At 59.4% G+C, this 48400-nt stretch carries 51 protein-coding genes, 1 tRNA gene and 1 pseudogene (1 of these 53 running past the window's edge); 29 read left to right on the top strand and 24 right to left on the bottom strand.

All coding sequences use genetic code 11. From position 1 onward, the window contains the following. Window positions 1–92: 92 nt before the first annotated feature. Both HCZ23_RS06140 and HCZ23_RS06135 read left to right on the top strand, forming a co-directional pair. Window positions 93–446, top strand: a complete 354-nt coding sequence (locus HCZ23_RS06140) for a hypothetical protein (protein WP_167600810.1) — start codon at window positions 93–95, stop codon at window positions 444–446. A gap of 81 nt (window positions 447–527) precedes the next feature. After that, window positions 528–1493, top strand: coding sequence for a LysR family transcriptional regulator (locus HCZ23_RS06135; RefSeq protein WP_167600809.1), 966 nt, complete (start codon window positions 528–530; stop codon window positions 1491–1493). A 55-nt stretch (window positions 1494–1548) separates the two neighbouring features. On the opposite strand, the gene HCZ23_RS06130 is transcribed toward HCZ23_RS06135, so the two are convergent. Then, on the bottom strand, window positions 1549–1911 hold the full coding sequence (locus HCZ23_RS06130) for a rhodanese-like domain-containing protein (RefSeq protein ID WP_167600808.1): 363 nt from the start codon (window positions 1909–1911) through the stop codon (window positions 1549–1551). A 226-nt stretch (window positions 1912–2137) separates the two neighbouring features. On the opposite strand from HCZ23_RS06130, the gene uvrA reads away from it, so the two are divergent. Together uvrA and HCZ23_RS06120 are read left to right on the top strand one after the other, a co-directional pair. Further along, window positions 2138–5002 (top strand): excinuclease ABC subunit UvrA, encoded by a 2865-nt coding sequence (gene uvrA, locus HCZ23_RS06125; RefSeq protein WP_167600806.1) that lies wholly within the window; start codon window positions 2138–2140, stop codon window positions 5000–5002. After that, on the top strand, window positions 4999–5442 hold the full coding sequence (locus tag HCZ23_RS06120) for an NUDIX hydrolase (protein WP_167600805.1): 444 nt from the start codon (window positions 4999–5001) through the stop codon (window positions 5440–5442). The genes uvrA and HCZ23_RS06120 overlap by 4 nt, the downstream gene beginning before the upstream one ends. On the opposite strand, the gene HCZ23_RS06115 is transcribed toward HCZ23_RS06120, so the two are convergent. From HCZ23_RS06115 to HCZ23_RS06105, 3 genes are all read right to left on the bottom strand, one after another. Continuing rightward, the gene (locus HCZ23_RS06115) at window positions 5414–6133 is read right to left on the bottom strand and encodes a hypothetical protein (protein WP_167600803.1); all 720 of its coding nucleotides are present in this window, start codon (window positions 6131–6133) and stop codon (window positions 5414–5416) included. The genes HCZ23_RS06120 and HCZ23_RS06115 overlap by 29 nt on opposite strands. 75 nt (window positions 6134–6208) lie before the next feature. After that, window positions 6209–7501 carry a serine--tRNA ligase gene (serS, locus tag HCZ23_RS06110; RefSeq protein WP_167600802.1) on the bottom strand — a complete coding sequence of 431 codons (1293 nt, stop codon included), beginning with the start codon at window positions 7499–7501 and terminating at the stop codon, window positions 6209–6211. A 73-nt stretch (window positions 7502–7574) separates the two neighbouring features. Beyond that, window positions 7575–8912 (bottom strand): pentapeptide repeat-containing protein, encoded by a 1338-nt coding sequence (locus tag HCZ23_RS06105; protein ID WP_167600800.1) that lies wholly within the window; start codon window positions 8910–8912, stop codon window positions 7575–7577. Between the two features lie 89 nt (window positions 8913–9001). Here HCZ23_RS06105 and HCZ23_RS06100 point away from each other — a divergent pair, with 89 nt between their 5' ends. From HCZ23_RS06100 to HCZ23_RS06060, 9 genes are all read left to right on the top strand, one after another. Further along, window positions 9002–9400, top strand: a complete 399-nt coding sequence (locus HCZ23_RS06100) for a VOC family protein (protein WP_167600798.1) — start codon at window positions 9002–9004, stop codon at window positions 9398–9400. A gap of 121 nt (window positions 9401–9521) precedes the next feature. Further along, entirely contained in the window at window positions 9522–9851 is a 330-nt protein-coding gene (gene yajC, locus HCZ23_RS06095; RefSeq protein WP_167600797.1) for a preprotein translocase subunit YajC, read from the top strand. A gap of 76 nt (window positions 9852–9927) precedes the next feature. Then, window positions 9928–12555 (top strand): protein translocase subunit SecD, encoded by a 2628-nt coding sequence (gene secD / locus HCZ23_RS06090; RefSeq protein ID WP_167600796.1) that lies wholly within the window; start codon window positions 9928–9930, stop codon window positions 12553–12555. Window positions 12556–12635: 80 nt separating this feature from the next. Next, a complete protein-coding gene (locus HCZ23_RS06085) occupies window positions 12636–12989 on the top strand; it encodes an Mth938-like domain-containing protein (RefSeq protein WP_167600795.1) in 354 nt (117 codons plus the stop codon). 44 nt (window positions 12990–13033) lie between these two features. Next, the gene (ccmA, locus tag HCZ23_RS06080; RefSeq protein ID WP_167600793.1) at window positions 13034–13654 is read left to right on the top strand and encodes a heme ABC exporter ATP-binding protein CcmA; all 621 of its coding nucleotides are present in this window, start codon (window positions 13034–13036) and stop codon (window positions 13652–13654) included. Further along, window positions 13651–14307, top strand: coding sequence for a heme exporter protein CcmB (gene ccmB, locus HCZ23_RS06075; protein ID WP_167600792.1), 657 nt, complete (start codon window positions 13651–13653; stop codon window positions 14305–14307). Before ccmA ends, ccmB begins: the two co-directional genes overlap by 4 nt. A gap of 70 nt (window positions 14308–14377) precedes the next feature. Further along, complete coding sequence (locus tag HCZ23_RS06070) at window positions 14378–15127, top strand: heme ABC transporter permease (RefSeq protein ID WP_167600791.1); 750 nt, start codon at window positions 14378–14380, stop codon at window positions 15125–15127. Next, a complete protein-coding gene (gene ccmD, locus HCZ23_RS06065; RefSeq protein ID WP_167600789.1) occupies window positions 15120–15272 on the top strand; it encodes a heme exporter protein CcmD in 153 nt (50 codons plus the stop codon). The genes HCZ23_RS06070 and ccmD overlap by 8 nt, the downstream gene beginning before the upstream one ends. Then, on the top strand, window positions 15265–15804 hold the full coding sequence (locus HCZ23_RS06060; protein WP_167600788.1) for a DsbE family thiol:disulfide interchange protein: 540 nt from the start codon (window positions 15265–15267) through the stop codon (window positions 15802–15804). Before ccmD ends, HCZ23_RS06060 begins: the two co-directional genes overlap by 8 nt. A 232-nt stretch (window positions 15805–16036) precedes the next feature. Here HCZ23_RS06060 and HCZ23_RS06055 read toward each other — a convergent pair whose 3' ends face one another. Continuing rightward, the gene (locus HCZ23_RS06055) at window positions 16037–17314 is read right to left on the bottom strand and encodes an O-acetylhomoserine aminocarboxypropyltransferase/cysteine synthase family protein (RefSeq protein ID WP_167600787.1); all 1278 of its coding nucleotides are present in this window, start codon (window positions 17312–17314) and stop codon (window positions 16037–16039) included. A 379-nt stretch (window positions 17315–17693) separates the two neighbouring features. On the opposite strand from HCZ23_RS06055, the gene arsC reads away from it, so the two are divergent. Continuing rightward, entirely contained in the window at window positions 17694–18035 is a 342-nt protein-coding gene (gene arsC / locus HCZ23_RS06050; RefSeq protein WP_167600785.1) for an arsenate reductase (glutaredoxin), read from the top strand. Here arsC and HCZ23_RS06045 read toward each other — a convergent pair. Beyond that, window positions 18019–18771, bottom strand: a complete 753-nt coding sequence (locus HCZ23_RS06045) for a YafY family protein (RefSeq protein WP_167600784.1) — start codon at window positions 18769–18771, stop codon at window positions 18019–18021. The genes arsC and HCZ23_RS06045 overlap by 17 nt on opposite strands. A 116-nt stretch (window positions 18772–18887) precedes the next feature. Here HCZ23_RS06045 and HCZ23_RS06040 point away from each other — a divergent pair, with 116 nt between their 5' ends. From HCZ23_RS06040 to HCZ23_RS06030, 3 genes are read left to right on the top strand one after another with little or no spacing between them, the layout of a single operon-like run. Continuing rightward, on the top strand, window positions 18888–19514 hold the full coding sequence (locus tag HCZ23_RS06040; RefSeq protein WP_167600783.1) for a glutathione S-transferase family protein: 627 nt from the start codon (window positions 18888–18890) through the stop codon (window positions 19512–19514). 57 nt (window positions 19515–19571) lie between these two features. Beyond that, window positions 19572–20189: a flavin reductase family protein gene (locus HCZ23_RS06035; RefSeq protein WP_167600782.1), complete on the top strand. Its 618-nt coding sequence runs from the start codon at window positions 19572–19574 to the stop codon at window positions 20187–20189. Next, window positions 20170–21054 carry a DUF3445 domain-containing protein gene (locus HCZ23_RS06030; RefSeq protein ID WP_254869946.1) on the top strand — a complete coding sequence of 295 codons (885 nt, stop codon included), beginning with the start codon at window positions 20170–20172 and terminating at the stop codon, window positions 21052–21054. The genes HCZ23_RS06035 and HCZ23_RS06030 overlap by 20 nt, the downstream gene beginning before the upstream one ends. Window positions 21055–21061: 7 nt before the next feature. Here HCZ23_RS06030 and HCZ23_RS18210 read toward each other — a convergent pair whose 3' ends face one another. Continuing rightward, window positions 21062–21193, bottom strand: a complete 132-nt coding sequence (locus HCZ23_RS18210; RefSeq protein WP_303048527.1) for a hypothetical protein — start codon at window positions 21191–21193, stop codon at window positions 21062–21064. A 10-nt stretch (window positions 21194–21203) separates the two neighbouring features. On the opposite strand from HCZ23_RS18210, the gene HCZ23_RS06020 reads away from it, so the two are divergent. The 3 genes and pseudogenes from HCZ23_RS06020 to HCZ23_RS06015 all read left to right on the top strand — a co-directional run bounded on the left by HCZ23_RS06020 (window position 21204) and on the right by HCZ23_RS06015 (window position 23305). Then, entirely contained in the window at window positions 21204–21434 is a 231-nt protein-coding gene (locus HCZ23_RS06020; RefSeq protein WP_167600781.1) for a hypothetical protein, read from the top strand. Window positions 21435–21511: 77 nt separating this feature from the next. Continuing rightward, a pseudogene (locus HCZ23_RS18295) lies at window positions 21512–21625 on the top strand (P-loop NTPase fold protein); the annotation flags it as partial. A gap of 15 nt (window positions 21626–21640) precedes the next feature. Next, the gene (locus HCZ23_RS06015) at window positions 21641–23305 is read left to right on the top strand and encodes a hypothetical protein (protein ID WP_167600780.1); all 1665 of its coding nucleotides are present in this window, start codon (window positions 21641–21643) and stop codon (window positions 23303–23305) included. Between the two features lie 92 nt (window positions 23306–23397). On the opposite strand, the gene acnA is transcribed toward HCZ23_RS06015, so the two are convergent. Then, entirely contained in the window at window positions 23398–26145 is a 2748-nt protein-coding gene (acnA, locus tag HCZ23_RS06010) for an aconitate hydratase AcnA (RefSeq protein WP_167600779.1), read from the bottom strand. Between the two features lie 337 nt (window positions 26146–26482). Between acnA and HCZ23_RS06005 the strand changes: the two genes are divergently transcribed. Continuing rightward, on the top strand, window positions 26483–29272 hold the full coding sequence (locus HCZ23_RS06005; RefSeq protein WP_167600778.1) for a bifunctional aconitate hydratase 2/2-methylisocitrate dehydratase: 2790 nt from the start codon (window positions 26483–26485) through the stop codon (window positions 29270–29272). A gap of 60 nt (window positions 29273–29332) precedes the next feature. On the opposite strand, the gene HCZ23_RS06000 is transcribed toward HCZ23_RS06005, so the two are convergent. Further along, window positions 29333–30256: a GlxA family transcriptional regulator gene (locus HCZ23_RS06000; protein ID WP_254869945.1), complete on the bottom strand. Its 924-nt coding sequence runs from the start codon at window positions 30254–30256 to the stop codon at window positions 29333–29335. A 106-nt stretch (window positions 30257–30362) separates the two neighbouring features. On the opposite strand from HCZ23_RS06000, the gene HCZ23_RS05995 reads away from it, so the two are divergent. The 3 genes from HCZ23_RS05995 to HCZ23_RS05985 all read left to right on the top strand — a co-directional run bounded on the left by HCZ23_RS05995 (window position 30363) and on the right by HCZ23_RS05985 (window position 32624). Next, window positions 30363–30929 carry a cysteine hydrolase family protein gene (locus HCZ23_RS05995; protein WP_167600776.1) on the top strand — a complete coding sequence of 189 codons (567 nt, stop codon included), beginning with the start codon at window positions 30363–30365 and terminating at the stop codon, window positions 30927–30929. Window positions 30930–31139: 210 nt separating this feature from the next. Then, window positions 31140–31880: a thioredoxin family protein gene (locus HCZ23_RS05990; protein WP_254869944.1), complete on the top strand. Its 741-nt coding sequence runs from the start codon at window positions 31140–31142 to the stop codon at window positions 31878–31880. Between the two features lie 195 nt (window positions 31881–32075). Further along, window positions 32076–32624 (top strand): hypothetical protein, encoded by a 549-nt coding sequence (locus HCZ23_RS05985; RefSeq protein ID WP_167600774.1) that lies wholly within the window; start codon window positions 32076–32078, stop codon window positions 32622–32624. On the opposite strand, the gene HCZ23_RS05980 is transcribed toward HCZ23_RS05985, so the two are convergent. From HCZ23_RS05980 to purB, 5 genes are all read right to left on the bottom strand, one after another. After that, window positions 32621–33550, bottom strand: coding sequence for a lysophospholipid acyltransferase family protein (locus HCZ23_RS05980; RefSeq protein WP_167600773.1), 930 nt, complete (start codon window positions 33548–33550; stop codon window positions 32621–32623). The two genes, HCZ23_RS05985 and HCZ23_RS05980, sit on opposite strands and share 4 nt — an antisense overlap. Beyond that, entirely contained in the window at window positions 33547–34452 is a 906-nt protein-coding gene (locus HCZ23_RS05975; RefSeq protein WP_167600772.1) for a DMT family transporter, read from the bottom strand. The genes HCZ23_RS05980 and HCZ23_RS05975 overlap by 4 nt, the downstream gene beginning before the upstream one ends. Window positions 34453–34644: 192 nt before the next feature. Further along, window positions 34645–35766 (bottom strand): flagellar motor switch protein FliG, encoded by a 1122-nt coding sequence (locus HCZ23_RS05970; RefSeq protein ID WP_368487303.1) that lies wholly within the window; start codon window positions 35764–35766, stop codon window positions 34645–34647. Window positions 35767–35871: 105 nt separating this feature from the next. Continuing rightward, window positions 35872–36030, bottom strand: coding sequence for a hypothetical protein (locus tag HCZ23_RS05965; protein WP_167600318.1), 159 nt, complete (start codon window positions 36028–36030; stop codon window positions 35872–35874). A gap of 109 nt (window positions 36031–36139) precedes the next feature. After that, the gene (gene purB, locus HCZ23_RS05960) at window positions 36140–37444 is read right to left on the bottom strand and encodes an adenylosuccinate lyase (RefSeq protein ID WP_167600771.1); all 1305 of its coding nucleotides are present in this window, start codon (window positions 37442–37444) and stop codon (window positions 36140–36142) included. 174 nt (window positions 37445–37618) lie between these two features. On the opposite strand from purB, the gene HCZ23_RS05955 reads away from it, so the two are divergent. Both HCZ23_RS05955 and HCZ23_RS05950 read left to right on the top strand, forming a co-directional pair. Next, window positions 37619–38155: a GAF domain-containing protein gene (locus HCZ23_RS05955; protein WP_217703127.1), complete on the top strand. Its 537-nt coding sequence runs from the start codon at window positions 37619–37621 to the stop codon at window positions 38153–38155. A gap of 40 nt (window positions 38156–38195) precedes the next feature. After that, a complete protein-coding gene (locus HCZ23_RS05950) occupies window positions 38196–38612 on the top strand; it encodes a DUF6314 family protein (RefSeq protein WP_254869943.1) in 417 nt (138 codons plus the stop codon). A gap of 109 nt (window positions 38613–38721) precedes the next feature. On the opposite strand, the gene HCZ23_RS05945 is transcribed toward HCZ23_RS05950, so the two are convergent. The 5 genes from HCZ23_RS05945 to HCZ23_RS05925 all read right to left on the bottom strand — a co-directional run bounded on the left by HCZ23_RS05945 (window position 38722) and on the right by HCZ23_RS05925 (window position 41488). Further along, complete coding sequence (locus HCZ23_RS05945) at window positions 38722–38904, bottom strand: hypothetical protein (RefSeq protein ID WP_167600769.1); 183 nt, start codon at window positions 38902–38904, stop codon at window positions 38722–38724. Then, a complete protein-coding gene (locus HCZ23_RS05940) occupies window positions 38901–39437 on the bottom strand; it encodes a hypothetical protein (protein WP_167600768.1) in 537 nt (178 codons plus the stop codon). The genes HCZ23_RS05945 and HCZ23_RS05940 overlap by 4 nt, the downstream gene beginning before the upstream one ends. Before the next feature lie 95 nt (window positions 39438–39532). Then, on the bottom strand, window positions 39533–40336 hold the full coding sequence (locus HCZ23_RS05935; protein WP_167600767.1) for a hypothetical protein: 804 nt from the start codon (window positions 40334–40336) through the stop codon (window positions 39533–39535). Between the two features lie 102 nt (window positions 40337–40438). Next, entirely contained in the window at window positions 40439–40999 is a 561-nt protein-coding gene (locus tag HCZ23_RS05930; RefSeq protein ID WP_167600766.1) for a hypothetical protein, read from the bottom strand. 57 nt (window positions 41000–41056) lie between these two features. Continuing rightward, window positions 41057–41488: a DUF1284 domain-containing protein gene (locus tag HCZ23_RS05925; RefSeq protein WP_167600765.1), complete on the bottom strand. Its 432-nt coding sequence runs from the start codon at window positions 41486–41488 to the stop codon at window positions 41057–41059. Window positions 41489–41593: 105 nt separating this feature from the next. Here HCZ23_RS05925 and HCZ23_RS05920 point away from each other — a divergent pair, with 105 nt between their 5' ends. Then, complete coding sequence (locus HCZ23_RS05920) at window positions 41594–42469, top strand: formate/nitrite transporter family protein (RefSeq protein ID WP_167600764.1); 876 nt, start codon at window positions 41594–41596, stop codon at window positions 42467–42469. Window positions 42470–42507: 38 nt separating this feature from the next. On the opposite strand, the gene HCZ23_RS05915 is transcribed toward HCZ23_RS05920, so the two are convergent. From HCZ23_RS05915 to HCZ23_RS05905, 3 genes are all read right to left on the bottom strand, one after another. Then, a complete protein-coding gene (locus tag HCZ23_RS05915; RefSeq protein WP_167600763.1) occupies window positions 42508–43740 on the bottom strand; it encodes a DUF4375 domain-containing protein in 1233 nt (410 codons plus the stop codon). 187 nt (window positions 43741–43927) lie between these two features. Further along, window positions 43928–45334 (bottom strand): type I glutamate--ammonia ligase, encoded by a 1407-nt coding sequence (glnA, locus tag HCZ23_RS05910; RefSeq protein WP_167600762.1) that lies wholly within the window; start codon window positions 45332–45334, stop codon window positions 43928–43930. A gap of 88 nt (window positions 45335–45422) precedes the next feature. Next, window positions 45423–45761, bottom strand: a complete 339-nt coding sequence (locus tag HCZ23_RS05905) for a P-II family nitrogen regulator (protein WP_085847504.1) — start codon at window positions 45759–45761, stop codon at window positions 45423–45425. 261 nt (window positions 45762–46022) lie between these two features. On the opposite strand from HCZ23_RS05905, the gene HCZ23_RS05900 reads away from it, so the two are divergent. Beyond that, window positions 46023–47606: an NAD(P)H-hydrate dehydratase gene (locus HCZ23_RS05900; protein WP_167600761.1), complete on the top strand. Its 1584-nt coding sequence runs from the start codon at window positions 46023–46025 to the stop codon at window positions 47604–47606. A gap of 93 nt (window positions 47607–47699) precedes the next feature. Here HCZ23_RS05900 and HCZ23_RS05895 read toward each other — a convergent pair whose 3' ends face one another. Further along, window positions 47700–48020 carry a hypothetical protein gene (locus HCZ23_RS05895; RefSeq protein WP_167600317.1) on the bottom strand — a complete coding sequence of 107 codons (321 nt, stop codon included), beginning with the start codon at window positions 48018–48020 and terminating at the stop codon, window positions 47700–47702. Window positions 48021–48181: 161 nt separating this feature from the next. On the opposite strand from HCZ23_RS05895, the gene HCZ23_RS05890 reads away from it, so the two are divergent. Beyond that, window positions 48182–48265, top strand: a tRNA-Leu gene (locus HCZ23_RS05890). 8 nt (window positions 48266–48273) lie between these two features. On the opposite strand, the gene xerC is transcribed toward HCZ23_RS05890, so the two are convergent. Next, window positions 48274–48400, bottom strand: the end of a protein-coding gene (gene xerC / locus HCZ23_RS05885) for a tyrosine recombinase XerC (protein WP_167600760.1). The gene runs 971 nt beyond the window's last position; only the last 127 of its 1098 coding nucleotides appear in the window; the start codon falls outside the window, past its right edge; the stop codon is at window positions 48274–48276.

Below are 48400 nucleotides of genomic sequence, written 5' to 3'. Positions count from 1 at the left end.
GAAGAGCTGATGAACACGGTCTTCCCGCACCCGACGATGTCGGAAATGATGCATGAATCCGTGCTCGCCGCCTATGGCCGGGCGCTGCATATTTGAGGGCGGAGCCTCTCACCGAGATCGGTCGTGCCTATGGTTCGACCGATTTCGCGCTTCTTGAGGCAGCGTTCGGGGCGACGGATATTCCGCTGTTCCTCCATGGGGCGCAGACCCATATGATCCGCCCGGAGATGGCGTTGGCTTTGGGTGGTATGCCGATTGCCGTGCCAACCAGCCGGCGGAAAGAGGCGGCGGCGCTCTTGGCGGAGGTCGCGCCTGAACACGGATTTCGCATCCGCTGGCCTTTGGCCGTTCCGCTTGTCGTGATGTCTTTGTTGATCGGCACAGTGCCGATTCATCTCAACGCAACTTTCCCGCGGTATCGTGCCGTTATGGCGGCGCGCATTTAAGGCGATCTATCAACATCTGTGATGGGTGATATTATATGCGCGCCTCTTGTGCATAAATGTAGGTCATGTAATCTGACGCTTATGACTGATTGGGATTCTCTTCGTTACATTCTCGCCGTGGCGCGCGAGGGCGGGCTTTCGGGCGCGGCGCGTGTGCTGGGCGTGAACCATGCGACCGTGTCGCGGCAGTTGGCCAAGGCCGAAGATGCCGCTGGTGTTCGTTTCTTCACGCGGCTTGCGTCCGGCCTTCAGCCGACCGAAGCCGGTCAGGTCGCCATTTCCCATGCCGAGGAAGTCGAGGCGCGGATGGTCGCGCTCGATATGGCCTTGGCCGCGCGGGACGAGACCGAAGAAGGCGAGCTGAAAGTGACCATTCCGCCCTTGATGGCGGAAGATAATTTTGCCGAAGACATCAAGGAATTCAAAGCGCTGCATCCGGGGATTGATGTGCATCTTCTGGGCGCGACGGAGGTGTTGAACCTGCACCGGCGCGAGGCGGATGTGGCCATACGGGTCACCCAGGCGCCGGAGGAGAGCCTTTGGGGCCGGATGGTCACGCCGCAGCGGGCAGGGTGGTTTGCCTCTCCGGAATTCGTCGAGCGCTATAAGGATGTGTTTGAGCGCCGCGATATGGACACCGCGCTCCCCTACATCGGGTTTTCCGCCTGGTTCGCCTCGACGCCTGCAGGGCTGTTTTCTGAACTGCCGCCGGTGCGCGTGGCGATCAAGACGGACGATATGGTGTCGGCCATGTCTCTGGCGCGTCAAGGCATGGGGATGGTGCGGACTTCGCATCTTTTGGGGTCGAGCGATCCGAAACTGGTGCGGGTGCCTGGGGTTCCGCTGTCGGATCATACTCCGATCTGGGTGCTGACCCATCCCGATCTGCGCCATGTGCCGCGGGTGACGGAATTCATGCGGTTCATCGCCAACCGGATCACGGCGCGGCGCGCGCTTTACATGGGGCTGGACGAAAGCTCAGCCAATGCGGCGACGCGGTCGGACGGGGCAAAACTCGAAGGCATCGCCAGCGAGATTGCGGAATAAAAAAGCGGCCTTTCAGGGCCGCTTTTGTTTTAATATCTGAGGCTTGAACGACGTCTCAGACGTTGTGCAACTCGCCGCCGCCCGACACCCAATTGTGCAGCCCGCCAAGGTTCTGCACATCTTCATGGCCCAGAGATTTCAAAAGCCGCACACCGCCCGAAGACCGTGCGCCTGAGGCGCAATAGAGCACCTTCGTCGTCTTGGTGTCCTTCATTTCCGGCAGGCAAGTGGGCGAGGCCGGATCGCATTTCGCCTTCAGCTCCTGCAACGGAATATGCAGCGCGCCTTTCGCGGTGCCGGACATATGCAGCTCCACCCCGTCACGCACGTCGATGAGCACCAATGTGCCCTTCGCCATCCCGGCTTTCACATCCTCCACGGAGATTTTCGGAGCGCCGCCGCCAAACAATCCAAACATTGGTTCACCTTTGCAGTCATTGTTCTTGTTTGCCCCTTTGTAGCGTGGCGACAGGAGGCGCGTCTGTGACCAAATCACCCAAATGGGGCAGGCGGGCTGTCCTAAATGTGGGATCGGTGAAAAAAGGGGCGATCTGTCCGCTAGTTCTTGTTATGTTCTCAGTTTCCTGTTGGAACGGCGCAAGCTCTCCACTAGATATGAGGGCAGAAACCGAGTGGGGTGCCCGATGGCCGAGTTGAAATCGATCGAAGTGCGCGGTGCGCGCGAACACAATCTCAAAGGCGTGGATGTGGACATCCCGCGCGACGAGTTGGTGGTGATCACCGGGCTGTCTGGCTCGGGCAAATCCTCGCTGGCCTTCGACACTATTTATGCGGAGGGGCAGCGACGCTATGTCGAAAGTCTCTCGGCCTATGCGCGGCAGTTTCTCGATATGATGGGCAAGCCGGATGTGGATCATATTTCGGGTCTCAGCCCGGCGATTTCCATCGAGCAAAAGACCACGTCGAAGAACCCGCGCTCGACCGTCGGCACGGTGACCGAGATTTACGACTACCTGCGCCTTTTGTTCGCCCGCGCGGGCACGCCCTACAGCCCCGCGACGGGCGAGCCGATCGAAGCGCAGCAGGTGCAGGACATGGTCGATATCACCATGCGGATGGAGGAGGGCACACGGGGATACCTCCTGGCGCCCATCGTGCGCGACCGGAAAGGCGAATATCGCAAGGAATTTCTGGAGCTTAGGAAGCAGGGCTTTCAGCGTGTGAAGGTGGACGGGGAGTTTTACGACCTCGACGAGCCGCCCACATTGGACAAGAAATTCCGCCACAATATCGACGTGGTGGTGGACCGGATCGTGGTGCGGGAGGGCTTGGAGACGCGTCTGGCGGACAGCCTGCGCACCGCTTTGGATCTGGCCGACGGGATCGCCATTCTGGAAACCGCACCGAAAGAGGGCGAGCCGGAGCGCATCACGTTTTCGGAAAATTTCGCCTGTCCGGTCTCGGGCTTCACCATCCCGGAAATCGAGCCGCGGCTGTTTTCCTTCAACGCGCCCTTCGGGGCCTGTCCGCATTGTGACGGGCTTGGTGTCGAGCTGTTCTTTGATGAACGCCTCGTGGTGCCCGATGCGGCGTTGAAAGTGGCCGACGGGGCGATTGCGCCTTGGCGCAAAGGCAAGACGCCCTATTTCCTGCAAACCATTGAGGCGCTTGCGAAACATTACGGATTCAAACCCTCGACGCCGTGGAAAAACCTGCCCGCCAAGGTGCAGAAGATGTTCCTCTACGGCTCCGGCGAGGAGGAGATCAAATTCCGCTATGACGACGGCGGCCGGGTCTATGAGATCGAGCGCAGTTTTGAGGGTGTCATCCCCAATATGGAGCGGCGCTATCGCGAGACCGACAGCAATTGGGTGCGCGAAGAATTCGAGCGTTACCAGAACAACCGGCCCTGTGGCCATTGCGGCGGCTATCGCCTGCGCGAGGAGGCACTGGCCGTCAAGATCGACCAGCATCACGTCGGGCAGGTGGTGGAGAAATCCATCAAGGAGGCGTTTCAGTGGATCGACGGGGTGATGGAGACGCTCAGCCCACAGAAACAGGAAATCGCGCGGGCCATCGTCAAGGAAATCCGTGAGCGCTTGGGCTTTTTGAACAACGTCGGTCTCGAATACCTGACCATGTCGCGCAACGCGGGCACGCTGTCGGGCGGCGAGAGCCAGCGGATTCGTCTGGCCTCCCAGATCGGCTCGGGCCTTCAGGGCGTTTTGTACGTCTTGGACGAGCCCTCAATTGGCTTGCACCAGCGCGACAACGATCGGTTGATCGGCACGCTCAAGAACCTGCGCGATCAGGGCAACACGGTGATCGTGGTCGAACATGACGAGGACATGATCCGCGAGGCGGATTACGTTTTTGACATGGGGCCGGGGGCCGGTGTGCATGGCGGCGCTGTCGTGGCGAAGGGTACACCGAGCGAGATCGAAAGCGACGCTGCCTCGCTCACCGGGCAGTACCTGTCGGGCACGCGCGAGATCGCCGTGCCGACCACGCGCCGCAAGGGCAATGGCAAGAAACTCACCGTCGTGAAAGCCACCGGCAACAACCTCAAGGAGGTCACCGCCGACTTCCCGCTGGGCAAATTCGTCTGCGTTTCCGGCGTGTCGGGCGGGGGCAAATCGACGCTCACTCTCGAGACGCTCTACAAGACCGCCGCGACCCGGTTGAACGGCGCGCGGGAGACGCCTGCGCCCTGTGAAACCATCAAAGGGTTTGAGCATCTCGACAAGGTGATCGACATCGACCAGCGCCCCATCGGCCGCACCCCGCGGTCGAACCCGGCGACCTACACCGGGGCCTTCACCCCGATCCGCGACTGGTTCGCCGGACTGCCGGAATCGAAAGCGCGCGGGTATAAGCCGGGGCGGTTCTCTTTTAACGTCAAAGGCGGGCGCTGCGAGGCCTGTCAGGGCGATGGGGTGATCAAGATCGAGATGCACTTCCTTCCCGATGTTTACGTCGAATGCGAGACCTGCAAGGGCAAGCGCTACAATCGCGAAACACTGGAAATTCAGTTTAAAGGCAAAAGCATAGCCGACGTTCTTGATATGACGGTCGAGGATGCTCAGGAGTTCTTTAAGGCGGTGCCCTCAATCCGCGAAAAGATGGATGCGCTGATGCGCGTGGGCCTTGGCTACATCAAGGTCGGGCAACAGGCGACGACGCTTTCGGGAGGTGAGGCGCAGCGGGTGAAGCTGTCGAAGGAACTTGCGAAACGCTCCACGGGACGGACGCTTTATATCCTCGACGAGCCGACCACGGGGCTGCATTTCGAGGATGTGAAGAAGCTTTTGGACGTGCTGCACGAGTTGGTCGATCAGGGCAATTCGATGATCGTGATCGAACACAATCTCGACGTGATCAAAACCGCCGACCACATCATCGACATCGGTCCCGAGGGCGGGGACGGAGGCGGTCAGATCGTGGCCACCGGCACGCCCGAAGAGGTGGCGGAGGTCGCGGCGTCCCACACCGGGCGCTACCTCAAGCCGATGCTTGAGAAAGCGGCCATCCGGAGGGCGGCAGAATGACCGCCCCGACGACAGGGACGCCAAAACTCGCGGTGCTCGCGGTCTGCGAGCGCGACGGAAAATTCCTCATGGTCCAACGCGGCAAAGCGCCCGCGCTTGGCACCTGGGGCTTTCCCGGCGGGCATGTGGAATTCGGCGAGGCTCTGACAGAGGCGGCCGTGCGGGAACTTTGTGAAGAGACCGGCGTGGTGGCCGAGGCGGGTGAGGTCATTGACCACGTCGAGCTGATCGAACCCGAAGACGCCTCCGGCGCCTATCACTTCCTGCTCATGGCGGTGCGCTGTGCCTATGTGTCGGGCGAACCGGTGGCCGCCGACGATGCGGCGGATGTGGATTGGATGAGCCTGGACGATCTTTTGATCACCACGCGGGAGCTATCTCCGGATGTGACCCGTGTGGCCCAAAATGCGCTCAAGGCGCGGGCCGTCGCCACGCTTTGACGGCAAACGCCAAAAGCAAAACCGTGCCAAGACCGGCCAGCCCTGCAACACCCCATTCCGAGCCCCAGTTTTTCACCACGATAGCGACCAAAGCCCAAGCCGTCCCCAGCGGGTAAAGCGGCGCGTCGGGGCGCAGGCGTGTGCCCGCATAGGCCACCGCGAGCGCGCCGATGAGGCAAATATAAGCCCAGCCGACCGCGCCAAAGACAATGCCATAGCCCGCGCCGACATAGCCTAGTGAGGCAAAGGACGCCGCCGTCAACCAGCCTGCAAAGAGCGCATTCGGCGCGCGGGCGAGCCACGGGTCAAGCACGGGCGCCCGGCTCATGGCTTTGAGCGCAAAGGCCAGCATGGCAAAGATCATCACGGTGGCGAGGATCGGGCTGGCGACGGCGACGCTCAGCCAAGGCGTGCCTATGAGGAGCGCGATGATCAAGGGGCCGCGCATCGGCGCCCAGTCGGGGGCGTCATGGCGTTTCAGACCCACGGCGGCGGAGACAATGAGCCACAGGTAAATCACCCCCCAGATCGAAAACGCATAGCCCGCAGGCCCCACGGGCGCATTGTCTTGCGGGATCGGGAAATCTGCGGGGTCGTAGCCGCGAAAATCGGGTGCCAGAAGAGGGCCTGCGATGGCAAAGGCCAGGGCGGCGGCGAGGTGGAGAAGGGCGATCAGGCGTGTGTTGGTCATAGGATTGATCTAGAACGAAAAACGGCGCCGTAAAGGGCGCCGTTTTAGATGAGTATTTAAGACAACAAAGGAAACTTAGACGAGTTGGCCTTCGGCTGTCAGTGTCAGCTTGCCGCGCAGGTAGGGCGACAGCGCCTCGGGCAGGGTGACGGAGCCGTCGGCGTTCTGGCCGTTTTCCAGCACAGCGATGAGGCAGCGCCCGACGGCAAGCCCCGAGCCGTTCAGCGTGTGAACAAACTCCGGTTTGCCGCCGTCTTTGGGTTTGAACCGGGCGTTCATGCGGCGCGCCTGGAAATCGCCACAGGTCGAGACCGAGGAGATTTCGCGGTATTTGTCCTGACCGGGCAGCCAGACCTCGATGTCGTGGGTGCGCACCGCGCCAAAGCCGATGTCGCCGGAGCAGAGTTTCACGGTGCGGTAGGGCAGGCCGAGGGCCTCAAGAATATTCTGCGCCTGAGTGGTCATGCGGATATGTTCCGCCTCAGACTCATCGGGGCGGGTGATGGAGACCATCTCGACCTTTTCGAACTGGTGCTGACGCAGCATGCCGGAGGTGTCGCGGCCTGCGGACCCGGCCTCCGAGCGGAAACATTGCGTGTCGGCGACATAGCGGCGCGGCAGGTAATCTTCGTCCACGGTCACGTTGTTCACGATATTGGTCAGCGTCACCTCGGCGGTCGGGATCAGCCACCAGCCATCGGTGGTTTTATAGCTGTCCTCGCCGAATTTCGGCAATTGCCCTGTGCCGTAAAGCATCTCTTCACGCACCAAGACGGGGGTCATGGTTTCGGTCAGGCCATGGTTGTCGACATGGGTGTCGATCATGAACTGTGCCAGCGCGCGGTGAATGCGGGCCACGGCGCCGGAGAGCAGGACAAAGCGCGCGCCGGAGAGTTTCGCCGCCGTTTCAAAGTCCATCCCGGCTTTGACGCCGTCGATCTCGTAATGCTCTTTCGGCGCGAAATCGAAGCTGGCGGGCGTGCCCCAGCGGTGAATTTCGACGTTGTCGTCTTCGTCGGTGCCATCCGGCACGTCGGCGGCCATGATGTTGGGCAGGCCCATGAGGATGTCGCGCAGGCGCTCGTCCTCGGCCTTGGCTTCGTCATTCAAACGCGCGATCTCGGCCTTTTTCTCGGCCACAAGCGCGCGGAGGCGTTCGAACTCGGCCTCGTCGCCTTTCGCCTTGGCGGCACCGACCTCTTTGGAGGCTTTGTTCTGTTCGGCTTTGGCCTCTTCGGCGGCGGCGATTTTGGCCCGGCGGTCGGCGTCGAGCGCGAGGACTTCGGAAGACACCCCAGACAACCCTCTGCGCGCCATGGCGGCGTCGAAAGCTTCGGGGTTTTCGCGAATGGCCTTGATGTCATGCATCGGTTGGGTCCTCGGGGGTTGGTTGGGTTTGCGAAGGCTTATGCCTTAGGGCGCGGGGGGGATCAACGGGGAGTTAGTACCAATACGGCCAGCCGATTAGTCCGCGTTTTTTTGCGAAGGCTTCGCGGATTTCATAGTTGGCGAAATCACTTGAGGTGTAAGTTGACCACTCAACGAATTGAGTTAGTCCTTTTGCTTCCAATTCTGTCCAGATTTCTTTGATCCGCGCCCCATCTTCGAGCTGCGATAGTAATTGATACTCTCCGATTAAAAGCTGAGAGTTTTCCCAGTCAGTTTTGAGTTTTCCTTCACCAAAAATTGTATCTTTTGAACCCAGCATATTTTCAATTTTTCCTACGCGAATATATCGAAGACCGGTTAGGTTGGCTCCTAAGATTGATGAGCCGTATGTATTTCCATAGGTGAAATTTAGAAATTGCATACCACCGTCAACTGTCACTGAAACATTTTCAAATTGGCACCCGATCAGTTCGCTTCGTCTAAAATCTGAAAAGTTTAACAAGGAATAGTTGAAATTCGCTCCGCTTAGCTTGGAGTCCTGAAAAATTGCGCCCTCAAATTTAGAATTAAAGAAAATTGCACCCGTAAAATCCAAGCCAGTGAAATCTGCTCCTGAAAGATCAACGTTTCTCAAGTCCAACCTGAATTGTTTTTGGCTTTCGGCACTTTTTTGAATGTCTGATCTACGACCTATGACACGTATTGCTGTTTGTATGTCGGCTCGGGCTTTCTTAAATGGAAAGCCGGATGGTTCCATGTTCTTTGCGGGTGCATTTTCTCGAACATAGGCACAGAGAATTTCCATGATTTGGAGATGATCTCGAAGGCTATCTTGGGCAATTCTTTCGAGAGAAAAGATTGCCCCAATACGCGCTTCAAGATTTGGAACTGTCCTCTCCTGAACGCTCCAGTCCCCAGATGTGCGTCCAATCTCATCTGAGAAACGCTCAAGTATGTCACCTTCGTTGAGAAAATACTCTTGTGTTTCATGCGGACGTTCAACGGTGATCTTGCGGTTCCGAAACTTGACAACCTTTTCTGAGGAAAGGCCTTCGATAGCTTTGTTAAGGCGATCTGTGATGAGGCCTTGCTCCGCAATATCCGTCTGCTTCTGTCTCACAATCGCTTGCCATGCTACAAACGGCGCACCGAAAGCGGCGGCAAGCAAGAGGCCGATATTTCGTGCCGCAGCGGACGGGTCTCCGCTTTCATCGCCGTTCATGACGTAGAGCATGAGTGCTTTAATCAGTCCGGCAAGGCCCGCAATGCCAATAACAAGTGCCACCAAGAGCACCGCAAAGCCCAAGAAACCACCAAGCCCACGTGCTTTCCCCCAATTCGGAGTATCTGTGTAACCGAGCCATTCCCAAAAACTGTTCTTTTCTGACATCTCGCAATTCCATTCGTCAAATCTATCCCTATATCCCCCACAACCCCGCGTTCCGCCAAGCCCACACCGCCAAGCCCAAAGGATCCACCATGCCAGCCAAAGCCATTCACTCCTGTATCCGTGTCCTCGATGAGGCGCGGTCTGTTGCGTTTTATGAGGCGGCGTTTGGGCTGACCATCGCGGAGAAACTCGACTTCCCGGACTTCGCGCTGATCTACATGTCGAACCCGCTTTCCGAGTTCGAGTTGGAGTTGACCGTCAACAAAGGCACCTCAGAGCCTTACGATCTCGGCAATGGCTACGGGCATTTTGCGGTGTCGGTCGAGGACTTGGAAGCCGAGCACGCGCGGATGGACAAGGCCGGGCTCACTCCCGGCAAGATCGTCGATTTCGCGCCTGCGGGCACCCGTGTGGCGAAGTTCTTTTTCATCACCGACCCGGACGGCTACAAGATCGAAGTGATCCAGCGCGGCGGGCGGTTTTTGTAATCCGCTAACAGGGTCGTGAAACCCTGCGCCCCTTGCTGGACAAGGGGAAAACCCCGCTATAGGGTGCGCGGCGACTTACATGGGCGAAAAGCCCTCCCAAAGAGACATAAAGGACCAACAGATGTTCGTGACCCCCGCTTATGCGCAGGCCGCAGGTGGCGCCGCCGCCAACCCGATCATGCAATTCGCGCCGCTGATCCTGATCTTCGCGATCATGTATTTCCTCATGATCCGTCCGCAGCAAAAGAAGATGAAGCAGCACAAGGCGATGATCGAAGCCGTGCGTCGCGGTGACGAGGTCGTGACCGCTGGCGGCATCATGGGCAAGGTCGTCAAAGTGCGCGAAGACGGTTTCGTCGAGGTCGAGATCGCCGATGGCGTCAAGGTCAAGGTCCAGAAGGCGACGCTCGCCAATGTGGTGTCGAAAACCGAACCGGCCGCTGGCGCCTAAGCCCCGGTTTTAAAACACTTCCAAGGCCCGCGCATCAGCGGGCCTTTCCCATTCAAAGACGTCTCAGGACCTTCCCATGTTGCAAATGCCACTCTGGAAACGGATCGTGATTTGGGGCCTTGTGGCCCTTGGCCTTCTGGCTGCGCTCCCCAACGCCTTCTACCCGCGGGTCGAAAGCCACAACGATGCGATCGTCGCCATCGAGAAAGCCGGAGAGACGCCCGAACGCGCCGCAGCCCGAGACGCCTGGCCGTCTTTCCTGCCCTCAAATCTGGTGAACCTGGGCCTCGATTTGCGCGGTGGGGCGCATCTTTTGGGCGAGGTCGAGGTCGAAGAGGTCTATGCCGCGCGGATGGATGCCTATTGGCCGGAGGTGCGTGACGCGCTGCGTGACGAACGCGATGTGGTCGGCACGATCCGCCGTCTCGACGCCCCCGCTGGCCAACTTCGCGTGCGGATTTCCGAATCCTCCGGTATGGAAACGGCGCTTGCCACCGTCCGCGCTCTGGGCACGCCGGTGGTCTCGCTGACCGCCGCAGGGGAACGCGACATCGCTGTGTCCGCCACGGGCGACATTCTCACGGTGCAGCTCTCGGAGGCCGAAAAAGCCGCCACCGATGACCGCACCATGCAACAAACTCTTGAAATCATTCGTCGCCGGGTCGACGAGGTCGGCACCCGCGAACCGACGATCCAGCGCCAGGGCGAGGATCGGGTTCTCATCCAGGTGCCGGGCATCGGCTCCGCCGCCGAGTTGAAATCGCTGATCGGCACCACCGCCAAGCTGACCTTTAACCCGGTCGTGGGCCGCACCACGAACCCGGACGAAGCCCCCGGCGCACGCAACTTCATCGCGCCTTCGATCAACGAGCCGGGCGTCTATTATATCCTCGAACAAACCGCCGTGGTCTCGGGCGATGAGCTGACTGACAGCCAACCGGCCTTTGACCAGAACGGGCGGCCTTCGGTGACCTTCCGGTTCAACCCGACCGGCGCGCGCAAATTCGGCGATTATACCGCCGCCAATGTCGGTGCGTTGTTTGCCATCGTCTTGGACAACGAAGTGATCTCCGCGCCGCGCATTCAGGACGCGATCCGGGGCGGCTCCGGCCAGATCACCGGCTCTTTTACGGTTGAGGAATCGACCGAATTGTCGGTGCTTCTGCGTGCAGGGGCACTGCCAGCCAAGATCAATTTCCTGGAAGAACGGACCATCGGGCCTGAGTTGGGCGCCGACAGTATCGAAGCGGGCCGGATCGCCACTATGGTGGCCTTTGCCGCCGTGCTGATCTTCATGGGGCTGGCCTACGGTCTCTTCGGCATGTTCGCCAATATCGCGCTCGTGATCAACGTCGGGCTTCTGTTCGGGCTGTTGTCCTCCATCGGGGCGACGCTGACCTTGCCGGGGATCGCCGGGATCGTGCTCACGGTCGGGATGGCGGTCGATGCCAACGTGCTGATTTTCGAGCGCATCCGCGAAGAGTTGAAGAACTCGAAATCGACGGGCCGCGCCATCGAGCTTGGCTATGAAAAGGCGCTGTCGGCCATCATCGACGCCAACATCACCACCTTCATCACCGCTGCGATCCTCTTTGTCATGGGCTCGGGTCCAGTCAAAGGCTTTGCCGTGACGCTTGTCTTCGGGCTTGTGACCTCTGTCTTCACCGCGATTTTCGTGACCCGCGCCATGGTTGTCGCCTGGTACGGTCGCAAGAACCGCAAGGGCTGGACGCTCAAGGGCGTGCATCTTGTGCCGGCTGAAACGGCGGTGGATTTCTTCAAACGCGCCAAAGTGACCTTCGGATTCTCCGCCGTTCTGGTGGCCATGGCCGTGGCGGCGTTTCTGTCCATCGGTCTTAATTTCGGCATTGATTTCAAAGGCGGCACAACCATTCGGACGCAATCCGAAAGCGCCGTCGATGTGGCTGACTACCGTTCGGCCATGGCCGATTTGGGGCTTGGCGATATTTCGATCACCGAGGTCTTCGATCCGAATTTCGATGAAAACCAACACGTCGCCATGGTCCGTATTCAGGCCCAGGACGATGTCGAAGCGATCACGCCGGAGACCATCCAAAAGGTCGAAGAGGCGCTTCAGACCGTCGATCCCTCGATCACTTTCCCTTCCGTCGAATCCGTCGGACCGAAGGTCTCAGGCGAGCTGATCTGGACCGCCGTCGAGGCCGTGGCCGCCGCCATCGCCGCCGTGTTGTTCTACATCTGGCTGCGGTTCGAATGGCAATTCGCGGTGGGCGCCGTGGTGGCGCTGGTGCATGACGTGGCGATCACCATCGGGGTGTTTGCGCTCTTCGGCATCCAATTCGACCTGACGATCATCGCGGCTTTGCTGACCATTGTCGGCTATTCGCTCAACGACACCGTGGTCGTGTTCGACCGGGTGCGTGAGAACCTGCGCCGCTACAAGAAAATGGACCTCGCTGGCGTGTTGAACATGTCGATCAACGAGACCCTGTCGCGGACGGTGATGACCTCCGGCACCACGTTGATCGCCTTGATCGCATTGTTGGTGCTGGGCGGCGATGTGATCCGGGGCTTTGTCTTCGCGATGACCCTGGGCGTTGTGGTCGGCACCTGGTCGTCGGTCTTTGTCGCCTCCAACATCCTGTTGTGGCTGGGCGTCAAGCGGGATTGGGACAAGAAAGAGCCCGCCAAAGGCATCCAGGCCGACGGCAGCGCGGTTTGACGCGCGCGGGCATTTGAGTATTTTGACTGCAATGAAGGGGCTCGCGCGTGTCGCGGGCCTTTTCGCCAAAGGAGGGTGCCATGCAATTCAATGAAATGCCGTTCGAGGATGCCGTGCCGGTCGATGGTTATGGCCCGAACATGTTTCGCATTGACGGCAAGGTTTATCAGGGCGCGATGCTGGTCTGTGGCAACGCGGTGGTGCCTTGGGGCGGCTATGCCGACACGGCCTCTCTGATTGAGCTGCGCGGGCGGATCGATTTCATCGTGATCGGCACGGGGCCGGAGATGACGCATCTGCCGCAAAGTTTCCGCGAGGCGCTGGACGCGGCCGAGATCGGCTTGGAGCCGATGGCGACTCCCACCGCGGCGCGCACCTATAATGTGCTGGCCTCGGAAGGTCGGCGTGTTGCGGTGGCACTGCTGACCGTTTGATCCGTATCAGATGAAAATCTTAGAATCGCTGTAAACAGGGCCGCATGAGTTTGATTTCCGTAAAAGATCTGACCGTCTCACGAGGCGGGATGCCGGTGCTCGAAGGGCTGAGCTTTGCCGTCTCTGCGGGCGAGGTGTTGGTGCTGCGTGGGCCGAATGGCTCGGGCAAGACCACCCTCTTGCGCACGCTGGCCGGGTTGCAGCCGCCTTACGCGGGTGAGGTCATCTCTGAGCCTGAGAGCGTCGCCTATGCCGCCCATGCGGATGGGTTAAAAGCGACCTTGAGTGTGGCGGAGAACCTTGGCTTTTGGGCCGGGGTCTACGGCGGTCATGACATTGAGCCTGCGATCCTGCATTTCAATCTCGATGCTCTGCGCGACCGTCCGGCGGGCAATCTTTCAGCGGGGCAAAAGCGGCGCTTGGGCTTGGCGCGGCTCATGGTGACCGGGCGCCCGATCTGGGTGTTGGACGAGCCGACGGTGTCTTTGGACGCGGCCTCTGTGGCGCTCTTTGCCTCTGCGGTCAAAGCCCATGTCGCGGCAGGCGGCGCGGCGGTGATCGCGACCCATATCGATTTGGGTTTTGAGGAAACCGTCTTCGATGTGACGCCGTTCAAAGCCCGCATGGATGTGGTCCGCGACGATTTTGACGAGGCCTTCCTATGATCCGGCTGTTGTGGCGCGACATCACTCTGGCGTTCCGCTCGGGCGGCGGTTTCGGGCTGGGCCTCGGGTTTTTCCTGATCCTTGTGACGCTGGTGCCCTTTGGCGTGGGCCCCAATGGCGAGATGCTGAGCGCAATTGCGCCGGGCATCCTTTGGGTCGGCGCTTTGCTGGCCTGTCTCTTGTCTTTGGATCGGATTTTCGCGCTGGATTTCGAGGACGGCTCGCTCGATCTTTTGGCCACGGCGCCGATCCCTCTGGAGGGTGTCGTCGCGATGAAGGCCCTAGCGCATTGGATCACCACCGGCCTGCCTCTGGTGATCGCGGCGCCTGCGCTTGGGTTCCTTTTGCATCTCGACAGCGCGGCCTATCGCTGGCTGATCGTGACGCTGCTGATCGGCACGCCTGCGCTGTCCTTCATCGGCTCTTTCGGGGCGGCGCTGACAGTGGGGTTGAAACGTGGTGGGTTGCTGATGAGCCTTCTGGTCCTGCCGCTTTATATCCCGACGCTGATATTCGGCGCGGAAGTCGTGCGGCGTGGGGCAGGCGGCTTTCTGGTCGCCACACCTTTGGCGATGCAAGCGGGGATCACTTTGGGCGCCATCGCCTTACTGCCCTTTGCCGCAGCGGCGGCCATCCGGGTCGCTTTAAGGTGAGTTGAGATCAATCGGGCTTGCGCATAGTCTGGCACAAAATTTTGGCGTGGGTATTGGGGAGAGAGCGAGAATGGCCATCAACTGGAATGCCTTCTGGGAATGGGCAAATCCGCGCAAATTCATGCGCTGGACCGACCGGGCCTTGCCCGTGATCTCGGTGCTGGCGGCTGTGATTTTCGTAGGTGGGCTCGTTTGGGGCTTTTTCTTCACCCCCGATGACTATCGCCAAGGCGCGACGGTCAAGATTTTTTACATCCACGTGCCCTCCGCGATGATGGCGATCAACATCTGGGCGATGATGCTGGTGGCCTCTCTCGTCTGGATCGTGCGGCGGCACCATGTCTCGGCCCTGGCCGCGAAATCCGCTGCCGCGATTGGCATGACGATGACGCTGATTGCGCTCATTACCGGCGCCGTCTGGGGCAAGCCGATGTGGGGGACCTATTGGGAATGGGACCCGCGGCTGACCTCGTTCCTGATCCTTTTGCTGTTCTACATTGGCTATATGGCGCTTTGGGAGGCGATTGATAACCCGGATACGGCGGCCGATCTGACCTCTGTGCTCTGCCTTGTCGGTTCGGTCTTTGCGCTCCTCTCGCGCTATGCGGTTCTCTTTTGGAATCAAGGGCTTCACCAAGGGGCCTCCCTGTCTCTCGATGCCGAGGAAAACGTCGCCGACGTCTATTGGTATCCCGCTTTGGTGGCGATTGCGGGGTTCATTTTGCTGTTTGTCTCGCTGGTGCTCCTGCGCACCCGGACGGAAATTCGCGCGCGCCGGTTGCACGCGCTTGAGATGCGCGAAAGGGTGAAAGATGCCTGATCTCGGGAAATACGCGGGCGATGTCTTGATGGCCTATGGGGCGACGCTTTTGCTTTTGGCCGGGTTGATTGCGGGGTCTCTGATCCGTTCGTCCAAGGTGAAACGTCTTTTGAAAGCGGCTGAGGAGCGCAAACATCATGGCTAAATTCAATCCGATGATTGCTCTGCCGCCTTTGGTGTTTGCCGGGCTCGCCGGGCTTTTCATCTTCGGCATGGGACGCGAGGATGCGCAGCAATTGCCAAGCTCTCAGATCGGGCGCGAGGCGCCGTCGATTGCCTCTGTGACGCCTTTGGACGATCTTGCGCCGCTCTCAGACGACATGCTGCGCAATGGCGGCGTGAAGCTTGTCAACTACTGGGCCTCGTGGTGTGCACCCTGTCGTGCCGAGCATCCGCAGTTGGAGACCTTGGCTGAAGAAGGCATCACCATCTATGGCATCAACTATAAAGACGAAGCCAGCAACGCATTGAAATTCCTGGACGAACTTGGAAATCCCTATGGGGCCGTTGCGCAGGATGAGCCGGGGCGGACCGCTTTGGAATGGGGTGTCTACGGCGTGCCGGAGACCTATATCCTCGATGCCGAAGGCCATATCGCCTACCGGTTTGCGGGCCCGATCACGGTCGAGATCATGGAAAAATACATCAAACCTGAGATCGCGAAAGCGGGACAGTGAGGGTGCAAGCTTGCCGCTGCGTACTGACCCGTTTCCCGCAGGGGCATGATGTCTTTTCAACGCGGCATTCAGGTTAATCAGATTAAGGTTAATGCGCTGGATTGCTACACTGGGAGGAGCGGTCGGGCTTTTTTGTTGTTCGCAATGTGAACTTTGTGCTCTTTTTATAAGAAGAGCATAGAAAAACCCGCCGAAATCTCGGCGGGTTTTGCGTTTTTGTCGCTATGGCGCCTCAGCTCAACGCTTGATCCAGATCACCGATCAGGTCGTTGGCATCCTCGATCCCGATCGACAGGCGCAGGATGTTCGGACCTGCGCCGGCCTTGACCTGTTCTTCCGGCGTCAACTGGCTGTGTGTCGTTGAGGCCGGATGGATGACCAGAGAGCGGGTGTCGCCAAGGTTTGCCACATGCGAAAACAGTTTGAGCTTGGCGACGGTGTCGACACAGGCGTCATAGCCGCCCTTGAGCGCGACAGTGAACAGCGCACCTGCGCCGCGCGGACAGATACGGGTCATGCGATCATAATAGCTGGACGAGGGCAGACCGCCGTAGGTCACGGCCTCGATCCGATCATCGCCTTCGAGCCAATTCGCGATCTCGCGCGCGTTTTGAACATGTTTTTGCATGCGCAGAGACAGGGTTTCGATCCCCATCAATGTGTAATGCGCCGCCTGCGGATTCAGCGTCATGCCGAGATCGCGCAGACCCACGGCGATGCCGTGGAAGGTAAAGGCAAGAGGGCCGAAAGTTTCATGGAAATCAAGGCCATGATAGGCGGGTTCGGGTTCGGAAAGCGACGGGAATTTGCCAGAAGCGGACCAATCAAAGGTGCCGCTGTCGACGATGCAGCCGCCGGTGACGGTGCCATTGCCGGTCAGATATTTCGTCGTGGAATGCACGACCAAGGTGGCACCATGGTTGATCGGGTTACACAGATACGGCGTCGCCGAGGTGTTGTCGATGATCAGAGGAATGCCCGCCTTGTTGGCAATCTCACCAAGCGCGTCGAGGTCCATGATCGCGCCCGTCGGGTTGGCAAGACTTTCGCAGAAGATCGCCTGGGTGTTCTCGTCAATCGCGGCGCGGACGGCGTCGAAATTGTCGAAATCCACGAATTTTGCCGACCAGCCAAAACGTTTGAAGGTCTGGGTGAATTGCGTCAGCGTGCCGCCGTAAAGGCGGGTCGAGGCGACAATGTTCTTGCCCGGCGCCATGAGCGGGAAGAGCGCCATGATCTGGGCGGCATGACCGGAGGAACAACAGACCGCGCCAGCGCCGCCTTCGAGGGCTGCCATGCGATTTTGCAAAGCGGCCACGGTCGGGTTCGTCAGGCGCGAATAGATGTAGCCGACCTCTTCGAGGTTAAACAACCGCGCGGCGTGCGCGGCGTCTTTGAAGACATAGGCCGTGGTCTGGTAAATCGGCACCTGACGCGCGCCGGTCGCCGGGTCGGGTTCCGTGCCCGCATGCACCTGGATCGTGTCAAAGCCTTGTTTTTTCTCGGACATTTTGTCCTCCCAAATCGCAAAATCCCTGCGACATTACGCGCAGGGGGAGGGGCTTTCAACCGGGTCTCTGCGCAACAAGATCATGAGCGTGATTCAACCGCGCAGGGTGTTCGCTAGGATTCCGCAATTTTGCGATCATCCCACAAGGATCATGACGGCGAAAAAGGGCACAAGAAGCGCAAGCTCCGTCAGAGGAAGCGGGCTTTGCGGCAGAGGGATATGGGACAGGATCTGTTTCATGGCCATAGGGCTAAAGCGCAATGGTTAACCAAAACTCACTATGAGATAGCGTCGGCGGGAAACAATATGTTTCTCTTTTGTTCTTGTTGTCTGTGCGCCGTCCAAAGCGCAGGTTATGCACAACAATGAGGTGCCTGAGATGACAACGATTTACCACAATCCCCGCTGTTCCAAATCGCGCGAGACGCTGAAACTGATCGAGGCGGAGGGCATCACGCCCGAGGTCGTGCTCTACCTCGAAACGCCAGTGTCACGCGAGAAACTGACGGAATTTGTGGCGCGTTCCGGCCTGCCTGCGAGCGCGTTTCTGCGGGCGAAAGAGGAGGAGGCCAAGGCGCTCGGGGTGACGGCGAAATCCGACCCGGAGGCGATTTTGGATGCCATTGCGGCGCATCCGCGTTTGATGGAACGACCGGTGGTCGAAAGCGAGAAAGGCGTTGCGCTTGGGCGACCACCCGAAACGGTCAGGTCTGTGCTGTAAGACCTTCCTCCGCCATGATCCGCCGCCCGTCTTCGCAGGCGGGGGCGATTTGGTAGCGGGTGCGCAGCTCAGACATATAGTCGCGCAGCATCGGCACGCGGTGCGGACGGAAGAATTCGTCGCCTAGGGTGAGCGACTGGATCGAGCCGACAAGAAACTGCCGAAACGCCCCCCGCAAACGGCAATGGGCGAGCAGCATCAGCTCGTCGTCGAGATAGACGATGGCCAGTGGCCAGACCGTGCGGGTGCTGTCTCGACCCTCGCGATCGCGATACCCGAGCACAAGCGCGCGTTCGTCCCAACAGGCCTGACGAATGAGGGAGAGATCGGCTTTATACTGTTTTTGCGGCTGATACCGATGCACCAACCCCACAGAATGTTCGATATGTGCACGTTTTGTCTCCGGCAGACTGGCGGTGATCTTGCTCAGCGCATCGCCTGCGGCCTGTGACAAGGCCGCGTCTCCACGCAGGCGCACCTCAGACAGGCCCAGGACCAGCGCCTCGATTTCCAACTGTGTCAGGCTCTGCGGCGGCAGGGCGTAATCCTCGGTCAGGGTATAGCCAAACCCGGCCTCTCCCTCAATCCGCGCACCCGCAATGCGCAGCGCTTCGATGTCACGATAGAGCGTGCGTTGCGACACGCCCAGCTCCTTGGCCAAGAGCGTCGCCGTCACCGGCGGGCGCAGGCTGCGCATGAGGTGCATGAGGCGAAACAGGCGATCCGATTTGGCCATGGGGCCTCCTTTTCGATCCGAAATTGATCTGAAGGTGCCAAAGCCCTGCTGACGGTTTCTGACAGCAGGAGCCTGCCATGCTCCGCCTCAATTGCAAAGTCCTGAGAGGAAAAATCATGCTCACCCTTTACCACGCCCCCAAATCGCGCAGCTCGCGGATCGTCACGCTGTTGATGGCGCTCGACGCGATGTCGGAGGTGGATATCCGTCTCACCGATATTCCGCGCCAGGACGGCTCTGGCGCGCGCGATCCGAACAACCCGCATCCCGAGGGCAAGGTGCCGCTTTTGGTCACCGAAGACGGCGAGATGATCCGTGAAAGCAATGCGATCATGCTCTATCTGACCGACCGTTTCCCATCCGATCTGGCGCCAGCTGTCGGCGCGCGGGGGCGAGGGGCCTATCTGAGCTGGCTGTTCTGGTACGGTAATGTGTTGGAACCCGCCTATGTGCATCAGATCGCGGGGCTATCGCATCCGGCGCTGACGGCGACCTTCCGGGGCATGTCGGAGGCGGTGGCCTATCTGGTGTCTGGTCTTCAGAAGCGTGAGTTCCTCATGGGTGAGCGCTTCAGCGCCGCCGATCTTTTGATTGCCTCGCCGTTTTTGTGGTTCCCGGAGGCCACGCCGGACGTCCCGGTGATCCGCGACTGGGTGGCGCGTTGCGGGGCAGAGCCTGTCATCGCGCAATCCGAGGCCTATGATGCCATGGCGGCGCAAGATATGCGGCTTGCGCGCGCTTGATGGACTTTTTGCCTGTCCTGTGTCTCTCTGGCGGCCTTCTGGCCAGAGAGACATGAGATGCAGTTCGATTTCACCACGCTTCCCGCCCGCGACCGCTATCGTTTGTTGACGAATTTCGTCGGGCCGCGTCCCATCGCGCTTGTGACGACGGTGAACCCGGACGGCAGTTCGAACGCCGCGCCGATGAGCTTTTTCAACGTGATGTCGTCGGAGCCGCCGCTTTTGGTTCTGGGCATCGCCTCCAAACCGGAGCAGGAAAAAGACACCGCCGCCAACATCCGCCGCACCGGCGAGTTCGCCATTCATATGGTCGACAAGGCGCTGTCGGACACCATGTTGATCGCCGGTCTTGCGGTGCCTTCAGGCGTGGATGAATTGGCTTTGGCGGGGGTGGAGACGGAGGCCTGCACGATGATTTCCGCACCGCGCATCACCGGCGCGTCATGTGTGTTTGAGTGCAGGACCGAGCGGTTGCTCGACTGGCCGAACCGGGTGCTGGTGATTGGCGAGGTGGTGCAGATGCATGTGCGGCGCGACTGTCTCGATGCCGAAGGGCGCTATGTGAACCCGGCGGTGTATCAACCCATCGCGCGGCTGCATGGCGACAATTACGTGGGCTCCGAGGATCAATTCGTGCTCACCGCACCGCCTCTGGATGAGATTTACGAGGGCTAACACTGGCCTCAAGGATGCGCTGATCTGGTCCCTTCCGGTGTCGGGAAATCCGGTGCAGCATGTCGTCATGGAGCCGATTCTACAGACAAAACTGAGCTTTGCCCCCTGGGCCGATCCCCGCACCGCGCGGCTGCCGGGGGTGATCCCCTTTGAGCTGGACGACTGGCTTGAGGTGGACACGGCTTACGCGGCGCAGATGGCCCTGCGCGATCATCTGATTGCCACGACGCCCAAGGAGGTCATCGCGCTGGATGACTCTGCGCGGCCTGCGGCTCTGGAATTGCTCGACATGATTTTGGGGCTGTTGCCGGGACTTGGGTTTGCCGTCACGCAGAGCGACGTCACGCGCCCCGATGGCGTTACGGTGCCGATGGATCGCGACCGGCCGATGCACACGATGGGGCGGTTGTTGCAATGCGACATCTGCCTGATGCAGCCCGACCCAAGCGGCGAGACGGAAGAGAGCGTTCTGACGGGCGGCGTGCTCTGTTTTCCCTCCGGCTGGCGGCTGCCGGAGAAATTCATGAAACCGATGCTGCGCATTCACAAACCGATTGAGGTCTACACCGCCGATCTCGCTGCGCGGGTGCAGCGGATGATGAACGGCGTGCAGGTGGGTCGGGGGCTGATGCGGGGGACGGCGTCGCGATCCGATGCGCATCTTTGCGATCCGCGCTCCGAGGGGGACTACCGCCACGGCACAACGGAGTCGCGCTATATCCGGGTCGAACGGCAAAGCCTTGTGCGGCTGCCGGAGACCCGCGCGGTGGTGTTTACGATCCACACGCAGGTCGTGCTGCCCGAGGCGCTCACCCCGGAGCAGGCCGCCGCTCTTGAAGACCGTCCGATCCGTCTGGCGGATTAACGATCCCTCACATCTGGTGACCTTCATGCGCCGCAGGACCGTGCGCGTGATCCATGGACCCGTGAACCGTCATGCGCGGGTCCATCATGCCCTCTTTGACGCCAAAGCGAATGAGCAACAGGTTGACCAGATAGGCCATCGGACAGGTGATGAGCGAGATGTATCAGGCCGAACAGGCGCCCGGGTTTTGCCCCTACCGGCGCGACGTTCGCTATGTTGCGAATGCCATCGAAGCCCCGATCCACCCCCTGCTGTCCCGGCTGTCCTTTATCCCCGACGTTCAGCACTGGGGCATGCCTTTCCGCCGCGGCGCGTTCGCCATCTCGCGTGAAGATTTCGCGGTGATCGCGCGGGCGATGGGCCTGTGTTTAAACGCCTGATCTCAATCCCTTGGTGATCTTTGCGCGGGGGCATTTATACTACGCCTGATAGATCAAGGTTTCAGCGGGTTTTCAGAATGGATTTGAATGTGGCAGCGCGGGGGGCGCTTGAGAGCTATCTGGCAATGCGCGCGCCCGGATACGCGATCTTGGTTGATGCGCCTTGGGGCAGCGGGAAAACGCATTTCATTTCGAAGGTCTGCGGAGTGAAAACCGATCCGACTGTCCGATATGCGACGTTGAACGGTGTGGCCGATGCGGCGGGATTTCGACGCGCCCTGTTGAAAGGCGAGCTGGGCAGCGGTGTTTTGGAAAATGGCGCATGGCTTGGCGATACCTTCGGAAAACTCGCCAAGGTGGGAAATATCGGCACGCTCGCGCGCGATATCGTCGAAGAACGCCTGATGGAGGCGCTGCCTGAGACGCTGATCTTTGACGATCTGGAGCGCACGGCCATGACGCCGGAGCTTGTGTTTGGCCTGATCAACGATTTCGTCGAACATGAGGGCAAGCGGGTGATCCTCTTGGTGAACTCCGAGAAGCATCCGTGGAAAGACAAGTTTCTCGAGAAAAAGGAAAAGCTGATCGGGCGGACCTTGCGGGTCGAAGCGGATATGGATGCCGCTTTACCTGCTTTCATCAAGCTTATGGATGAGGGCAGGGGGAAACAGTACCTGAAGGACCATCCCGATCTGATCCGAGAGGTCTTCGAGCAGGCCGGACACAACAACCTGCGCCTCTTGCGCAATGCGCTTCGGGAGTACGCGCTGGTGCTGGACCGGATTGAAGATGCGCTTTTCGAAGCGCAAGAGCCCATGGCGCGTTTCACCCGCACCTATCTCGCCCTCGCCATGGCGCTGGGCAAGGGCGAGATTGCGGAGGAGGATTTGGGGCGGCGTGCGGATTGGAAGGTGTTTTCGCCCTCGGAAGGGGAACCTCATACGTTCAAAACGATCATGGACCGTCATCAAGGCGCCGACATCATGGCTGGCTCAGGCGGAACCTTGAGTGTTGCGCTCGGCCAGACCTTGCTTGGTCGCGGGTTTGTTAACGAGGCTCTATTGAATTTGGAGTTGAGGGCGACAGGCGCGTTCAGGAAACAAGAGGACAATCCTCTTTGGCTCCGAATGGTGAAGTGGCGGGAGCAACCCACGGAACAGTTGAAAGACGATATTGAAGCAGCAAAGTCATATCTTTTTGAAAAAGCTGATATAGGAACTGGGCCGTTTCTGCACATTGCGGATAACCTGATGCAAATTCATGTCGCTGCGGGACAGGAAGACCTCGCCACGGATCTTTCGGAAAAATGCGTCGCGCGCATCCACGCGCTGGGCGAAAAGGACTACATTCCAAAAGCAAGGTTTGGCATGGAGTTCGGCTGGTCGGGGGAACTTCGAAGGTTTTCATTTGGTGGATATGCGAGCGAACCTAGTCCTCATTTCATGCCCCTCATTGTCGCGATGCGAGAGCAACAGCTTTCGCGCTATGAGAGGGAGCTTCAGGAAGAAGCAGAAGATCTGACCCTCAAAATCGAAGAGGATTTTGAACATGCCGGCTGGAAATTCGTTCGGAACATGGCGGGGCCTTCTTTTTACGATTCGCCCGTGCTGCATCTTTGTGACCCGAAACGTATCGCGATAGTCGTGTTTGACGCGATATCTGCGGGGAAGCAGGATGAGATTGGCGGGTTCGTTACGCGTCTTGGCGAGCGCCACAGCGCGGACAACACATGGGACGATGAGCGCAAATGGGCGATGTCCCTGCGCGCTGAACTCGAAAACCTTGCCCGGTCGGCTGGCTTTGTCGAACAGGCGCAACTCGCGGCCTTTCTAGAATTCTACTGGAAATTGACCCCACCAGACACCGACTAACCCGTTTCCTTTGTTGCATAAATACTCAAAACAAAAGCCCCGTGTTTCCACGGGGCTTTCTCATGTCACAACAGGCGCGATCAGGCTTCCGCTTAGGCTTTCGCCAGGTTCCGCAGCACGTAGTGCAGCACGCCGCCGTTTTCGATGTATTCGATCTCCGGCGCCGTATCGATGCGGCATTTGACCTGGATGGTTTTCTTGGTCCCATCCGCGTAGGTGATGTCACAATCGAGCGTTTCCAAAGGCTTGACGCTGTCGAGGCCCAGAATGGTGACGGTTTCGTCGCCTGTGAGGCCCAGCGTTTTGCGGGTGTCGCCGCCGGTGAATTCAAAGGGCACAACGCCCATGCCCACCAAGTTGGAGCGGTGGATACGTTCAAAGCTCTCCGCGATGACGGCTTTGACGCCCAAAAGTGCGGTGCCTTTCGCGGCCCAGTCACGCGACGAGCCCGCACCATATTGTTCTCCACCGAAGATCACGAGGGGGGTGCCCGCTTCCTGGTAAGCCATGGAGGCATCGAAGACCGAGGTCTGTGCGCCATCCGGGCCTTTGGTGTAGCCGCCTTCGACGCCATCGAGCATTTCGTTCTTGATGCGGATGTTGGCGAAGGTGCCGCGCATCATGATCTCGTGGTTGCCGCGCCGCGAGCCGTAGGAATTGAACTCCCGCACCGGCACCTGATGCTCGACCAGATATTTGCCCGCGGGGGTGGTTTCCTTGAAGGAGCCTGCCGGGGAAATGTGGTCGGTGGTGACCATATCGCCGAGGATCAGAAGGACTTTGGCGTTCTCGACGTTTTGGATCGTGCCTTTTTCCGGTGCCATGTTTTGGAAATAGGGCGGGTTCTGGATGTAGGTCGACGCGGGCGGCCAGTCATAGGTATCGCTGCCGGAGACCTCGACGCCCTGCCATTTCTCGTCGCCTTTGAACACATCCGCATATTTCGCCTGAAACGCCGCGCGGGTCACGGTTTTCTCCACGAGTTCGGCAATCTCGGCATTGGTCGGCCAGATGTCTTTCAAAAAGACGTCATTGCCGTCCTTATCCTGCCCCAAAGGCTCAGAGGTCAGGTCGATGTTCATGTCGCCCGCCAGAGCATAGGCCACGACCAGCGGCGGGGAGGCGAGGTAGTTGGCGCGCACGTCGGGCGAAATCCGGCCCTCGAAGTTGCGGTTGCCGGAGAGCACGGAGGTGGCGATCAGATCGCCCTCCGCGATCGCCTCCGACAGCTCGGGCGCGATGGGGCCGGAGTTGCCGATACAGGTCGTACAGCCATAGCCCACGAGGTTGAAGCCGATGGCGTCGAGATCCTCCTGCAGGCCAGCGGCCTCCAAGTATTCGGTCACCACCTGAGAGCCGGGCGCGAGCGAAGTTTTCACCCAAGGCTTGCGGTTCAGACCCAGCGCGCGGGCTTTGCGCGCCACAAGACCGGCACCGATCATCACATAGGGGTTCGAGGTGTTGGTACAGGACGTGATCGAGGCGATCACGACGGAGCCGTCATGCAGCTCGTAATCCTGACCTTTGACGGGGTGTGATTTGTTGATCTCGACGGATTTGGTGGCGGCGGGGCCTTCTTCCACCATGCCCTTGGCGGCGTCGGAGACGTCGATGCCACGATAATCCGCGACGACTTTTTCAAAGGCGGAAGCGGCAGAGGTCAGGGCCACATAGTCCTGCGGACGTTTCGGGCCGGAGATGGCCGGAACGATGGTGCCCATGTCCAGTTCGAGCGTCGAGGAATAGATCGGATCGTAATCCGCCCCGCGCCAGAAGCCGTTTTCTTTCGCATAGGCCTCAACCAGCGCGATGCGGTCCTTGTCGCGGCCGGTTTGCTCCAAATAGCGCAGCGTCTCAGCGTCAATCGGGAAGAAGCCACAGGTCGCACCATATTCCGGCGCCATGTTGGCAATCGTGGCGCGCTGTGCCAGCGGCAGGTTGTCGAGGCCGTCGCCATAGAATTCGACGAATTTGCCGACCACGCCATGTGCGCGCAGCATTTCAACGACCTTGAGCACCAAATCGGTGCCCGTGGTGCCCTCAATCATCTCGCCGGTCAGTTTAAAACCGACGACTTCCGGGATCAGCATGGAGATCGGTTGGCCGAGCATGGCGGCCTCCGCCTCGATCCCGCCAACGCCCCAACCGAGGACGGCAGCACCGTTGACCATGGTGGTGTGGCTGTCGGTGCCCACGAGCGTGTCGGGGTAGGCGACTTCCACGCCGTCCGGGTCCGTGTCGGTCCAAACGGTCTGCGCGAGGTATTCGAGGTTCACCTGGTGACAAATCCCGGTGCCCGGCGGCACAACGCGGAAGTTCTCGAACGCGGTCTGGCCCCATTTGAGGAACTGGTAGCGTTCCATATTGCGCTCATATTCGCGGTCGACGTTCATCTGGAAGGCGCGCGGGTTGCCGAATTCGTCGATCATCACCGAGTGGTCGATCACAAGGTCGACGGGGACGAGCGGGTTGATCTTTTTCGCATCACCACCCAAGGCCTTAATGCCGTCACGCATGGCGGCCAGATCGACCACGGCGGGCACGCCGGTGAAATCCTGCATCAACACGCGGGCCGGGCGATAGGCGATCTCGCGCGGGTTCTGACCGCCTTTTTCAGCCCATTCGCCGAACGCTTTGATGTCATCGGTGGAGACGGAAAAACCGCCGTCCTCGAACCGCAGCATGTTTTCCAACACCACCTTGAGCGCGGCGGGGAGTTTCGAGAACGCCCCAAACCCGGCCTCTTCGGCGGCGGGGATGGAATAATAGGCGAGGGTTTTGCCGTTCACTTCTAATGTGCGGCGGGTTTTTGCGGTGTCTTGACCGACAACAACAGTCATGGAATGCCTCCGGGTCTTACTAAAACTGCGCGGCACAACGGTCTGTTGTACCTGACGTGGCTGTCTCGAATCTTAGCGCATTCTGGCGTCATGTCCATGACAGGACCTGCAAGAGGGGCGTGCAACAGGGTTTGTTGCGATGGACAGAACAGAGCGCAGGGCACTAGAAGAGATTTGATCTGTGAGCGCTCGCATATCTTGCATGTGCGGAACGCTTCGTATACTTTTGCATACAAATAATTCGAGAGTCGGGAAATGCAAGTCTGTGCGGCCCGGTTTTTCGGGTTTTTGTCACCAACTCGCATCTCAAATCGCACACCAAATTGTAGGGACCGTCATGAGCTTGTACACCGACTACCTAACCGAAATCGAAACGCGCAAAGGTGAGGGGTTGCACCCGAAGCCCATCGACGATGGCGCACTGGTTGCTGAGCTGATCTCCCTGATTGAGGATGAGGGCAATGCGCATCGCGAAGAGGCGCTGAACTTCTTCATCTACAACACCCTGCCGGGCACCACAGGCGCTGCGGGCGTGAAGGCTGCTTTCCTCAAGAAGATCATCCTCGGGGAAACCACTGTCGCGGAAATCACCCCGACCTTCGCCTTTGAGATGTTGTCGCATATGAAGGGCGGCCCGTCGGTCGAGGTTCTGCTCGATCTCGCGCTGGGTGAAGATGCCGCGATTGCCGAAGAGGCTGCTGAAGTGTTGAAGACCCAGGTCTTCCTTTACGAGGCTGACATGGATCGTCTGAAAACCGCCTTGGAGGCCGGGAATTCGGTCGCCAAGAGCATTCTGGAAAGCTACGCGAAGGCCGAGTTCTTCACCAAGCTTCCGGACATCGACGAAGAGATCGAAATCGTCACTTACATCGCCGCCGAAGGCGACATTTCGACCGACCTTCTGTCGCCGGGCAACCAGGCGCACTCCCGCTCCGACCGTGAGCTGCACGGCAAGTGCATGATCAGTGAGCAGGCGCAAAAGGAAATCGAGGCGCTGAAGCTGCAGCACCCCGGCAAACGCGTCATGCTGATCGCTGAAAAAGGCACCATGGGTGTCGGTTCAAGCCGGATGTCCGGCGTCAACAACGTGGCGCTCTGGACCGGCAAACCGACCTCTCCCTACGTGCCTTTCGTCAATTACGCGCCGATTGTTGCGGGCACCAATGGTATCTCGCCGATCTTTCTGACCACCGTTGGCGTGACCGGCGGTATCGGGCTCGATCTCAAGAACTGGGTCAAGAAGCTGGACGAGGACGGCAAGCCGATCCTCAACAACGAAGGCAACCCGATCCTCGATCAGAAATATTCGGTGGCGACCGGCACGGTGCTGAAAATCGACACCAAAAACCACAAGCTGCTGAGCGAAGACGGCGAAGAGCTGGTGGATGTGTCCGCTTCCTTCACGCCGCAAAAGGTCGAATTCATGAAGGCGGGCAGCTCCTATGCGATCGTCTTCGGCAAGAAGCTCCAGACATTTGCCGCCGAGACGCTGGGCGTTCCCGCGCCGCAGGTCTTTGCGCCTGCCAAGGAAATCTCGCACGAAGGTCAGGGCATGACAGCGGTCGAAAAGATCTTTAACCGCAATGCCGTCGGTGCGACCCCGGGCAAGACCCTGCACGCTGGTTCGGACGTCCGTGTGGCGGTCAACATTGTGGGTTCTCAGGACACCACCGGCTTGATGACCTCGCAGGAACTCGAAGCGATGGCCGCAACGGTCCTGTCGCCGAAGGTGGACGGCGCTTATCAATCCGGCTGTCACACCGCGTCGGTCTGGGACAAGAAAGCACAGGCCAACACCCCGCGCTTGATGAAGTTCATGAACGATTTCGGTCTTGTTACCGCGCGTGACCCGAAGGGCGTCTATCACTCCATGACGGACGTGATCCACAAGGTTCTTAACGACATCACCGTTTCCGACTGGGACATCATCATCGGTGGCGACAGCCACACCCGGATGTCCAAAGGTGTGGCTTTTGGTGCCGACAGCGGCACCGTGGCGCTGGCGCTGGCGACCGGTGAGGCGACCATGCCGATCCCGGAATCGGTCAAGGTGACCTTCAAGGGCAAGATGGCCGATCACATGGATTTCCGCGACGTGGTCCATGCCACACAGCAGCAGATGCTTGCACAGCATGGCGACAACGTCTTTCAGGGTCGCGTGATCGAGGTGCACATTGGCACGCTGCTGGCGGACCAGGCCTTTACCTTCACCGACTGGACCGCGGAGATGAAGGCCAAGGCCTCGATCTGTATCTCCAATGACGAAACGCTTATCGGCTCGCTGGAGTTGGCCAAGAGCCGCATCCAGATCATGATCGACAAGGGCATGGAGCATGACAACGGCATGCTTGCAAGTCTGATCGCCAAGGCCGATGCCCGTATCGCAGAGATCAAGTCCGGCGAGCGCCCGGCCCTGACCCCGGATGCGAATGCCAAATACGCCGCCGAAGTGGTTGTCGATCTTGATCAGATCAATGAGCCGATGATCGCGGACCCGGACGTGGCCAACGCCGATCCTTCGCGCCGCTACACCCACGATACCATCCGTCCGATTTCCTACTATGGTGCGGACAAAAAAGTCGATCTCGGGTTTGTCGGTTCCTGTATGGTGCATAAGGGTGACGTCAAGATCGTCGCGCAAATGCTCAAAAATATTGAGAAAGAGACCGGCAAGGTCGAATTCAAAGCGCCGCTCGTGGTGGCCGCGCCGACCTACAACATCATTGATGAGTTGAAGGAAGAGGGCGACTGGGAAGTGCTTCAGAAGTACTCGGGTTTCGAGTTCGACGATCTCTTCCCGAAGGCCAACGCGCGCACCGAGTATGAGAACACGCTCTATCTGGAACGTCCGGGCTGTAACCTCTGCATGGGCAACCAGGAGAAGGCCGAAAAGGGCGACACCGTTCTCGCCACCTCGACCCGCCTGTTCCAGGGCCGCGTTGTGGAAGACAGCGAGAACAAGAAAGGCGAAAGCCTCTTGGCCTCGACCCCCGTTGTGGTGCTCTCCGCGATCTTGGGCCGCACGCCGACGCTCGACGAGTACAAACACGCGGTTGAAGGCATCGACCTGACGAAATTCGCACCGCCGCTCCAAGTCCCGGCAACCACGAAATCCGCGCATTTCTGATCCGTCAGAGGTGAGAGTTTAAAAGGGGGCGGCACCTGAGGTGTCGCCCTTTTTCGTGCCTCACGCCGCGATCTGGAACCGATGGCGGTACGCGCCGGGGCTGACGCCCGTGGCGGCTTTGAACAGACGGGCAAAGGCGGGCACATCGTGATAGCCGACCTGCCAGCAAATCGTGGTCACGGGCAGGGATGTCAGTTCCAAGAGCCCTTTGGCGCGCTCCACCCGCAACTCCTGCACATAGCTGTTGATGGTCAGGCCGGTCGCCTTCGCGAACCGTCGATGCAGGGAGCGTTCGGACATCCCGGCACGTTGGGCCAGCGCGCGCACTGACAGATCCTCCCCGGTGTGGCTCTCCATCCAAAGCTGGAGGCTGCGGATGCTCTGGTCGGTGTGGCTCATGTTCGGGCTGAACCGGCGATAGGTCTGCTGTTCCCGCCCCGCCGGGTCGATCAACATCTGACGACAGATGCGCGAGACCGTCGCAGGCCCCAGCCAGCGCCCAACCAGATGCAACCCGAGATCGACCCAAGCCATGACGCCCCCCGCCGTCACCACATCGTTGTCGTCCACGAGAATGCGTTCGGGGGTGAGCATGACCTTGGGAAATGTCGCCCGGAAATCCGCCTCAAGCGCCCAATGCGTGGTCGCCGGGCGGCCCTCGAGAATGCCCGCATAGCCAAGCCAGTAGCCGCCCGCACAGGCCGAGCACATGATCGTGCCTCTGAGATGCTGACGCCTGAGCCACGCGTGCAACGGGCCGTCCTCTTCGCCCCGCACTCCGGTCAGGTTCGGAGGCAGGATCACGGCATCGAACCTCTGTGTCTCGTCCAATGAGGCAGGATCCAAAAGCCGATGGCTGATCTGGCGCGCCGGGGAGGCGTCGGCGAGCCGGTTGGCCACGTCGAACATTTCGCCTAGCCCATGCAGCGCGGATTGCTGCGCGCCTTCGTAGGCGACGAGGGCAATTGTTGGCGTATCTGGCATATTATTTGTCATATGCGCCAATCGTAGATCCGCCTTTGTCGCCTGTAAACCGACAAGGACAGACTGATTTTCACCAGTTTTCCACCAGATTTCCATGGAGGCCCTCATGACCACATCCGCCCTGATCCTGATCGACATCCAAAACGATTACTTCCCAAACTTCCCCGACAGCAAAATGCCACTTCCGGCCATGGATGCGGCCTCTCAACAGGCGGCAAGCCTGCTCGCCGCCGCGCGCGACACCGGGATGACGGTGGTGCACATTCAACACGTGATGCCGACCAAAGACGCGCCGTTCTTTATCCCTGACACGCCGGGTGCCGAGATTCATGCGAGCGTCGCGCCGCTGGCCTCCGAGACGGTGGTCACAAAGGCCCGACCATCGAGTTTCGTGGGCACGGGGCTGGACGCGCTGTTGCGCGACGCTGGGGTGGAGCAGCTGATCGTTTGCGGCGCCATGAGTCAGATGTGCGTCGATGCGACCGTTCGCGCGGCGGTTGATCTGGGCTATAAGGTCACCGTCGCTCACGACGCCTGCGCCGCCGCCTCTGTTTCGCATGGCGGCGTCGATGTGCCCTCCGAGATGGTGCATGCCGCGATCATGGCGCCTCTGGCGGCCAGCTATGCCAAGGTCGATCCGACGGCGGAGATCCTGGCCAGACTCAAGAGCTGACCCGCACCTGTCGCATGACCGGCGATCTGATCGGCCGCCTGTGACCCTCACGGCACGCTCAACGCCCTGTAACAGCATCTCGCAATTCCTTGATTGGCCAGATGCGTGCAAGCGGCTTACACCTAGGGCGCAACCGACGGAGCCGACATGCGACAGATTTTTGCAGCTTTGAGACCCTTATCCCCCTCTCGCCTGATGCGGAGTGGGGTCTTGGCGCTTGCTGTCGCACTGCCGTGTGCCGCGCCCCTGGCCGCTCAGGAGGCTCAAAGCTCTGCTCAAAAGCCGCTCGTCGTGGTCGAACTCTTTACTTCTCAGGGCTGCTCGTCCTGTCCGCCCGCGGATGCGATGATGGCCGAACTCGCGACGCGCGAGGGGGTGTTGCCGCTCTCCTTGCATGTCGATTACTGGGATTACATCGGCTGGCGCGATCATTTCGCCAAACCCGAATTCACCAAGCGGCAGAAAGCCTACGCCCATGCCGCAGGCAAACGCACGATCTACACGCCGCAGCTCATCGTCCAGGGCGCAGATCATCTCGTTGGCGCGAAACCCATGCGGCTTGCAGATCTGATCATGCGCCATCACGACCAAACCACCGCGCCCGTGACCCTTTCCGTCACGCAGACCGGGAACAGGTTGATGATCACCGCCATGCCGATGGGGGCGCTGCCGCCCAACATGCGCCTGCAGATCGTGCGCTTCGATCCGCATGAACGTGTCTCCATCACCCGGGGCGAAAACGCGGGCCGCGAAGTGGATTACACCAATATCGTCACCGAATGGCGTCCTCTCGTCGATTGGAACGGGCAGCAGCCTCTTGCCGTCGCTTTTGATCTCGATGGGCCCGAGAGCGCCGCGGTCGTGCTTCAGGCCGCGAGCCCCAATGGCCCCGGTCCGATCCTCGCCGCTGTGCGCACGGATGCGCCCAACGGCCAAATCGCCTCGCAGTGACGTTTTGCATTTTGGCGATATGATTTAATCCAACGTAAAGGCTTCTCCGCTAACAAGGTCGCGATGTTGCACGCTGCAACCCTGCTGGAGACCGATATGCGCCTGATGCCACCCCGTTTCTTTTCCTCTGTCCCGACTGCGTTGCGGACTCTCTGCGCCTCTGTGGTTTTTCTTTGCGCGGGGAGCTTGGCCGGCATGGCTGCCGAGTCGGACATTGAACCTCTGAACCAAGAGGCGATCTCGCAGGTGCTTCGGGTCTATTTCGAGGATGAAATCGCGGAGATGCTGCAGGAGCCTTGGCTGCTTGGCGCCATTCGGGCGCAAAACGAACGCACAAAGGGGCTGACAGAGGCCGAAATCATCGATCTTGATCAAGAGTGGCGGGCCCAAGTGGGGGAACAGGATCATCCCATGGTCGATGCCGTGGTCGAAGGCCCTGTTGCCGAGCATCTGCTGCATAAAATCGCCCGTGCAGGCGGCGTGATTGCGGAAATCTTTGTCATGGATGCGCAGGGGCTCAATGTGGCTGCGGCCGCCCCGACCTCGGATTATTGGCAAGGCGATGAGGCCAAATTCCAAAAGTCCTTTGGCGCTGGCAAAGATGGCATGGAAATCGGCGAGATTGAGTTCGATGCCTCGATTGGCATCTCTCAGGCGCAGGTCTCCGCCACCATCGTGGATCCGGCCACGGGCGAGCCGATCGGCGCCGTGACGGTGGGCGTCGTTGCGGATTTGTTGCTTTAAGGCCGGGGATCAGAGCTGACTTCGGCCAGCTCTTGCGCCAGGCGCTCCGGCTTCCAGCGCCGGTGAATCCAGAACCACTGTTCCATATGCTGGCGCGTGATGGCCTCGAGGCTGTCGTTTAGCGCCTGAGCCATGTCTTCCGGTGCTCCATGCGCAATGGGCGCTTCGACTTGCACCCGGAAATTCAGCCCGTCTGCCTCGCGCACGCCATAGATCGGCACCAGAAGCGCGTCGTATTTCAACGCCAGCTCCGCCGCGGACAGGGCAGTCCGCGCCGGTTTGCCGAAAAACGTCAACATGGCGCCTTGGTGGACATAAACGTCAGAGAGAAATCCGATCATCCCGCCGGATTTCAGATGTTTCAACAATTGCGCATAGCCTTTGCGCCCGCGCGGAAACAGAGGCTGGCCTATGGTGCCGATGGCTTTGACGTAATGCGCGTTGAAGAATTTGTTCTTCATCGGATTGTAAAGCGAGCCGACGTCATAACCATGCGCGATAAGAGCGGCGCGCGGCACGTCGTAATTGCCGAAATGTCCGGTGTGCAAAATGACCGGGCGGCGCGTGTCGCGCGCTTCGCGCAGAATCTCGGCGCCGGGGCCGTCAAAACGGATGTCCTTCATCTTGGCGATGAATTCCGGGCCGGAGTAAATCTCGATCAGGGTGCGTCCGGCGTTGTCCGGCACGGCCCGCATCAGGCGCCTGACCTCGGCCTCCGGCAGATCGGGCAGGACATGGTTCAGGTTCTCGCGCACCCGGTTTGAATACCCGGCCAGCGGGGCAAAAACCCGCGCCATGAACCAGCCCATGAAGCGCACCCGAGTGCGATAAGGCAAAGACAGCGCCATGGCCAAAAGCCCACGCGTCGCAAGATTGCCAAGGTACTGCCCCAGCGTCCCTTCGATCTCTCCGCGTTTGATTTTCATGGCTGTCCCATCTCTTCGGGCACGGGGGCTGCCGTGCCAGCCTTGCGTTCTCGGTGCCAGACATAGAGCGCGGCGGCCACGATCACAAGACCACCCAAGGCCGTCCAAAGGTCCGGCAAAGTGCCGAAGGTGACATAGCCGAGACCGGCGGCGGCCAGAAGGCCGAGGTGCGAAATGGGCGCGATGGCGGAGGCTTCGGTCACGGAATAGGCCCGGATCATGGTCAGTTGCCCAAGCGTGCCCAAGACGCCGATGGCGAGCATCAGACCCAGAGCTGTTGCATCAGGGCGGACCCAATGGAAGGGCACGATGAGCGTCAGACCACCCGTGCAAAACAGCGCGGAATAGAGCAAGGCGGTGATCGGGCTTTCCTTGAGGCCGATATGTCGCGTCGCGAGGACGTAGGTCGCAAGGCAGGCCGCCGTGGCCAAGGGCCAAAGCGAAGCGGGGGTGAAAATCTCCGAGCCAGGGCGGATGATCATGAGCGCGCCGATCAGGCCGAAGGCAACGCCGAGACTGCGGCGCAAGCCGACCTTTTCTTTCAGGAAAAGCGCCGCGCCCAGAGTGATCAGCATGGGCGACAATTCGGCGATGGCGGTCGCTTCGGCGAGGCCGAGGTGTTGGAGCGCGGCAAAGAAAAACGCGGTCGCGCCAAGCTGCATGATGGCGCGCAGCAGCTGAAGCCAGGGGTGGTCCGTGTTGAGGGCAGGGCGCAGGCGCGGCCCGAAGATCAGGGCCAACACCAAAAGCTGGCCGCCATAGCGGGCCCAAAGCACCTGGGGCAGGCTGACACGCTGCCCCAAAAGCTTGGCGGTCATATCCATCGTGGCGAAAACCGTGACGGAGACCAGCATGTAAAGAATGCCGCGCGACTGTGCGGGCAGGCGGGAAAACCAGATCATCTGGGGGACGCTAAGAGCGGCGCTGTCTTTTGTCCATATGACGGGCTGCAAAGGCGGTCCGCGTCACAGCCGAGCCTGTGTCTAAAGCGTTTCTCAAAAACTTGAGGCACTCATTTTTTGAGAAACGCCGCAATATCAATCCAGTGTGGCAACGTTTTTCGCTCAATCTGATTCAGATGAAACGAAAATGCTTTAATCGTCCCCGGTCAAAAGGAAAATCTCGCCCGTGGCCTCCAGATCACGGATCGCGGCCACCACGGCATTCATGGCCTCCTCGGCGTCCGTGTCCTTGACCTTGCCGAGGTTCTCCATTTCTTCGCGCAACCCGTCGGCCATGCGTTTGGACATGTTCGACAGGATGAACTCGGTGGAGGCAGCCGCCTCGCCTGTGGCACCCGCGAGCGCCTTGATCAGCAGATCCTGCTCGACGCCACGCACCACTTTGGCGACATCGCGCGCATCGATGCGGGTGGCGATATTGGCATAGGTAAAGATGTTCTTGCGGACCTGTTCGGCGAAGTCCTTGTCGGTTTCATCCAAGCCCTCAAGCACACCATCGCGTGTGCTCGACGACGAGAAGTTGAGGATGGCGCCGACGCGTTCGGGCGGCTCGTCGGTGAAGGCCTGAGACGGTTGCGAATCGAGTTGGGCGGCCAGAGAGATGCCGATGCGTTGCACCACTTCGGGGGAAACTGAGGACGTCAGCGAAATCGCGTAGGCCACACGCCGGGCGCGTTCGCCGGGGAGCATGGACATGAGCTGCGCGGCTTTCGAGACCTTGAGCTTGGACAACAGCACGGCGCCCACCTCGACGCTTTCTTCCTGCAAAATGGGCAGAAGGCGGGGAATTTCCACATCCGAAATGCGCTGCCACGGGTCACCGGTGAGTGAGAAACCTGCGTTGGAGCGCAGTTTGGAGGCGGTGGTCGCGGAGATTGTGCCATCGAGCACCTTAAGCGCGCCCTCAAGACCGCCGGGAAAGCTGAGCCCGATGGCTTCGAGCTCTTCGAGGAATTCCTCGACCACAGAGGTCAGAGTGTGTTTGTCGATATAGCGCAGTTCTGTGAGCTGATGCGCCAGCTCGACCTGCATCTCCTCGGGGAAGGTGGCAAGCGGTAGCTTGACCTCTTGCGCGGCGAGAAGTTTGACGATGATCGCTGCCTTGGCCTTTTTCGACAGGCGTGCGGGCATACGCGACACGGGCGGCGGCAGGTCAAAGCCCCCACCAAAGTCCCCGGTGTCCCCCATGTTTCCCATGCCGCCCAAATCGGGCAGGGACCCCATATCGTCAGAGATTTGCGGCAATCCGTCCACGCGCGCCTCACAGCCATTTTAGCGATTCACTTTTGTTGGGATCACCATGGAGGATGAGCCTTAACGCAAAGTGACCAGCGGCGCGAAATTTACCGAAAAATGCGTTTATCCAACAACCTGTTGGACGCAGGTGCCGGTTTCCTTGTCCCATGTATAGCCGTCCGCGCAGGAGGCGAGTTTTTGTTCATGGGGGCATGTGTAGTCCTGCGCCACGAGGGCGGAGGGGACGAGCAGGACAGTGACGAGAAGTGTGCGTTTCAACATGAAAATCTCCCGAAAACGAAATGCGCTTTCGGGAGATCATATCATAGAATCAGTGATTTTCGCAGGGGTTTGAGACAGGCGTTATTCGCCGAAGACCCGCCCGGCGCGATTACTCGCCAAACACCCGCTTAAAGATCGTGTCGACATGTTTGGTGTGATAGTCCATGTCGAATTTCGCGTTGATGCCATCGACGCCCAATGCCTTGACCACGTCTTCGTCGGCCAAAAGCTGTTCGCGGAAATCGACGCGATCTTCCCAGACTTTCAAGGCGTTACGCTGCACCATGGAATAGGCATCTTCGCGGGACACACCGGCTTGGGTGAGCGCCAGAAGCACGCGCTGGGACATCACGAGCCCCGGGAATTTGTTCATGTTGGCCAACATGTTCTCCGGGTAGATGATCATTTTGTCGACCACACCGGCGAGACGGTTGAGCGCAAAATCAAGCGTCACAGTGGCGTCGGGCCCGATGCCGCGCTCCACAGAAGAGTGCGAAATATCGCGCTCGTGCCACAGCGCCACGTTCTCCATCGCGGGCACCACGGTCATGCGGACGAGACGGGCGAGACCGGTGAGGTTCTCGGTCAGAACCGGGTTCTTCTTGTGCGGCATCGCCGAGGAGCCTTTTTGGCCCATGGAGAAAAACTCAGCGCCTTCAAGCACTTCGGTGCGCTGCATGTGGCGAATTTCAATCGCGATGTTTTCGATCGACGACGCGATCACGCCCAAAGTGGCAAAGAACATGGCGTGACGGTCGCGCGGGATGACCTGGGTCGAGATCGGCTCGGGGCGCAGGCCCATCTGCGCGCAGACGTGCTCTTCAACCGCCGGGTCGATGTTGGCAAATGTGCCGACCGCGCCGGAAATCGCGCCGGTGGCAATCTCCCATTTGGCTTTCTCGAGACGGTTCTTATTGCGATCCATCTCGGCGTAGAAACGCGCAAAGGTCAGACCCATGGTGGTGGGCTCGGCGTGAATGCCGTGGGAGCGGCCGACGCGCACGGTCATCTTATGTTCCATCGCGCGTTTTTTCAGCGCGGCCAGAACCTTGTCGACGCCTTCGAGAAGGATGTCGGCGGCGCGCACGAGTTGAACGTTGAGGCAGGTGTCGAGGACGTCCGAGGAGGTCATGCCCTGATGGACGAAACGGGCCTCTTCGGAGCCAACGTGTTCAGCGAGGTGGGTCAGAAAGGCGATGACGTCATGTTTGGTGACGGCTTCGATCTCGTCGATGCGGGCGACGTCGAATTCGACGTCCTTGGCTTTCCACACCGCATCCGCGTTTTCCTGCGGGATTACGCCGAGTTTGGCCTGAGCGTCACAGGCGTGGGCCTCGATCTCGTACCAGATTTTGAACTTGGTGGCGGGTTCCCAGATGTCGACCATCTCTTTGCGGGCATAACGGGGGATCATCGGCAGGCCTTTCAGGTTATACAAACGCGTCGCGGCTCTCTTACGGGGATGGGGCGCGGCGTGCAAGTCTGACGCATGTGATGCGGATCAAAAGCCTTTATCAAAAGGCTTTGGGACATAGGCGTGCCGTGGTAAAATCCAGTTTTAAGAAAGCACTTTGGGGTGGGACGGCTTTTGTTCGATTATGGGGATCCGAAGCTGACGACATTGGCGTTTGAGCTTCATGACATCGTTAGGCCCTCTGGGGTCGTATTCTATCGCGCGCGGCATGAAGGCGGACAGACGCTTCTCGAGGTGCTGGCCAACACCAGCACGCCAGTGAACCAGCCGCTGGAGCGGCTTTTAATGCCGGACAAAACGATCGGGCATCTGGTGGTCGAGATGGAGCAGGAGATCGTGATCGACGACACGCTGACGCATCCTTTGGTGCGGGACAGCGGGGCGGTGCATAGCATGGGGATCATGGCCTATCTCGGCGTGCCCTGTCGTCTGAATGGCGAGGTGATCGGGGGCATTTCTGCGGTGCATCAACATCGGCGAAGCTGGTCTCAATCGGATATCGATGCGGCCCGTTGGGCGGCGCGCAGCTATGAGCTGATCGCGCAGGAACGCCTGGAACGGCAGATGAAAAAGGACTGGCCAGAGCGCGACGATCCTGAGACAAGCGGCCCTGAGACAAGCGGCCCTGAGACGAGCGGCACGGAAGAATAGCCGGCCCAAGAGGGGCGCGCGGGGCGTCGAGAGGAGCGTGATGATCCGATTGCAAGACTTTGCCGGGCGCTGGTCCATGGCGCGCGAGATTGAGGATTTTCGTGCCGATGCGCGGTCTGACCTGACGGGCACCTGCGACTTTGTGGCGGACGGTGAGGGCGGATTTTGGCAGGACGAGCGCGGCTTTTTGCACCTGCCGGGGCGCGACAAGCCGTTGCAGGCGGAGCGGCGCTATCTTTGGCGCGCGGTGACGCAAGAGATCGCGGTGTTCTTCGACGACGGGCGTTTTTTTCATAGCTTCGACCCGAATGCCTCCGCGCCCGAGGCCGATCATGCCTGCGACCCGGATAGCTATCAGGTGCGCTATGAGTTCGGGGATTGGCCCAATTGGACGGCCAATTGGCGCGTCACCGGCCCGCGCAAGGATTACCGGTTTCAGACCCGCTATTGGCGTTAAAGCGTTTCTCAAAAAACTTGAGGCACTCAATTTTTGAGAAACGGAGCAATATCAATTCAGTGTGGCAACGTTTTTCGCTCAATCTGAAACAGATTAAACGAAAAACGCTTTAAGGCCCCATCAGGTTGACGATGCCATCTCGCAGCAAACCGAAAACGGCGTGGCGCAACTCGTCCTGAACCACAAGCAGGCCGAGAAAGATGCAGAACCCGCTGAGGCGAAACCAGAACCCCATGCTGTAGAGGCCGTCGATGAAACGGGCAAAGCGGCTGGGGCTCGGGTGATACTTCATGGTTTGGTGATCAGCGAGGTGCTGCCGATCCTTAGCCCGTCGAGCAATGCCTCTATCGCCGGGCCAAGGCCGCCTTCGGTGTAGATTGCCGGGAGGAGAACCGCACCGATCGCCAGTACATGCCAGATCGTCCAACGGTCCCGCTGTTTGCGCCCACGCACCGACCATTGCCCGCGCATCATCGCATAGGCGCGGATCGGGGCGCCAAACATCAAACGCAGGGGCAGGGGCACGCTTTTGAGCGTGTCTTTTTCGACCTGATCCCGGTCCAGCTCGTAAAGCCGGGCCTCGAGACGTGTCACCTCGCGTTCTTGGCTGTGGTTGAGGTGCGGTTTGCTTTTCAATTCCGCCAGACGGCTGCGGGCGGTCTCTGCCTTGGGCGGCAGGAAAAAATGCCGTGTCGCATGGCCTTTTTCCGCCGTGCGAAAGCCCTCGCGCCGCGCTTTGAGGGCGCGGTCGATTTTGCGGTTGTTCGGGTGGCGGCTGTCGAGCGGGTGCAGCTCACGCGACAATCCCAACATGGGGCCAAACATGGGCGCCTCTTCATCTGATCTCTTGAACCTCACCTTCGCGAGGCGCCACGGCAGGATTTGGGCAGGATTTGGGCAGGATCGGGAAAAAGCCGCGCTCAGCCCTTTGTCATGTCAAAGAGCATCGTGAGTTCGCAGTCGGCCATGCCCATGTTCTGAAACACGGCGAGCGTCTCCGGGTCGCCCTGCAACATCATCGCGAGGTTCAGCACCGAGGAGGTCTCGATCAGGGTCGGTGTTTTGACCTCAAAGCCGACATCGGCGGAAATATCCATATTCTCGCCCGCATTGGCCAAAACTTCGCCCTCATAACTGTTCGGGCCGGTCTGGGTCCAACTCAGGCTCTGCCCCTGCGGATTGAGGAAATTGAGCGCATCGGGATGGTTCGAGCCGTGCCACGCGATCTCATGGCTTTGCGGCGGTTGCTCTGCCATGCCTTGCAGCATGTTCATCATCATCGCGCTACAATTTTTCTGGGTCATCTCGCGAAAGGTGACGGTCCAAAGCCCGTCTTCGGGGACAATCTCGCCATCCGCACCCGCGTCCCCTTCAAAGACCTCGATGGCGGCCTGTTCTGTGCCGTCCTGCATCACCGGGATGACATGGGGGATCTCAAGCACGCCACCGTTGTCTTCGTGCAATTGCTGCGGATCGGCGGCAATGATCGTGCCGCCCATCCCATCAGGCGCGCGCAAGATCACATGGCTGTCCTGCGCCACTGTGTCGGGGTCGATGCCATAGACGATGGCGGCATCTTCAATCGAGATTGTGGCCTCTTCCAAGGTACAGCCATGCCCGGCTTCGCAACTGACAATGCGGGCATTTTCCGCGACGCCAGCCTGCGCCAACACCACCAACAGACCGGTCGACCCGGCCAAACCAACACTTTTTACACGGCTCATATGAGGCTCTCCCTGACGTGATTGGGCGATATAGAGCAAGAATGCGTCGGCCCGCCCGTTCTGTCAGGGGGAAAATGTCGAGGGACGCGGCAGGGGATTGCCTTAAGGGCAAACCGCCTTGACGATATAGCGCGCTTCCGGCACGCCGCCGACAAAGGACAAGACATCGCCGCTTGAGGCCATGGCCGGTTCTGTCACCTGACACAGGCTCATGCCGCGCACGACATCTGCGGCGATTCCGGGCTGTTGGGCGGGCGCGATCGCCGTCGGGCGACCGGATTTGCCCATGAACATCACCACATAGGTGACATTGCCCGAGGTGGCCTTTCCGGCGCGGCGCACTTCGACCGTCTCGCCATTGACGCGGGCGGTGCCGCCCATGCGGTTGGTTTCATAGGTCATTTTGAACGCGACCCGGCTGCCTGTCATGGCGGGTGTGCGCGATGCTACATCTGCTGCGACACCCGATGATGCGACCGGTGTGGCGGGCACAGAGGGCGCGGCACTTGCGGCGACGGGGGCCGGGGCCGTCGTGACCTGTCCTGCGCCGGAGCCATAGGGGTTGGCGGTTTTGTAGCTCTCGTAATCCGGGATGACATCGCCGCCACAGGCAGCGAGCGCGAAAAGGGCAGAGGCGGCGAGGGGAAGGCGGAAGGAGGTCATTGCAAATTCCATTAATCTATTGGTTTGTAATCAGAATAGGTCCGAAGATCTATGGGATCAAGTGACCGAGGGCCTGAACCGCACATCGGGATAGCCGTCTTTGGCCACCTTGGTGCAGAGCGCCTCCCACTCGCAGCCCGGGCAGGCGCTTCGGATGTCGCCTGTGGCAAAGCCCCGGCGCAAAGCTCTGGTGCTCTCCGGCGTCAGGGTCAGACGCGCGCCGGGGGTGATCTCTGTACTCAGAAGATGACCCACATCCTGCGCGGCGCGGGTGTCCCGCGAGATCACCGAGGGGCCGTGGCAATGTTCCCTGAGATCGCAGGCAATCGGCGCGCAGATGTCATCCGGGCCCGCCGTGATTTCGACCTCTTCGCCCGCGTTCAGACGCGCGACGATCCGGTCATAGCCCGCGACGAAGGCGGGGGAATAGCCTTTGCCGACATAGGTCAGGAGGCACAAAAGGTGATGCGGGCGCAGTGTGATGGTCATGGTGACGACTTACCGCAATGGCGCGGATGAAAACAGATGGGAACAGCAACGGCCCCTGCGGCGTTGACCCGCATGCGAGTTGAATCGCGAAGGACGGGGCGGAACATGTCGCAGAAAACAACAACACATCAATCCGAGGCGCATCAGGAAGAGGTGCTCGAAGAGGCGTCGAGCATGGCCGCGCCTCTGGTCTTTGAGGTGATCCGCCGCGAAGGCGCCGAGGAATTGCAACGGCCGAACTCGTCTCTGGCCATGTCCGCAATGATCGCGGGGTTGGCGCTTGGGTTCTCAGTGCTGGGCAAGGCTTTGTTTCATGCGCATCTTCCGGATGCTCAGTGGCGTCCTCTGGTGGAAAACCTCGGCTATGCCATCGGCTTTGTCATTGTGATCATGGGGAAAATGCAGCTTTTCACCGAGAACACCATCACCGCCGTCGTGCCGTTTCTGACCCGCCCGACGCCTCGGGTGTTCGTGCGGATCATGCAGCTTTGGGGCATCGTTTTGCTGTTCAACCTCGCCGGATCGGCACTCTTTGCCGCGGCGGTCTATCACATCCGTTTCACCGAGCCGGAGGTGTTTGAGGCGCTGGTGACGATTTCTGAGCACGCGGTCGAGGGCGGCGTCTGGCAGGTGCTGTTTCTGGGCGTTGGGGCCGGGTGGCTCATCGCCTGTCTGGTCTGGATGATGCCCAACGCAGGCTCCGCAAAACTGTTTCTGATCATTCTGGTCACCTGGCTGATCTCTCTGGCAGGGTTCTCTCATGTGATCGCCGGGACCAGTGAAGCGGTTCTGCTGATGCTGACCGATCATCTCACGGTGGGAGAGGGCGTCTTCGGATTTATCCTGCCCGCGCTTGTCGGCAATATCCTTGGCGGGACGGTGATTTTCACCGGGCTGATCTGGGCGCAAATCCGCGCGGAACGCTGCGAGGTGGACCCGGCGTTTGTCCTGTGCGCCCTGCGTCGGAAGCAGTCGAATTGAGGGGCCAGCCGGGGCCACGTCCCCCCAAAAGTCGAACGTCACATAAGTTTGCTAAAATCCTGGGCCCTGAGAGTGTCCAGAGCTTTCCCTTTCAAAGACGCTATGGCTTCAACGGTTTCAATGGTTTCCCGACTGTACAAGTTAACGATCTTATCGTTTACCATCATTAAATACAGGGCACCGCTTTGGCACCTGATGAAGTAGAACATGCAGGATTTAGAAATTTCCTCCGGAAAGTCTTCGTCTGTAAGGAAACTTAGATAGGCGATGCTTTCAGAGGGGGCGACCTGTTTCAAAAGTTCGTACGCATAGCGTGTCGGTTTTTGTTGGGCTGCACGTTTTTGTAGTTCAGCGACCTCTTTCAGCGAACGGCGAAAAATGCTATGGTAAACACCATTTTTACTGACGTCGTCGCAGATGACCACCTCGTCTGAAGTGACAAAGCCGAAAAATTGCCCGACTTCGGTTTTGAGTTTCCAGACCATATTCGCAGGATCGGTAAAGTCGCCCCCCTTCGAGTTAAAGAAGGGGTTCTTCTTGTCTCGCGCTTGGCTTATGCTTTCAATAAGGAAAGTCTCTTCGTTTACATAAAAACCAGCTACGCTCGCCCTGAAGATTGAGATAATTCCCTGCGTTAGCAGATCGTCTTGGGCTTCGATGATTTTGGCACGCTTGCGCAGCTCAAAATTCGGGTTTTGACGGTAGAGATTTTTACGTCTCTCGCGACATTCTTCCTCAGACAGAAATTCGACAAGCGGTGAGGTTTTAAGCCATTCTCGGACTGCGAGGTAATAGGTTTCGTCGTCCAGAGCAAAAAAACTCTCATCGAACTTATCAAGAGCCTGAGCTCTTTGTGTGAAGCCATTCTGAGAAGCTGCGTCTTCAGGGAAGTCTCTCTGCCATCTTAATACACCCTGCAGAATGTCACGATACTGTGTGCACCCAATCAACTGGAGACCTTTGAGCGCATATGGAATCATGTGGTCATTGTTTCCCATGAGATTGGAAAGATTGCCCAGATAACGCGAATGCCCGCCGTTCATGGCCTCACCGATGTAATAATCGGCCGCGAATAGCCAAGAGGCTTCAATCGGGAATTCCCCTGCTAGAAAACCGGCTGAATGGATAGCCGCCTGAGTATAATCGTGTAGCGAGGACCAAGCATCGTAATATTTGGCGTTTTCTTGCATGCTGGGTTTCGAAATGAAGATTTTTTTGAGGTGCAGAGGGGAAGATGAAGAAGACGATTTTTGTTCGATAGATGCGCTCACGATTTGGCCTCAATGTCTTGTCTTTTAAAAATTTGCTTTGTCTGAGCCTCGCATAGGAACATGGCCAAACTGTGCCCGCATCGGGATATGTTTTTGAAAATTGTGAAATGTTGTGGGGTTCTTTCGCTCTCAAAAGAAAAGGGCCCCCGAGAAGGAGCCCTTTCCAAATCTGTAAGTCTCGTGCCGCTTAGCAGGAGTAGTACATTTCGTACTCGACCGGGTGCGGGGTGTGCTCGTAGGAGTACACTTCTTCCCATTTGAGGTCGAGGTAGCCTTCGATCTGGCTCTTGGTGAACACGTCGCCTGCGGTGAGGAAGTCCATGTCTTTTTCGAGCTCTTCGAGCGCTTCACGGAGCGAGCCGCAAACGGTCGGGATCTCGGCCAGTTCTTCCGGCGGCAGATCGTAGAGGTCTTTGTCGCTTGCTGCACCCGGATCGATCTTGTTCTTGATGCCGTCGAGGCCGGCCATCAGAAGCGCTGCGAAGCAGAGATACGGGTTTGCGCTTGGGTCGGGGAAGCGGGCCTCGACGCGTTTCGCTTTCGGGGATTCGGCCCACGGAATACGCACACAACCGGAACGGTTACGGGCGGAATACGCACGCAGAACCGGAGCTTCGAAGCCCGGGATCAGACGTTTGTAGGAGTTGGTGGACGGGTTGGTGAAGGCATTGAGCGCTTTGGCGTGCTTCAGGATGCCGCCGATGAACCACAGGGCTTCGTCGGAGAGATCGGCATATTTGTCGCCAGCGAAGAGCGGCTTGCCGTCTTTCCAGATCGACATGTTCACGTGCATACCCGAGCCGTTGTCGCCTTTGATCGGCTTCGGCATGAAGGTCGCGGAACGGCCATAGGCCAGAGCCACGTTGTGGATCACGTATTTGTATTTCTGCAGGTTGTCGGCTTGCTCGGTGAGCTGGCCGAAGATCATGCCAAGCTCGTGCTGGGACGTTGCCACCTCGTGGTGGTGCTTGTCGACCTTCATGCCCATGTTGGCCATGGTGGTCAGCATTTCGCCACGGATGTCCTGGCCGTCGTCGGACGGGTTCACCGGGAAATAGCCGCCTTTGTAGCCCGGACGGTGGCCCAGGTTGCCCATTTCGAACTCAGCGTCGGTGTTCCAGGCGGCGCCATCGGCGTCGATCTGATAGCCCACTTTGTTCGGGGTGACGGAGTAGCGCACGTCGTCGAAGAGGAAGAATTCCGCTTCCGGGCCGCAGTAAAACGCGTCGCCGATGCCGGAGGATTTCAGGTAGGCTTCGGCGCGTTGTGCACAGCCGCGCGGGTCGCGGTCGTAGGATTCGCCGGTGTCCGGCTCAACCACGGTGCAGTGCACGCAGAGGGTTTTTTCGGCGTAGAACGGGTCGATGTAAGCAGATGCCGGATCCGGGATCAGCTTCATGTCGGATTCTTCGATGGATTTCCAGCCAGCGATGGAGGAGCCGTCGAACATGAAGCCTTCTTCAAAGAAGTCTTCGTCCACTTCCGTGTGGCGCAGCGTCACGTGCTGAAGCTTGCCGCGCGGGTCGGTGAACCGCACGTCTACATATTGGACGTCTTCGTCCTTCATGGTCTTGAGAACGTCTTGGATGCTCATTTTTGACCTTGTCCCTTTGGTTGATAATTGCGTTTTGGCGAAAGGCGCGACCCCGGATTACCCCTCGGCTCCGCGCCATGCGCCTCCCTTACAGCGCGTCTTCGCCAGACTCGCCTGTTCTGATGCGGATGGCCTGTTCGACGGGCGAGACAAAGATTTTGCCGTCGCCGATCTTGTCCGTCTTGGCCGCCGACACGATCGCCTCGATCGCGCCATCCACCTGATCGTCCGACAGAACGACCTCGATTTTCACTTTCGGAAGGAAGTCAACAACATATTCAGCGCCGCGGTACAGCTCCGTGTGCCCCTTTTGACGCCCGAAACCCTTCACCTCGACAACTGAAAGACCCTGTACGCCGATGTCTTGCAGCGCTTCTTTCACTTCATCGAGTTTGAAGGGCTTGATGATCGCTTCGATCTTTTTCATGGACCTTCGACTCCCTAAATTCCATTTGGTGACTGTGAGACCATTTCTCTTATCCGGCCACAATCGACTAACCTGACGGCAGCGAAAACGCCCACAGGAATCGCGCCATTGTGCATATTATTTGTGCGTAGTGGATTCAAAAAGGGCAATTTAAAAACTTATGAGGTTTTTTATGGCAGAAAGGCTGACCATTGCACAAATGCGCGCCACTAATCCCGCGTCTTTCAACGCGGTTGCGACGATGGCACGGGGAGGGAGGCCATGACCGAGATTCTCACCGCCGCGCAAATGCGTGCCATCGAGAAAGCCGCCATCGACAGCGGCGAGGTCACCGGCCTCGAATTGATGGAACGCGCAGGCGCGGGCGTCGTCGAGGCTGTCATGGCAGAATGGCCCGAATTGGCGCAATCCTCTTACAAAGCCGTCGTCCTCTGCGGCCCCGGCAACAACGGCGGCGACGGCTTCGTCATCGCGCGCCTGTTGAAGCAACGCGGCTGGGAGGTGGAGGTGTTCCTCTACGGCGATCCCGAAAAACTGCCGCCGGATGCGAAGGTGAATTATGAGCGGTGGGGGGAGATGGGGGAGGTGCTGCCTTTTACGTCTTACTCGGAGCGTAAGACATGGGCCTGTAGTCTTGTGGTTGACGCACTGTTCGGCACTGGGCTCACGCGCGCCGCGCCCGAGCTTGGTGAGCTGTTCTGGAATATGGAGGACATGGTCGATTGTTTTGCCGTCGAGCCGAACCATCCCCTCGGGAGGCCGGCCATTGTGGCGGTCGACATCCCCAGTGGCCTCTGCGCGGACAGTGGGAGAGACTTCGAGATCGAGGAACATTGGTGGCGCGCTTCGGCAACAGCGCATCTGACTGTGAGTTTTCACAGCGCAAAACGCGGGCATTATCTTTTTGATGGACCTCAAAAGTGTGGAAAGCTTGTCGTGGTGGACATCGGCTTGTCAAAAGGCAGGCCAGCAAAGCTCAATTCTCCGGTTAAAGCCGTTGGGCCGATCCATAAAGCTTGGCTTGATAAGGGCGGTGACTCCCACAAATACACCCACGGCCATGCCCTGATCCTCTCCGGTCTCTCGGGCAAAACCGGCGCTGCCCGTCTCGCCGCCCGCGCCGCTCTGCGTGTCGGCGCAGGTCTCGTCACCCTCGGCACCCCGCATGAGGCCGTCACAGAAGTCGCCGCCCAGATCACCGCCCTTATGCTGACTGAGATCGACACGCCGGAAATCCTGTCCCGTGTGCTGACCGACAAACGCCTCAATGCGCTCTGCATCGGCCCCGGTTTCGGCGTCGCGCGCGCCGCGGAATTCCTGCCCCATGCGCTCGCCGCCAAACGCGCCACGGTGCTCGACGCCGACGCGCTCACAGCCCTCTCAGAGAGCGAAATCGGCTTTGCCGATCTCCACGAAAACTGCGTCCTCACGCCTCACGCGGGCGAGTTCAAGCGCCTCTTCCCCGACATCGCGGCGAAACTGGCTGAACCGCCTACCAAAGGCCCCGCCTACAGCAAAGTCGATGCCTCGCGCGCGGCCGCCGAACGCGCAGGCTGCACGGTGCTGTTCAAAGGCCCGGACACCGTCATCGCGTCGCCAAACGGGCGCTGTTCGATCAATGCCGCCGTCTATGAGCGCGCCGCGCCCTGGCTTGCCACTGCTGGCTCCGGCGATGTGCTCGCGGGGCTGATCACCGGGCTCCTTGCGCGTGGCTTCACGCCGCATCAAGCCTGCGAAACCGCCGCCTGGCTCCACACAGAGGCCGCCCGCAGCTTTGGTCCCGGCCTGATCGCGGAAGACCTGCCAGAAGAATTGCCGAAAGTCTTCCGGACGCTCGACCTATAAAGGCGCTTCAGGTTTCCTTTGCTGCTCAAAATACTCAAAACAAAAGCCGCCTCGATAGGGGCGGCTTTTCTCATTTCGGAACACGCTGAAAAATCAGGCGGCGAAGGGCATGCCCGTCTCGCTCATCACCATGAGACCGTCGGCATAGATCACTTCCTCGCGCTCAAAACTCAGTTTGAACCGTTTCGGCGCAGGGGTGTCGATGCCCAAAAGCGTCCGCATTCCTGCCCGCGTGATCACCCGGTCGCCGGGTTCCAGAAATTCGACGGGAAGGATGCCGTCGGCGGTCATCACCTTGGTGCCAAGGGGCAAGCCCTTGTCATGATTGGGTAAAATGTCACGCACGCAGAGCCGTTTCGACGGATTTCGCCCGTCGTCATGCTCATGATCGTGCCCGCTGCCTTTATAGGTCATGTCAGGGCCTCTGAATGTCTCTGCCTCATATGCTGCACAGAATATGGTAATTTTGTGTTAACGAACAGAATTTTCTTGGGCAGCGCGTCGTGTTCTCGTGAGGGGCTGGCGTGCGATTATCTCTTTCCCTCTCAGAGACCTTTTGCTATCAGACCCGCCACGCGGGTGTGGCGAAATTGGTAGACGCACCAGATTTAGGTTCTGGCGCCTTTGGCGTGGGGGTTCGAGTCCCTTCACCCGCACCACTTTGAAATTATTGATCATTCTCAGGATTCTCCTTTGTTTGCCCCCGCGACACCGGCGAAGTTTCGCAATTTGTTTCGCACTTTCCGGGTTTGTCGCTGTTTTGTTCCCGCTTCTGTTGCGCCCGTTTCGACGCC

This window comes from Celeribacter sp. HF31, assembly GCF_011806455.1.
Classification (GTDB): Bacteria; Pseudomonadota; Alphaproteobacteria; order Rhodobacterales; family Rhodobacteraceae; genus Celeribacter.
Note: the sequence above shows the minus strand (reverse complement) of the source record. Positions and strands in the feature narration are given on the sequence as shown.

Excerpts from the sequence above, each read along its gene's own strand:
- HCZ23_RS06070 (WP_167600791.1), top strand. The coding sequence starts at position 14,378 with ATGGCCATCAACTGGAATGCCTTCTGGGAATGGGCAAATCCGCGCAAA.
- HCZ23_RS05965 (WP_167600318.1), bottom strand. The coding sequence starts at position 36,030 with ATGTTGAAACGCACACTTCTCGTCACTGTCCTGCTCGTCCCCTCCGCC.
- HCZ23_RS06055 (WP_167600787.1), bottom strand. The coding sequence starts at position 17,314 with ATGTCCGAGAAAAAACAAGGCTTTGACACGATCCAGGTGCATGCGGGC.
- HCZ23_RS06035 (WP_167600782.1), top strand. The coding sequence starts at position 19,572 with ATGCAGTTCGATTTCACCACGCTTCCCGCCCGCGACCGCTATCGTTTG.
- yajC (WP_167600797.1), top strand. The coding sequence starts at position 9,522 with ATGTTCGTGACCCCCGCTTATGCGCAGGCCGCAGGTGGCGCCGCCGCC.
- HCZ23_RS06135 (WP_167600809.1), top strand. The coding sequence starts at position 528 with ATGACTGATTGGGATTCTCTTCGTTACATTCTCGCCGTGGCGCGCGAG.
- HCZ23_RS06000 (WP_254869945.1), bottom strand. The coding sequence starts at position 30,256 with ATGCCAGATACGCCAACAATTGCCCTCGTCGCCTACGAAGGCGCGCAG.
- HCZ23_RS05940 (WP_167600768.1), bottom strand. The coding sequence starts at position 39,437 with ATGTTTGGCCCCATGTTGGGATTGTCGCGTGAGCTGCACCCGCTCGAC.
- HCZ23_RS05930 (WP_167600766.1), bottom strand. The coding sequence starts at position 40,999 with ATGACCTCCTTCCGCCTTCCCCTCGCCGCCTCTGCCCTTTTCGCGCTC.
- HCZ23_RS05975 (WP_167600772.1), bottom strand. The coding sequence starts at position 34,452 with ATGATCTGGTTTTCCCGCCTGCCCGCACAGTCGCGCGGCATTCTTTAC.
- HCZ23_RS05945 (WP_167600769.1), bottom strand. The coding sequence starts at position 38,904 with ATGAAGTATCACCCGAGCCCCAGCCGCTTTGCCCGTTTCATCGACGGC.
- HCZ23_RS06120 (WP_167600805.1), top strand. The coding sequence starts at position 4,999 with ATGACCGCCCCGACGACAGGGACGCCAAAACTCGCGGTGCTCGCGGTC.
- HCZ23_RS05905 (WP_085847504.1), bottom strand. The coding sequence starts at position 45,761 with ATGAAAAAGATCGAAGCGATCATCAAGCCCTTCAAACTCGATGAAGTG.
- uvrA (WP_167600806.1), top strand. The coding sequence starts at position 2,138 with ATGGCCGAGTTGAAATCGATCGAAGTGCGCGGTGCGCGCGAACACAAT.
- HCZ23_RS05995 (WP_167600776.1), top strand. The coding sequence starts at position 30,363 with ATGACCACATCCGCCCTGATCCTGATCGACATCCAAAACGATTACTTC.
- HCZ23_RS06100 (WP_167600798.1), top strand. The coding sequence starts at position 9,002 with ATGCCAGCCAAAGCCATTCACTCCTGTATCCGTGTCCTCGATGAGGCG.
- ccmD (WP_167600789.1), top strand. The coding sequence starts at position 15,120 with ATGCCTGATCTCGGGAAATACGCGGGCGATGTCTTGATGGCCTATGGG.
- serS (WP_167600802.1), bottom strand. The coding sequence starts at position 7,501 with ATGCATGACATCAAGGCCATTCGCGAAAACCCCGAAGCTTTCGACGCC.
- ccmA (WP_167600793.1), top strand. The coding sequence starts at position 13,034 with ATGAGTTTGATTTCCGTAAAAGATCTGACCGTCTCACGAGGCGGGATG.
- ccmB (WP_167600792.1), top strand. The coding sequence starts at position 13,651 with ATGATCCGGCTGTTGTGGCGCGACATCACTCTGGCGTTCCGCTCGGGC.
- HCZ23_RS05925 (WP_167600765.1), bottom strand. The coding sequence starts at position 41,488 with ATGACCATCACACTGCGCCCGCATCACCTTTTGTGCCTCCTGACCTAT.
- secD (WP_167600796.1), top strand. The coding sequence starts at position 9,928 with ATGTTGCAAATGCCACTCTGGAAACGGATCGTGATTTGGGGCCTTGTG.
- purB (WP_167600771.1), bottom strand. The coding sequence starts at position 37,444 with ATGATCCCCCGTTATGCCCGCAAAGAGATGGTCGACATCTGGGAACCC.
- HCZ23_RS06130 (WP_167600808.1), bottom strand. The coding sequence starts at position 1,911 with ATGTTTGGATTGTTTGGCGGCGGCGCTCCGAAAATCTCCGTGGAGGAT.
- glnA (WP_167600762.1), bottom strand. The coding sequence starts at position 45,334 with ATGAGCATCCAAGACGTTCTCAAGACCATGAAGGACGAAGACGTCCAA.
- HCZ23_RS05895 (WP_167600317.1), bottom strand. The coding sequence starts at position 48,020 with ATGACCTATAAAGGCAGCGGGCACGATCATGAGCATGACGACGGGCGA.
- HCZ23_RS06005 (WP_167600778.1), top strand. The coding sequence starts at position 26,483 with ATGAGCTTGTACACCGACTACCTAACCGAAATCGAAACGCGCAAAGGT.
- HCZ23_RS05920 (WP_167600764.1), top strand. The coding sequence starts at position 41,594 with ATGTCGCAGAAAACAACAACACATCAATCCGAGGCGCATCAGGAAGAG.
- HCZ23_RS05985 (WP_167600774.1), top strand. The coding sequence starts at position 32,076 with ATGGCTGCCGAGTCGGACATTGAACCTCTGAACCAAGAGGCGATCTCG.
- HCZ23_RS05980 (WP_167600773.1), bottom strand. The coding sequence starts at position 33,550 with ATGAAAATCAAACGCGGAGAGATCGAAGGGACGCTGGGGCAGTACCTT.
- HCZ23_RS05900 (WP_167600761.1), top strand. The coding sequence starts at position 46,023 with ATGACCGAGATTCTCACCGCCGCGCAAATGCGTGCCATCGAGAAAGCC.
- HCZ23_RS06060 (WP_167600788.1), top strand. The coding sequence starts at position 15,265 with ATGGCTAAATTCAATCCGATGATTGCTCTGCCGCCTTTGGTGTTTGCC.
- HCZ23_RS06045 (WP_167600784.1), bottom strand. The coding sequence starts at position 18,771 with ATGGCCAAATCGGATCGCCTGTTTCGCCTCATGCACCTCATGCGCAGC.
- acnA (WP_167600779.1), bottom strand. The coding sequence starts at position 26,145 with ATGACTGTTGTTGTCGGTCAAGACACCGCAAAAACCCGCCGCACATTA.
- HCZ23_RS06030 (WP_254869946.1), top strand. The coding sequence starts at position 20,170 with ATGAGATTTACGAGGGCTAACACTGGCCTCAAGGATGCGCTGATCTGG.
- HCZ23_RS06105 (WP_167600800.1), bottom strand. The coding sequence starts at position 8,912 with ATGTCAGAAAAGAACAGTTTTTGGGAATGGCTCGGTTACACAGATACT.
- HCZ23_RS18210 (WP_303048527.1), bottom strand. The coding sequence starts at position 21,193 with ATGGCCTATCTGGTCAACCTGTTGCTCATTCGCTTTGGCGTCAAAGAG.
- HCZ23_RS05935 (WP_167600767.1), bottom strand. The coding sequence starts at position 40,336 with ATGAGCCGTGTAAAAAGTGTTGGTTTGGCCGGGTCGACCGGTCTGTTG.
- HCZ23_RS06020 (WP_167600781.1), top strand. The coding sequence starts at position 21,204 with ATGAGCGAGATGTATCAGGCCGAACAGGCGCCCGGGTTTTGCCCCTAC.
- HCZ23_RS06115 (WP_167600803.1), bottom strand. The coding sequence starts at position 6,133 with ATGACCAACACACGCCTGATCGCCCTTCTCCACCTCGCCGCCGCCCTG.
- HCZ23_RS05950 (WP_254869943.1), top strand. The coding sequence starts at position 38,196 with ATGATCCGATTGCAAGACTTTGCCGGGCGCTGGTCCATGGCGCGCGAG.
- arsC (WP_167600785.1), top strand. The coding sequence starts at position 17,694 with ATGACAACGATTTACCACAATCCCCGCTGTTCCAAATCGCGCGAGACG.
- HCZ23_RS06040 (WP_167600783.1), top strand. The coding sequence starts at position 18,888 with ATGCTCACCCTTTACCACGCCCCCAAATCGCGCAGCTCGCGGATCGTC.
- HCZ23_RS06085 (WP_167600795.1), top strand. The coding sequence starts at position 12,636 with ATGCAATTCAATGAAATGCCGTTCGAGGATGCCGTGCCGGTCGATGGT.